This is a genomic window from Curtobacterium sp. MCLR17_034 (assembly GCF_003234485.1).
In the GTDB taxonomy this organism is placed as follows: Bacteria; Actinomycetota; Actinomycetes; order Actinomycetales; family Microbacteriaceae; genus Curtobacterium; species Curtobacterium flaccumfaciens.
Genome location: NZ_QKTH01000012.1, coordinates 1 through 54933, shown reverse-complemented (window position 1 = coordinate 54933; position 54933 = coordinate 1). Strand labels below are relative to the sequence as shown.

Annotated in this window: 57 protein-coding genes and 1 riboswitch (1 of these 58 only partly in view); of the genes, 26 read left to right on the top strand and 31 right to left on the bottom strand. The window is 71.9% G+C overall.

All coding sequences use genetic code 11. From position 1 onward, the window contains the following. The 3 genes from DEI98_RS12725 to DEI98_RS12715 form a co-directional block, all read left to right on the top strand. Positions 1-1067, top strand: partial view of a TM0106 family RecB-like putative nuclease gene (locus DEI98_RS12725; RefSeq protein ID WP_111100922.1) — the 3' end only. 2443 nt of this gene lie to the left of the window's left edge; 1067 of the gene's 3510 nt are visible here — the last part of the coding sequence; the start codon falls outside the window, past its left edge; it ends in the stop codon at positions 1065-1067. 83 nt (positions 1068-1150) lie between these two features. Next, on the top strand, positions 1151-1465 hold the full coding sequence (locus DEI98_RS12720; RefSeq protein ID WP_146243517.1) for a hypothetical protein: 315 nt from the start codon (positions 1151-1153) through the stop codon (positions 1463-1465). 148 nt (positions 1466-1613) lie between these two features. Beyond that, positions 1614-2471 (top strand): nuclease-related domain-containing protein, encoded by an 858-nt coding sequence (locus tag DEI98_RS12715; protein WP_111100920.1) that lies wholly within the window; start codon positions 1614-1616, stop codon positions 2469-2471. A gap of 32 nt (positions 2472-2503) precedes the next feature. On the opposite strand, the gene DEI98_RS12710 is transcribed toward DEI98_RS12715, so the two are convergent. The 5 genes from DEI98_RS12710 to DEI98_RS12690 form a co-directional block, all read right to left on the bottom strand. Then, a complete protein-coding gene (locus tag DEI98_RS12710; protein WP_146243516.1) occupies positions 2504-2929 on the bottom strand; it encodes an SseB family protein in 426 nt (141 codons plus the stop codon). Positions 2930-3024: 95 nt separating this feature from the next. Beyond that, positions 3025-3828, bottom strand: coding sequence for an SDR family oxidoreductase (locus DEI98_RS12705; protein ID WP_111100918.1), 804 nt, complete (start codon positions 3826-3828; stop codon positions 3025-3027). A gap of 157 nt (positions 3829-3985) precedes the next feature. Beyond that, positions 3986-4651: a GPP34 family phosphoprotein gene (locus DEI98_RS12700; protein ID WP_111100917.1), complete on the bottom strand. Its 666-nt coding sequence runs from the start codon at positions 4649-4651 to the stop codon at positions 3986-3988. A gap of 76 nt (positions 4652-4727) precedes the next feature. After that, positions 4728-5519, bottom strand: a complete 792-nt coding sequence (locus DEI98_RS12695; protein ID WP_258370853.1) for an HNH endonuclease family protein — start codon at positions 5517-5519, stop codon at positions 4728-4730. 49 nt (positions 5520-5568) lie between these two features. Continuing rightward, on the bottom strand, positions 5569-8991 hold the full coding sequence (locus DEI98_RS12690; protein WP_146243515.1) for a DEAD/DEAH box helicase: 3423 nt from the start codon (positions 8989-8991) through the stop codon (positions 5569-5571). Positions 8992-9113: 122 nt separating this feature from the next. Between DEI98_RS12690 and DEI98_RS12685 the strand changes: the two genes are divergently transcribed. Next, positions 9114-9311, top strand: coding sequence for a hypothetical protein (locus DEI98_RS12685; RefSeq protein WP_110862532.1), 198 nt, complete (start codon positions 9114-9116; stop codon positions 9309-9311). Positions 9312-9429: 118 nt separating this feature from the next. Next, positions 9430-10431, top strand: coding sequence for an AraC family transcriptional regulator (locus DEI98_RS12680; protein WP_111100915.1), 1002 nt, complete (start codon positions 9430-9432; stop codon positions 10429-10431). A 64-nt stretch (positions 10432-10495) separates the two neighbouring features. Here the strand turns inward: DEI98_RS12680 and DEI98_RS12675 are convergent, their stop codons facing one another. Continuing rightward, entirely contained in the window at positions 10496-11908 is a 1413-nt protein-coding gene (locus DEI98_RS12675) for an amino acid permease (RefSeq protein ID WP_110865115.1), read from the bottom strand. 76 nt (positions 11909-11984) lie between these two features. Here DEI98_RS12675 and DEI98_RS12670 point away from each other — a divergent pair, with 76 nt between their 5' ends. Next, the gene (locus DEI98_RS12670) at positions 11985-12485 is read left to right on the top strand and encodes a DUF427 domain-containing protein (RefSeq protein ID WP_181438033.1); all 501 of its coding nucleotides are present in this window, start codon (positions 11985-11987) and stop codon (positions 12483-12485) included. Positions 12486-12578: 93 nt separating this feature from the next. On the opposite strand, the gene DEI98_RS12665 is transcribed toward DEI98_RS12670, so the two are convergent. Further along, on the bottom strand, positions 12579-12911 hold the full coding sequence (locus DEI98_RS12665) for a hypothetical protein (RefSeq protein WP_111233944.1): 333 nt from the start codon (positions 12909-12911) through the stop codon (positions 12579-12581). A gap of 90 nt (positions 12912-13001) precedes the next feature. Here DEI98_RS12665 and DEI98_RS12660 point away from each other — a divergent pair, with 90 nt between their 5' ends. The 3 genes from DEI98_RS12660 (at position 13002) to DEI98_RS12650 (ending at position 14382) form a co-directional block, all read left to right on the top strand. Further along, a complete protein-coding gene (locus tag DEI98_RS12660; RefSeq protein ID WP_111100914.1) occupies positions 13002-13382 on the top strand; it encodes a hypothetical protein in 381 nt (126 codons plus the stop codon). Further along, positions 13382-13852: a DUF6264 family protein gene (locus DEI98_RS12655; RefSeq protein WP_258370851.1), complete on the top strand. Its 471-nt coding sequence runs from the start codon at positions 13382-13384 to the stop codon at positions 13850-13852. The genes DEI98_RS12660 and DEI98_RS12655 overlap by 1 nt, the downstream gene beginning before the upstream one ends. A gap of 95 nt (positions 13853-13947) precedes the next feature. Continuing rightward, the gene (locus DEI98_RS12650) at positions 13948-14382 is read left to right on the top strand and encodes a hypothetical protein (RefSeq protein ID WP_111100913.1); all 435 of its coding nucleotides are present in this window, start codon (positions 13948-13950) and stop codon (positions 14380-14382) included. A gap of 4 nt (positions 14383-14386) precedes the next feature. Here DEI98_RS12650 and DEI98_RS12645 read toward each other — a convergent pair whose 3' ends face one another. Both DEI98_RS12645 and DEI98_RS12640 read right to left on the bottom strand, forming a co-directional pair. Next, positions 14387-15007 carry a hypothetical protein gene (locus DEI98_RS12645; protein WP_071404197.1) on the bottom strand — a complete coding sequence of 207 codons (621 nt, stop codon included), beginning with the start codon at positions 15005-15007 and terminating at the stop codon, positions 14387-14389. Positions 15008-15380: 373 nt separating this feature from the next. Then, on the bottom strand, positions 15381-16835 hold the full coding sequence (locus DEI98_RS12640; RefSeq protein WP_071404196.1) for an APC family permease: 1455 nt from the start codon (positions 16833-16835) through the stop codon (positions 15381-15383). Between the two features lie 97 nt (positions 16836-16932). Here DEI98_RS12640 and DEI98_RS12635 point away from each other — a divergent pair, with 97 nt between their 5' ends. Further along, the gene (locus DEI98_RS12635) at positions 16933-17361 is read left to right on the top strand and encodes a DUF6892 domain-containing protein (protein WP_110865109.1); all 429 of its coding nucleotides are present in this window, start codon (positions 16933-16935) and stop codon (positions 17359-17361) included. Between the two features lie 49 nt (positions 17362-17410). On the opposite strand, the gene DEI98_RS12630 is transcribed toward DEI98_RS12635, so the two are convergent. Continuing rightward, complete coding sequence (locus DEI98_RS12630) at positions 17411-18022, bottom strand: uracil-DNA glycosylase (RefSeq protein ID WP_110865108.1); 612 nt, start codon at positions 18020-18022, stop codon at positions 17411-17413. Then, entirely contained in the window at positions 18019-19221 is a 1203-nt protein-coding gene (locus tag DEI98_RS12625) for a glycosyltransferase (RefSeq protein WP_111100912.1), read from the bottom strand. Before DEI98_RS12625 ends, DEI98_RS12630 begins: the two co-directional genes overlap by 4 nt. A 109-nt stretch (positions 19222-19330) precedes the next feature. On the opposite strand from DEI98_RS12625, the gene DEI98_RS18710 reads away from it, so the two are divergent. Both DEI98_RS18710 and DEI98_RS18705 read left to right on the top strand, forming a co-directional pair. Continuing rightward, on the top strand, positions 19331-19522 hold the full coding sequence (locus tag DEI98_RS18710; protein ID WP_146245006.1) for an antitoxin VbhA family protein: 192 nt from the start codon (positions 19331-19333) through the stop codon (positions 19520-19522). After that, entirely contained in the window at positions 19519-20118 is a 600-nt protein-coding gene (locus DEI98_RS18705; RefSeq protein WP_181422736.1) for a Fic family protein, read from the top strand. The genes DEI98_RS18710 and DEI98_RS18705 overlap by 4 nt, the downstream gene beginning before the upstream one ends. Before the next feature lie 14 nt (positions 20119-20132). On the opposite strand, the gene DEI98_RS12615 is transcribed toward DEI98_RS18705, so the two are convergent. Then, complete coding sequence (locus tag DEI98_RS12615; RefSeq protein ID WP_181438039.1) at positions 20133-20957, bottom strand: DUF429 domain-containing protein; 825 nt, start codon at positions 20955-20957, stop codon at positions 20133-20135. A gap of 124 nt (positions 20958-21081) precedes the next feature. Here DEI98_RS12615 and DEI98_RS12610 point away from each other — a divergent pair, with 124 nt between their 5' ends. Further along, complete coding sequence (locus DEI98_RS12610) at positions 21082-21759, top strand: G5 domain-containing protein (RefSeq protein WP_111100959.1); 678 nt, start codon at positions 21082-21084, stop codon at positions 21757-21759. Between the two features lie 138 nt (positions 21760-21897). Then, the gene (gene ligD, locus DEI98_RS12605) at positions 21898-22920 is read left to right on the top strand and encodes a non-homologous end-joining DNA ligase (protein WP_111100910.1); all 1023 of its coding nucleotides are present in this window, start codon (positions 21898-21900) and stop codon (positions 22918-22920) included. Positions 22921-22981: 61 nt separating this feature from the next. Here ligD and DEI98_RS18700 read toward each other — a convergent pair whose 3' ends face one another. The 3 genes from DEI98_RS18700 to DEI98_RS12595 all read right to left on the bottom strand — a co-directional run bounded on the left by DEI98_RS18700 (position 22982) and on the right by DEI98_RS12595 (position 24470). After that, positions 22982-23125 carry a hypothetical protein gene (locus tag DEI98_RS18700; protein ID WP_155896788.1) on the bottom strand — a complete coding sequence of 48 codons (144 nt, stop codon included), beginning with the start codon at positions 23123-23125 and terminating at the stop codon, positions 22982-22984. After that, entirely contained in the window at positions 23122-23283 is a 162-nt protein-coding gene (locus DEI98_RS18695) for a hypothetical protein (RefSeq protein ID WP_163343780.1), read from the bottom strand. The genes DEI98_RS18700 and DEI98_RS18695 overlap by 4 nt, the downstream gene beginning before the upstream one ends. A 143-nt stretch (positions 23284-23426) precedes the next feature. After that, positions 23427-24470: an ATP-dependent DNA ligase gene (locus DEI98_RS12595; protein ID WP_111100909.1), complete on the bottom strand. Its 1044-nt coding sequence runs from the start codon at positions 24468-24470 to the stop codon at positions 23427-23429. 203 nt (positions 24471-24673) lie between these two features. On the opposite strand from DEI98_RS12595, the gene DEI98_RS12590 reads away from it, so the two are divergent. Beyond that, on the top strand, positions 24674-25717 hold the full coding sequence (locus DEI98_RS12590) for an MBL fold metallo-hydrolase (protein ID WP_181438032.1): 1044 nt from the start codon (positions 24674-24676) through the stop codon (positions 25715-25717). 21 nt (positions 25718-25738) lie between these two features. On the opposite strand, the gene DEI98_RS12585 is transcribed toward DEI98_RS12590, so the two are convergent. The 4 genes from DEI98_RS12585 to DEI98_RS12565 all read right to left on the bottom strand — a co-directional run bounded on the left by DEI98_RS12585 (position 25739) and on the right by DEI98_RS12565 (position 31276). Further along, the gene (locus DEI98_RS12585) at positions 25739-26371 is read right to left on the bottom strand and encodes an FMN-dependent NADH-azoreductase (RefSeq protein ID WP_111047389.1); all 633 of its coding nucleotides are present in this window, start codon (positions 26369-26371) and stop codon (positions 25739-25741) included. A 141-nt stretch (positions 26372-26512) separates the two neighbouring features. Next, positions 26513-28096: a putative Ig domain-containing protein gene (locus tag DEI98_RS12580; protein WP_111100908.1), complete on the bottom strand. Its 1584-nt coding sequence runs from the start codon at positions 28094-28096 to the stop codon at positions 26513-26515. 253 nt (positions 28097-28349) lie between these two features. Then, positions 28350-30215 (bottom strand): hypothetical protein, encoded by a 1866-nt coding sequence (locus DEI98_RS12570; RefSeq protein WP_111100907.1) that lies wholly within the window; start codon positions 30213-30215, stop codon positions 28350-28352. Between the two features lie 158 nt (positions 30216-30373). Beyond that, positions 30374-31276, bottom strand: coding sequence for a LysR substrate-binding domain-containing protein (locus tag DEI98_RS12565; RefSeq protein ID WP_111047392.1), 903 nt, complete (start codon positions 31274-31276; stop codon positions 30374-30376). A gap of 105 nt (positions 31277-31381) precedes the next feature. Here DEI98_RS12565 and DEI98_RS12560 point away from each other — a divergent pair, with 105 nt between their 5' ends. Beyond that, positions 31382-34864 carry a bifunctional proline dehydrogenase/L-glutamate gamma-semialdehyde dehydrogenase gene (locus DEI98_RS12560; RefSeq protein ID WP_111100906.1) on the top strand — a complete coding sequence of 1161 codons (3483 nt, stop codon included), beginning with the start codon at positions 31382-31384 and terminating at the stop codon, positions 34862-34864. A 112-nt stretch (positions 34865-34976) separates the two neighbouring features. Here the strand turns inward: DEI98_RS12560 and DEI98_RS12555 are convergent, their stop codons facing one another. Both DEI98_RS12555 and DEI98_RS12550 read right to left on the bottom strand, forming a co-directional pair. Continuing rightward, positions 34977-35420 (bottom strand): thioesterase family protein, encoded by a 444-nt coding sequence (locus tag DEI98_RS12555; RefSeq protein ID WP_111100905.1) that lies wholly within the window; start codon positions 35418-35420, stop codon positions 34977-34979. Then, the gene (locus tag DEI98_RS12550) at positions 35417-36025 is read right to left on the bottom strand and encodes a QsdR family transcriptional regulator (RefSeq protein ID WP_071247243.1); all 609 of its coding nucleotides are present in this window, start codon (positions 36023-36025) and stop codon (positions 35417-35419) included. The genes DEI98_RS12555 and DEI98_RS12550 overlap by 4 nt, the downstream gene beginning before the upstream one ends. 59 nt (positions 36026-36084) lie before the next feature. On the opposite strand from DEI98_RS12550, the gene DEI98_RS12545 reads away from it, so the two are divergent. After that, entirely contained in the window at positions 36085-37266 is a 1182-nt protein-coding gene (locus DEI98_RS12545; protein WP_111100904.1) for an acyl-CoA dehydrogenase family protein, read from the top strand. Positions 37267-37305: 39 nt separating this feature from the next. Here the strand turns inward: DEI98_RS12545 and DEI98_RS12540 are convergent, their stop codons facing one another. Together DEI98_RS12540 and DEI98_RS12535 are read right to left on the bottom strand one after the other, a co-directional pair. Beyond that, the gene (locus DEI98_RS12540) at positions 37306-39384 is read right to left on the bottom strand and encodes an alpha/beta fold hydrolase (protein WP_111100903.1); all 2079 of its coding nucleotides are present in this window, start codon (positions 39382-39384) and stop codon (positions 37306-37308) included. Beyond that, positions 39381-40277 carry a patatin-like phospholipase family protein gene (locus tag DEI98_RS12535; protein ID WP_110865090.1) on the bottom strand — a complete coding sequence of 299 codons (897 nt, stop codon included), beginning with the start codon at positions 40275-40277 and terminating at the stop codon, positions 39381-39383. Before DEI98_RS12535 ends, DEI98_RS12540 begins: the two co-directional genes overlap by 4 nt. Before the next feature lie 113 nt (positions 40278-40390). On the opposite strand from DEI98_RS12535, the gene DEI98_RS12530 reads away from it, so the two are divergent. Both DEI98_RS12530 and DEI98_RS12525 read left to right on the top strand, forming a co-directional pair. Beyond that, entirely contained in the window at positions 40391-41200 is an 810-nt protein-coding gene (locus DEI98_RS12530) for a GAF domain-containing protein (RefSeq protein WP_111100902.1), read from the top strand. A gap of 41 nt (positions 41201-41241) precedes the next feature. Next, on the top strand, positions 41242-41427 hold the full coding sequence (locus tag DEI98_RS12525; protein WP_111093138.1) for a hypothetical protein: 186 nt from the start codon (positions 41242-41244) through the stop codon (positions 41425-41427). 102 nt (positions 41428-41529) lie between these two features. Here the strand turns inward: DEI98_RS12525 and DEI98_RS12520 are convergent, their stop codons facing one another. Together DEI98_RS12520 and DEI98_RS12515 are read right to left on the bottom strand one after the other, a co-directional pair. After that, positions 41530-42561 (bottom strand): NADPH:quinone reductase, encoded by a 1032-nt coding sequence (locus DEI98_RS12520; RefSeq protein ID WP_111100901.1) that lies wholly within the window; start codon positions 42559-42561, stop codon positions 41530-41532. A 50-nt stretch (positions 42562-42611) separates the two neighbouring features. Further along, positions 42612-42974: a helix-turn-helix domain-containing protein gene (locus DEI98_RS12515; RefSeq protein WP_111047399.1), complete on the bottom strand. Its 363-nt coding sequence runs from the start codon at positions 42972-42974 to the stop codon at positions 42612-42614. Positions 42975-43082: 108 nt separating this feature from the next. Between DEI98_RS12515 and DEI98_RS12510 the strand changes: the two genes are divergently transcribed. After that, positions 43083-43730, top strand: a complete 648-nt coding sequence (locus tag DEI98_RS12510; protein ID WP_111047413.1) for an NAD(P)-dependent oxidoreductase — start codon at positions 43083-43085, stop codon at positions 43728-43730. Between the two features lie 177 nt (positions 43731-43907). Here DEI98_RS12510 and DEI98_RS12505 read toward each other — a convergent pair whose 3' ends face one another. Beyond that, positions 43908-45230, bottom strand: coding sequence for an MFS transporter (locus tag DEI98_RS12505; protein WP_110865086.1), 1323 nt, complete (start codon positions 45228-45230; stop codon positions 43908-43910). A gap of 136 nt (positions 45231-45366) precedes the next feature. On the opposite strand from DEI98_RS12505, the gene DEI98_RS12500 reads away from it, so the two are divergent. Next, a complete protein-coding gene (locus DEI98_RS12500; protein WP_017886578.1) occupies positions 45367-46224 on the top strand; it encodes a LysR substrate-binding domain-containing protein in 858 nt (285 codons plus the stop codon). A gap of 169 nt (positions 46225-46393) precedes the next feature. On the opposite strand, the gene DEI98_RS12495 is transcribed toward DEI98_RS12500, so the two are convergent. Beyond that, the gene (locus DEI98_RS12495; protein ID WP_146243513.1) at positions 46394-47641 is read right to left on the bottom strand and encodes a hypothetical protein; all 1248 of its coding nucleotides are present in this window, start codon (positions 47639-47641) and stop codon (positions 46394-46396) included. A 97-nt stretch (positions 47642-47738) separates the two neighbouring features. Here DEI98_RS12495 and DEI98_RS12490 point away from each other — a divergent pair, with 97 nt between their 5' ends. Then, a complete protein-coding gene (locus tag DEI98_RS12490) occupies positions 47739-48707 on the top strand; it encodes an aldo/keto reductase (protein WP_111100899.1) in 969 nt (322 codons plus the stop codon). 153 nt (positions 48708-48860) lie between these two features. Here the strand turns inward: DEI98_RS12490 and DEI98_RS12485 are convergent, their stop codons facing one another. Continuing rightward, a complete protein-coding gene (locus DEI98_RS12485) occupies positions 48861-49496 on the bottom strand; it encodes an NADPH-dependent F420 reductase (RefSeq protein ID WP_111100898.1) in 636 nt (211 codons plus the stop codon). A 76-nt stretch (positions 49497-49572) separates the two neighbouring features. Here DEI98_RS12485 and DEI98_RS12480 point away from each other — a divergent pair, with 76 nt between their 5' ends. The 4 genes from DEI98_RS12480 (at position 49573) to DEI98_RS12465 (ending at position 51412) form a co-directional block, all read left to right on the top strand. Further along, positions 49573-49869 carry a GNAT family N-acetyltransferase gene (locus DEI98_RS12480; protein WP_027465216.1) on the top strand — a complete coding sequence of 99 codons (297 nt, stop codon included), beginning with the start codon at positions 49573-49575 and terminating at the stop codon, positions 49867-49869. A gap of 21 nt (positions 49870-49890) precedes the next feature. Next, positions 49891-50352: a VOC family protein gene (locus DEI98_RS12475; RefSeq protein ID WP_071405394.1), complete on the top strand. Its 462-nt coding sequence runs from the start codon at positions 49891-49893 to the stop codon at positions 50350-50352. A gap of 83 nt (positions 50353-50435) precedes the next feature. Continuing rightward, the gene (locus DEI98_RS12470) at positions 50436-50906 is read left to right on the top strand and encodes a MarR family winged helix-turn-helix transcriptional regulator (RefSeq protein ID WP_051596672.1); all 471 of its coding nucleotides are present in this window, start codon (positions 50436-50438) and stop codon (positions 50904-50906) included. Further along, complete coding sequence (locus DEI98_RS12465; protein ID WP_111100897.1) at positions 50903-51412, top strand: metallophosphoesterase; 510 nt, start codon at positions 50903-50905, stop codon at positions 51410-51412. The genes DEI98_RS12470 and DEI98_RS12465 overlap by 4 nt, the downstream gene beginning before the upstream one ends. A 103-nt stretch (positions 51413-51515) precedes the next feature. Here the strand turns inward: DEI98_RS12465 and DEI98_RS12460 are convergent, their stop codons facing one another. The 3 genes from DEI98_RS12460 to thiM all read right to left on the bottom strand — a co-directional run bounded on the left by DEI98_RS12460 (position 51516) and on the right by thiM (position 54726). Then, positions 51516-53117, bottom strand: a complete 1602-nt coding sequence (locus DEI98_RS12460; RefSeq protein ID WP_111100896.1) for a bifunctional hydroxymethylpyrimidine kinase/phosphomethylpyrimidine kinase — start codon at positions 53115-53117, stop codon at positions 51516-51518. Next, entirely contained in the window at positions 53114-53863 is a 750-nt protein-coding gene (thiE, locus tag DEI98_RS12455) for a thiamine phosphate synthase (RefSeq protein ID WP_111100895.1), read from the bottom strand. The genes DEI98_RS12460 and thiE overlap by 4 nt, the downstream gene beginning before the upstream one ends. Then, on the bottom strand, positions 53860-54726 hold the full coding sequence (gene thiM, locus DEI98_RS12450; RefSeq protein ID WP_181438031.1) for a hydroxyethylthiazole kinase: 867 nt from the start codon (positions 54724-54726) through the stop codon (positions 53860-53862). Before thiM ends, thiE begins: the two co-directional genes overlap by 4 nt. Then, positions 54715-54810: riboswitch (TPP riboswitch) on the bottom strand. (Overlaps the previous gene by 12 nt.) Positions 54811-54933: the final 123 nt, after the last annotated feature.

Sequence of the window (54933 nt, the reverse complement as noted above, 5' to 3'; positions counted from 1 at the left end):
AGTCCCACGCGACGTCGGAGAACTTCCTCGCCTCGGTGGTCAAGGCCGGCGTCCCCGCGGACCGGGTCGTGAAGGTGCCGAAGTCGGGCGCGACCGAGGACGACCTCGACGCCGCGGCCTGGACCCCCGTGAAGAACGGTGCCGCCGTCGCCACATTCCTGTCCTCGTGCGAGGCCTCGGGCACCGGCGGTGTCGTCGGGGGCACGGCGTGGACGTTCGCGAACGAGTCGACGATCGAGCGCCGGTCCCTCGACCTCCTCGTGGTCGACGAGGCCGGACAGTTCTCCCTCGCCCCGACCATCGCGTCGTCCGTCGCCGCGACCCGGCTCCTGCTGCTCGGGGATCCCCAGCAGCTGCCCCAGGTGTCCCAGGGCTCGCACCCGGAGCCCGTCGACGAGTCCGCGCTCGGCTGGCTCGCCGATGGCCAGCACGTCCTGCCGTCGGAGTTCGGGTACTTCCTGGCCCGGACCCGCCGCATGGAGCCCGCGCTCACCGAGTCCGTTTCGGCCCTGTCCTACGACGGGCAGCTCGCCTCGATGGTCTCCGGGCGGCACCTCGACGGCATCGACGCCGGGGTGCACCCCGTGCCGGTCGTGCACGTGGGCAACACGACGTCCTCTGCTGAAGAGGCCGCCCGGGTCGTCGCACTCGTGGGCGACGTCGTCGGTCGCACGTGGACGGACGGTTCCGACACCCGGGCGCTGACCGATGAGGACGTCATCGTGGTGGCGCCGTACAACGCGCAGGGGGCACTGATCCGGCAGGAGCTCGACCGCGCGGGCTTCACCGCCACCCAGGTCGGCACGGTCGACCTGTTCCAGGGCCGAGAGGCCGTCGTGTCGATCGTGTCCCTGGCCGCATCGAGTGCGGCGGACATCCCGCGCGGCCTGGACTTCCTGCTCATGCCGAACCGGTTGAACGTGGCGATCTCGCGGGCGAAGTGGGCGGCGTACCTCGTGCACTCGCCGGCGCTGACGACCGGGCTGCCCCCGTCGATCGCGGGCCTGTCCCTGTTGTCCCGCTTCATCGAGCTCGTCGAGCCTCGCCCGCAGGCTGTCCGAGCCTGACCGCGAAGGCGAGGGACATGCTGGAGGACTGGGCGAGCCGACCCGCGCCGTGGCGCTCTCGGGCGTCGACGGCGGACCTCGTCGTGACGGTTTCACTGTTCGTCGCGACAGCGCTGGCTGGGATCGCCGCTGTGCTCATCGGGTGGGTGTTCGCAGGACTGTCGCAGTACAGCTGTGACTGGGAGACGTCGACGCGTCCGTGCACGCCGTGGGTCGCGTGGCTCCCGAGCCTGGTCGAGAGCATCGTGCTCGTCGCCGCTTTCGTCGGGGGTGCGATCGTGGCCGCCCGAGTTCGGCGGACGAGGCCGCAGGGATGGGCGGTCGCTTTCGGCACCGCGACCGTCATGGCGATCGTGGTCTCCGTGACCTGGGTGGTCGTCGCGGAGCACGCCGGCTGAGTCAGCGCTGCGTGACGGTTCTGGTTCACGAACCCCGGGGATCGTGAACCAGAACCGTCAACGGCGCGAAACCACGGACCCACCCGCCGCGCTGTGACGCCAGAACGAGGGCTGGCCGGACCAGACGTCGTCCTGGAACGGTGGAGGCATGGGGGAGCACACGATCACCGCGGACCGTCCGAGCCCGAAGGGAACGGCGCCGCTGACACTCCGCGCCCGCAAGCCCGGGTACGCCGTGATGCAGCAGTGTCTCGCGGTCCAGACCGACGGCCGCGCGCTGACGACCTGGCAGCGGTTCTGGGGGCATGACCCGCTCCGGCCGGAAGCCCGTTCGTGGTTCAAGGGGGCGATCGGCGAGCGGCAGGTCGCGGCGCAGCTCGAGGAACTCGGCCCGGACTTCACGGTCCTGCATGCCGTCCCGATCGGGAAGGGCAGCACGGATATCGATCACATCGTGGTCGGTCCGACGGGCGTCTTCTCGATCAACACGAAGAACCACTCCGGTCACGCGGTCTGGGCGGGCGGACGCACACTGATGGTGAACGGCCAGCGGACGCCGCACGTGCACCGCGCGCTGGCCGAGGGAGAGCGGGCAACAGCACTGCTGTCGGCCGCAGCGGGCGGTCCGATCCTCGTGCAGCCGATCCTGGTGGTCGAGGCTGCCGAACTCCGGTTCGGCAAGAAGCCGCCGGCGGCCGTGATCCTCGAGCCCGAGCGTGTGGGGAGCTGGATCCGCGGCCTCCCACGTGCGCACTCCGACGAAGCCGTGCGCTTCCTGTCGATGCTGGCGGAGGAACGGGGCACCTGGCACGTCGATGCCGTGGTCATCAACGACACACTTCGCCACGTCCAGCGCTTCGAGCGACTCGAGCGCGAGATCGCTGACGCGCGCTCCCGCCGCAGCCTGATGCGCCGGGCTCGGGTCCTCGCGGTCTTGGCCGTTCCGGCGGGTGGTCTGCTCGGCTACTGGTGGGCTGTCGCTGCTGCCGCGATGGCGGCTGCCTGACGACGAACGGTCAGAGTCTCCGACGGATCGGGTCAGTCGTCGCTGGTCGGGACGCCGCCCTGCATCTGCACTCGCATCTCGGCGAGGACGTCGGCGTGCAGGAAGTTCGCCTCGGCCGCGCTCGTGGGGTCGACCACGATGCCGAACTCCTCGGGGAGCGCGGACACGAGCTCGGACATCGGCACCGGACGCCCCTCGGCGTCGGGCAGCCCAGCGGCGAGTTCGTCCGGGTCGGTGAAGACGGGCACGAACGGCTTGTCGCGGATCATGACGTGGGCGACGCTGCCGGCCTCCGGGCTGCCCGCCGGCTTCCAAGGAACCCACGCCGCGCTGCGCAGGAAGCCCGCGGGCGAGGCCGCCATCCTCCGTCGCAGTTCGGCGGCCGCGGTCGGCGGGGTCTTGTCGACGCCTCGGCCGAAGGCTGATCCGTTGGTCTGATCGGTACTCACACCAGCCATGCTGTCACGGTCGGCGGACACGGCGGGGCCGAGCCGCGCCTCCAGGCCGAAGCCCGGCGCACGCGGACGTGAGCCGGGCGTCAGAGGTGACGGTCTCAGTACGCGGCCGACTGCCCGCCGTCGATCGGGACGACCGTCGCGTTGACGTAGGACGCGTCGTCGGAGAGCAGGAAGGCGACGACGGCGGCGATCTCGGGAGCCTCGCCGTAGCGCTTCGTCGGGTTGACCTGGATGAACTCCTCGGCGGCCTTGCGCGGGTTCTCCGCATCGAGCTGCTTCATCGAGTTCTCGACCATGGGCGTCCAGATGGCGCCGGGGGCGATGACGTTGATGCGGATGCCGTAGCGGCCGTACTCGACGGCCGAGTTGCGGGTGAGCCCGACGACGCCGTGCTTGGCGGCCGCGTACCCGGACTGGTTGCCGATGCCGCGGATGCCGCCGACGCTCGCGGTGTTCACGACCATGCCGGAGCCCTGCTCACGCATGACCTTGAGCACCTTCTCGAGGCCGAGGAACACGCCGCGGAGGTTGATCGACACGACGCGGTCGAACTCGGCGGCGGTGAAGGACTCGGTGGGGTTCTGCTTGCCCTCGATGCCGGCGTTGTTGAAGAAGCCGTCGATGCGGCCGAAGCGCTCGGTGGTGGCGGTGACGTAGGCGTCGACCTGGGCTTCGTCGGACACGTCGGCGACGGTCGTCAGGACCTGCGCGTGGGGGGTGGCCTCGAGCACGGCGGCCTTCGTCGCCTCGAGTCCCTGCTCGGAGACGTCGACGAGGGAGAGCGCAGCGCCCTCGGCTGCCAGGCGGACGGCGGTTGCACGGCCGAGGCCGGAGCCGCCGCCGGTGATGAGGACGACGCGGTCGGCGAAGCGGGTGGTGCCGGTGGTGGTTTCGGGCATGGTGGGAGGCCTCCTGAGGTCTTCGACGGTGAAGGGCTCGGGGTCCGCGGTGGGGCAGCGAGTCCGATCGATGCATCTGCATCGAGATACCTAGACTACACCTGTCGTTTAACGACGCAGTCAGCCGGCGTGCAGGCGCCCCGTCGCGCTGCCGACCTCAGCTCGCGGTGATCGAACCCGTCGCTGCGATGGTGCCCGCCATGATGACGACCATCGTCGCGGCCTCGATCTCCTCGAGCACGGCCTTCACCGCCGGGCTCGCCCAGGTGCCCGAGGTGATCTCCTTGACCAGGTCCTTGTCGACGGCACCGAACTGCTTGCGCAGGGTGTTCGTCGCGTCGAGCAAGCCGATGACCGCGGCAGAGAACGGCGTGGGTCCCGCCCGGCCAGCCAGCACGTCCGCGATGCCCGATCGCAGCAGCGCCTCCGGAGCTCCGTCCCGCTCCGGGTGCTTCGTGGTGGGGAAGAGGCCGAGCACCTTCCCCTGCTCGATGCTGATGACGCCGCGCTCGACGAGTCCGGCGAACACGTCGTCGCGCAGCTGGCGCTTGCCGAGTCGGCTCACCCACCACTTCGCCTTGCGCGGTGCACCGGCCGCCGCGATGGAGCCGACCACGCCGTCGAGCACGTGGTCGCCCGTTGCGGTGCCGTTCACGACGGCCACGAGTCCGTCCTGCAGCGAGACGACGCCGCGCAGCGCGAGGTCGGCGAGGACCGCTCCCGCGAGACCCGTGTCGAGCGTCGAACCATCGAGAGCGTGGCGTCCGTCGGGCTCGACCTGGAGGAGCGCGAACGCCTGTGGGACCGTGAGTTGCTCAGCCATGCCCGCAGCCTGCCACGCGGGGCGGAGGTGCGCCGGGCCTCCGAGCCGACACCCAGCGGCGGCAGCCTGCCGGACGTCAGCAGGCGTCGAGCACCCGCACCATCGCGTCTCGCTCCGCCGGAGCCACCCACAGGCGGTACTTCGCCTTCACCGTGACCTGGTGCTCGATGTAGGTGCAGCGGAACGCCTTGTTCGCGGGGAGCCAGGTCGCCGCGTCGCCGGAGCCCTTCTGCGAGTTCGAGCGGCCATCGACCGCGAACAGGTTCACCGGGTCGTTCGCCAGCGCGTGCCGCTCGGTCTCGGTGAGCCGCTGCGCTCCGGTGCGCCAGGCGTTCTCGAGTGCGACGACATGGTCGATCTGCACGAGGGTCGAGGTCGTGTTGCCGCGCACGAAGTCCACCGTCGCACCCGTGTACGGCGAGACGAGGGTGCCGGTGAGGACCTTGCAGCGGCCCTCGCGGGTGATGTCGGCGAGGTCGCGGGCGAGGACGTCGTTCCGGGTGTCGCACCCGTTGTGGTCGACGTCGAGCCAGGCGCTGCCGAAGTCGCCGGTGCGGTCGTAGCCGGTGCCGGCTGCCTTGCCCTTGACGGGCAGGTCGGCGAGCTGGGTGCGTGCGCGGACCGCGTCGGCGTCGGTTCCGCGACTGACGGTCGGACTGGAGGCGGGGCTCGCCCCCGACGACGCCTGCTGCGGTCCGATCGTGGTCGTCTCCCCGGCCGTGGGGCCGCCCGCAGCGGTCGTGCCCGCCGCGTCGGCGTCCGGCCCGAGGACACCGGTGGCATCGAGCGCGTACCCGCCGACGGCGAGGGCCAGGACGACGAGGACGGAGGTCAGGGTGATGCGGCTGCGGCGTCGGCGGGACGTCATGCGGTGGGACTCCAGGTGGTGCGGGGCGGAACGGTGGTGCGGGTGTGGATCAGGTCAGCAGGGAGCGGATGTCGTCGGCGGTCAGGTCGTCGGCGAACAGTGCGTCGTCGTCGATCATCGTGGCGAACAGCTCGGCCTTGCGGGCGGCGAGGGCGAGGACCTTCTCCTCGATGGTGTCCTCGGCGATGAACCGTTGGACGCTGACCGACCGGGTCTGGCCGATGCGGTGCGTACGGTCGACAGCCTGGGACTCGGCGGCGGGGTTCCACCACGGGTCGAGCACGAACACGGTGTCCGCCTCGGTCAGGGTGAGCCCGAACCCGCCGGCCTTCAACGAGATGAGGAACGCCGGGGCGGTGCCCTGCCGGAAGCGCTCGATGACCTCGGGGCGCTTGCGGGTGGAGCCGTCGAGGTACTCGTAGCCGATCCCTCGGGCGTCGAGGGCGTCCGAGACCATCCGCAGGAACGAGGTGAACTGGCTGAACACCAGGGCGCGACGGCCCTCTGCCGCGAGCTGTTCGAGTTCGTCGAGCAGCAGGTCGAGCTTGGCCGACGGGATCGGGGTCGATCCCGACGTGACGTCCGAGTCCGACGACGACGACCCCGCCGACACCAGCGCCGGCGACAGCGCGAGCATCCGCAGCAGCGTCAGCGACCGGAACACGATCATCCGGTTCTTCGACAGGTCGTCGATCAGGTCGAGGACCTTCAGGCGCTCCCGGTTCAGCGTGCGCTCGTACAGCTCCCGGTGCGCCGGGTCGAGCGTGACCCGGACGACCTGTTCCTGCTTCGGGGGCAGGTCGGCCGCGACGGCTTCCTTCGTGCGGCGGAGCATGAGCGGCCGGATCCGTCGGCGCAGCCGCCCGGTGAGCTCCTGCCGGGCCTCGCCGCGGAGCTCGGGCGAGGCGAGCGGCTTCACGTAGTCGTCGCCGAACCGGGTCCAGGTGGACAGCAGCCCGGGCGCGACGATGTGGAACAGCGCCCACAGGTCGGTCAGGCCGTTCTCGAGCGGGGTCCCGGTGATCGCGAACTTCACCGGTGCCTGCAGCTCCGAAGCCACACGGTGGGTCCGGGACTGCGGGTTCTTCACGAACTGGGCCTCGTCGAGCACCAGCGCCGACCACGGCAGGTCGGTCCAGGCGCGGGCGTCGAGCCGGAGCAGCGCGTACGAGGTGACGACGATGTCCGACGCGGCGGCGGTGCGCGCGACGAGCCCCGGGTCCTTCAACGACGTCGAGGTCACCGTCGCGACCCGCAGCGACGGCACGAACTTCGCGGCCTCGGCCGCCCAGTTGCCGACGACCGAGGTCGGTGCGACGACCAGGAACGGGGGTGCGTCGGGCTCCGCGGCACGATGGGCGGCGACCATCGCGAGCACCTGCAGCGTCTTGCCGAGCCCCATGTCGTCGGCGAGCACCCCGCCGATGCCGTGCCTCACCAGGAACGACAGCCACGCGTACCCGGCGTGCTGGTACGGCCGCAGGTCGGCGTGCACGGTGTCCGGCACGGGGACGTCAGCCGGGGGAGTCGCCCCGAGCAGCCCCGAGGCGATCGCCTGCCACCGCTCGTCGTGCGAGGTCTCGTCGGCCAGCAGGTCGAACTCGGACCACAGCCCGGCGTGCAGGGGCGTGACGGCGATCGGCTGGTCGGGCTCCCACTCGTCCAGGTCACGGGCCTCGTCGATGAGCTCCTTGAGCCGATCGAACGCGGGGTCGGCCAGCGACAGGTACGAGTTGTCGACGAGCTTGAGTCGTCGCTGCCGACCCGCGAGCGCGGTGAGCAGCGGCGTGAAGGGGATCTGCTTGCCGTTGACGCTCACGATGATGCCGAGGTCGAACCAGTCGTGCTTGTCCGACGGCATCGTCGTGACACGGATGTGCGGCCGCCCGCTCAACCGCTCGTAGTCGAGCCGCTCGCCCTGCACGACCGTGCGGACGCCGAGCGACGGCAGCTCGGGCAGGAACTCGTTCGCGAACACCGCGACGTCGGCCCCGTCGATGGTGCCGTCCTGGAACCAGTCCAGCCCGCCACCGGGTCCGGCAGCGCGGACGGGAGGCCCGGCCTGCGTCGCGTCGTCGGCCGGCGTCGTCGCCGTGGTCGGCTGCACCGCCGCGACCGGGTCCGCGACGGGAGTGTCGTCGGTGCCCGTCGGATCGTCGGCGGCACGGAGCCCGGACAGGTCGGGGAGCGGGCCGTGCAGGGACACCGGGTCCTTCCTGCCGTCGACGTGCCAACGCCAGTGCAGGTGCACGCGGTCGTCGGTGCGCGGGGCGCGGGCCGGCTCGAAGGTCGCGGTGAGCACGAGCTCCGGCGGGGTGCGTTCCGGCAGCTCCACCGAACCGTCGGAGCTGACCAGGCCGAGGGCACCGCGCAGTCGGGGTGACCAGTCGGCCAGGAACTCGTCGACCTCGGCGGTCGGCACGGTGATCCGGGTGCCCTCGACGAGCATGCGGCGCTGGTCCTCGGGCACCGGTGCCGGGGTCGGTGCGACGGCCACCGTGAACTCGGGGCTCCCGCGGAACACGTAGACGCCGTGGTCGCCGATCATCCGCGCGGCACCGGGCACCACGGGGCGGCCGTCGAGCACCGCACTCGCGCCGATCACCACGGCGTCGTCGTGCCGGGCGACGTCGAGCAGCACCTGGGCCTGCGTGCCGAGCACCGCTCCGCCCTCGCGCTTGCCGGTGACGAACGCGATGTCGAGCGCCGCGGCCTGCTGCAGGAGCGGCCAGAGCAGGGGGCTCCGGAAGTCGTCGAGGTGCAGCCAGTCGCTCTCACCCGGCAGGCCCGCGAGCTGCCCGGCGCGGTGCAGGGCAGCGAGCTGCAGGAACCAGGCGTGCTGCTCGGCGCCGACGCCGAGCCGGTTCTGGGAGTAGGGGAGCGTGCCCCACGTCAGCTGCCCGCGCACCCAGTTGCCGGCGTCGCTGCGGGTCACCGGCCGGACCCCGAGCCGCACGCTGCGGGACGGCGCGGGCAGGGCGCGGCCGGCGGCACGGGCGCGCGAGGCGAGCTTGGCGGGGACCGCGTCACGCAACTCGAACTGCAGTCCCATCCGGGTGCCCTGCGGGGTGGGCGCCCGCTCGTCGTCACCGGCGAGGCGGGCGAGGTCGTGCCTCCAGTCCGAGGGCGGCGGAGCCGGCGTCTCCGGGCGTGGGCCGGCGTTCGCGGCGAGGGCGCGGGCGTTGATGGTGAGGAGCGCGGCCGCGACGTGCTTGCAGTCGCCGCCGAGCGGGCAGCTGCAGGTGCTGCGGACCGGGCGGACGAAGTCACCGCGCGCCGGGGTGGTGTCGACGCGGAGTTCGTACGGGTCGTCGGCGGTGCCGGACACGACCGCGGTGACCGTGCCGTCGTCGTCGTGCCAGGTGGCGTCGTCGACCAGGCCGGCGCGGACGACGTCGCGTGCGCGACCGAACGTCTGCGGCCCGACGAAGCGGATGACGTCGACGGCGTCGATCATCGGGGCAGCAGGCACGGGACCATCGTGCCAGTCGCCACCGACGATCCCCGCCGCCACCCTGAGCGACGAAGATCTGGCAGGACTACCGTCCAACTCGGAGCGCGACGACTGCGGTCCACGGAATCGATTGGAACCTCATGCCGGACCGACTGCGGTGGGTACGCGACTCAGCCGACCACTGGAACGGGTTGCTCGACTCCGAGGTCGTGTGCGACATCACCCGCACTGATTCGTACACCGTCGATTCCCCGGACCACTCGTTGACCGGCGGGCACTCGTCCTTCGAGAGCGCGGCGGCCCAGGTGCACGGCTGGGTGCGCTGGACCGGCCGTTAGGCCGCAGAGCGCAACCCGGTTGTAGGACCACCCGCTGCTCCCTAGCGTGAGAGGGCAGGCCGGGGACCACCCGGAGGTGACCACACCGCTCTGCTCCAGGAGAGAGAGAGGTGTTCCCATGACCGACACGACCGAGTCGCAGGCGCCCGCTCCGGGTTCCGATCCTGCTGCACGCCCCGCCCAGCCACGTTCGCTCGTCGCCGTGGCCGGTCAGGACACCGACGAAGCCATCAGCTCGCTCGCCGGCATGTACGCGGGCAAGGCCTGGTACTCCCGAGCCCTCGACCAGGACTACTGGTTCAAGTACGTCGGCGTCGGTGACGAACGGCTGAGCATCCGCCGTTCCCAGATGCACGGGTACCTGCGCGGTGACGTCGCCACCGAGGGCGAGGTCGTCGTGCAGTGGCTCGAACGCGGCGAGGCCCGCGTCGACGTCGGCCGCGACGAGGTGCGCATGCAGCCCGGCGTCCCGACGCTGTTCCCCGTCGAGCGCCGGTTCGAGATGGAGTACCAGGACTGGGACCAGCGCCTCGTGCACCTGCGCCGGGACCTGGTGCTCGACGTCGCCGCCGAGGACCACCTGGTCGACGGCACCATGGCGTTCGACACCACCGTCGCGCCGGATCCCTCCGCGGTGGCCCTGTGGCGCACCGCCGTGTCCGGTGCGCTCCGCGCGCTGCGCGAGGAGGGCGAGGGGTCCCTCGCCTGGCACGAGGCGCAACGTGACGTTGCCCGTGCCCTGTTCCGGATCTACCCGCTGCAAGCCGAACGGTTCCCCGCCGGCTACGGCACCCGCAGCGACGGACGGCTCCGGGCCGCGGTCGAGTTCATCCAGGCGCACGCGCACGAGCCGCTGACCGTCGCCGACATCGCGCAGGCCGCGGGGCTGAGCATCCGCGGGATCCAGGAGTCGTTCCAGCGGGCGTTCGAGCGCTCGCCGATGACGTACCTGCGCGAGGTGCGGCTCGGTCGCGTGCACGAGGAGCTGCGGATCCTCGACCCGCAGGCGACCTCGGTGGCCGACGTCGCGCGGCGCTGGGGGTTCGCGCACATGGGGCGGTTCGCCTCGGTGTACGCGAACCGGTTCGGGGAGTACCCGCGGGAGACGTTGCGGCGCTGAGGAGCGCGGGCGCTGCCGGCGTCGGCTGCGGCGTCGGCTGTGCGCGGCGCTTCGTCGGCTGTGCTCAGCGCTTCGCCGGCTCGGCCAGCTTGCTGTGCTTCCGCGAGTACCCGAAGTAGACGCCGAGCCCGATCGCGAACCAGATCGCGAACCGCACCCACGTCTCCCACTGCAGGAACGTGACGAGCCACAGCGACGCGATGACGCCGATGATCGGGATGACCGGCATGAACGGCAGCCGGAACTGGCGGTCCAGGTCGGGCTGCCGGTAGCGCAGCACCACCACGGCCGAGCACACCACCACGAACGCGAGCAGGATGCCGATGTTCGTGAGCTCCGCGACGACACCGATCGGCAGCACCCCGGCCAGGATCGCCGACGCGATGCCGAGGATCCAGGTCACCCGGGTCGGCACGTGCCGCTTCGGGTCGGTCTTCGCGAACCACTTCGGCATCAGGCCGTCGCGACTCATCGAGAACCAGACGCGCGAGGCACCGAGCATGAACGTCACCAGCACCGTGACGATGCCGACGATGGCACCGATCGCGATGACGTTGGCGACACCGCCGAGCCCGACGGACGCGAACGCCGACGAGAAGCCCGACGCCGGGTCGATGTCGGTGTACTTCTGCATCCCGGTGAGCACGAGCGTCGCCAGGACGTACAGCACCATCGAGATGCCCAGGGACAGCAGGATCGCCTTCGGCATGTGCTTACGGGCATCGGTGGACTCCTCGGCCGCGGTGGACATGGCGTCGTAGCCGAACACGGCGAAGAACACGGTCGCGGCACCGGTCATCACGCCGCCGAAGCCGAACGGGAAGTACGGGGAGTAGTTGGCGCTGTTGATGTGGAACACGCCGAGCACGACGATGAGCACGACGAGTGCCACCTTGATGCCGACGGCGACGAACTCGAACCGGGCGGCGCTCCGGATGCCGCGCGTGAGCACGAACGCGGTGAGCAGGCACAGCGCGATCGCGAAGACGTCGATCACGTGGCCGTCACCGGTGCCCGGGGCGCCGAGCATCCACGCGGGCAGGTCGATGCCGAACTGGCCGACCAGGAACCCCACGTAGCCGGAGATGCCGATCGCGACCACCGCCACGATCGCCGTGTACTCGAGCAGCAGGTCCCAGCCGATGAACCACCCGACGATCTCGCCGAGCACCGCGTAGCCGTACGTGTACGCGCTGCCCGCCTTCGGGATGAGTCCGGCGAACTCGGCGTACGACAACGCGGCGGCGGCGCTCGCGACCCCGGCGACCAGGAAGCTGATCAGCACCGCGGGCCCGGCGACGCCGTTCGCGACGGTGCCGGCGAGGGTGAAGATGCCGGCGCCGATGATGCCGCCGATGCCGATCGCGGTGAGCTGCCACAGACCGAGGTGCCGTTTCAGGCCGCCCTCGCCCCCGGCCTCGTCATCGATCGTGTCGATGGGCTTCCGTCGGAACAGGGTGCGTGTCGTCGTCGTCACCCGCCCATGGTGCACCCGGAGGCGATTGCGCGCACGCACGCGGCTGCACCGCAGGCACCGGGCGTACACCTGGAGCATGCGCCACCCGAAGAGGACCGAGCCCGGCCCCGGCCAGGAATCCGTCTGGGACTACCCCCGCCCACCCGCCGTCGAGCGGGTCACCGCCCGCGTCGTCGTCCGTCTCGGCGGCACGGTCGTCGCCAACACGACCGACGCCGTCCGCGTGCTCGAGACCTCGCACCCGCCGGTCTACTACCTGCCGATCGCCGACCTCGCCGAGGGTGCGCTGGTCAAGGCGTCCGGCTCGAGCATGTGCGAGTTCAAGGGCCTGGCGCGCTACTTCGACGTCGTCGGTGGTGACGGGACGGTCGCGAGCCGCGCCGCCTGGAACTACCCGACGCCCGTGCCCGGCTACGAGTCGCTGCGGGAACGCGTCGCGATCTACCCGTCGGCGATGGACTCGTGCGAGGTCGGCGGCGAACGGGTCCAGGCGCAGGACGGCGACTTCTACGGCGGCTGGATCACGGCGGACATCGTCGGGCCGTTCAAGGGCGCGCCCGGCACGCTCGGCTGGTGACCCGGCGTCGTCGGGCGGGGCGGCCCTGACCCGGGCCGACCCGTTTCGCGAGCGACGGGGCAGACGCGACCCGGGCCTCCCGGCCGGACCGCGTCAGCGGTTGGCGTACGGCGACCAGAACGGCGGCGGGAACGCACCCCCGGTCACGATCACGAGCACCTGCCAGACGAGCATGACGAGCCCAGCCGTCCCGATCACGATGCCGATCCACGACCACACCTGCACGGCCCGGCGACGACCGGCGATCCGGATCGCCCGCCAGCCACTGAGCACGCAGACCAGCCCGAACACCGCACCGAGCAGCACGTGCTGCACGGTCGACTGCGCGGGCACGATGATGCCGAGGTAGAACGCGACCGGTCCGAGCGCCACCGCGAAGGTCGCCGGGGCTGCCGGCGGTTCGTGGTCTCGAGCGACTGCTCCCATGGACCGCATGTTAGCGAGTGAACCTCGCTTCGAACACGTCCGAGTCGCGCAGCGCGGGCACCCGGTCGCGGGAACGGGCACCATGGAGGCATGCGTTCCTTCTTCCGCGTCCTGCTCGGCCTGGCCCTCGTCGTCGCGGGCACGAGTCACCTCACCTTCGCGCGCAAGGAGTTCACGGCGCAGGTCCCCGAGTTCGTCCCGCTGGACGACGACACGACGGTGCTCGCATCGGGGGTCGCGGAGATCACGCTCGGCTCGGCCCTCGTGCTCGCTCCGAAGCCGACCCGCCGCTTCGTCGGCTCGGTCGCGGCGCTGTTCTTCACGGTGATCTTCCCCGGCAACCTGTCGCAGTGGGTCAACCGTCGCGACGCCTTCGGTCTGGACAGCGACGAGAAGCGCTTCGTCCGCCTGTTCGGTCAGCCCGTCCTCATCGCGCTCGCCCTCTGGTCGACGCGCGGCCGGCGCTCCTGATGGGCGCGCCCGCGCGGCAGTCCGGCCCGGCCCCCGGGACGGGGCCTGGGGCGGGTCCTGTGTCGGGTCCGGATCCGCTCGGGTCCGGCCCGGCGCGCTTCGGTCGGGAGGCCCGGCACCCCCTGGCAGGACGCGCTCGCGTCGCGGACGTGGTCGCGTCCACCGCGCTGCTCGTCGTGCTCACGGTCGGTGCGTTGGCAGCGGGGTGGGGGATCAGGCTCATGTCGCTGGCGTTCGTGTCGTGCGCCGCGCCGGGCAACACCTGCAACGAGACGCTGGGTGACTCGGTCGTCGTCGTCGGACCGATCATCGTGGCGGCGGTGCTGGTCGCCACCATCGCCGTCTGCGTGCTGCGGCTCGTACGGCGTCGGCTGACCTGGCCGGTGGTGCTCGTCGGCATGGCGGCGATCGTCGCGGTGTTCTTCGCCTCGCTGCTGCTCGTCGACAGCTCGGTCACGCACGGCATCTGAGGGACTCTTCCTCCACAGGCTGGGTTCGTGGAGCGGCTCTCCACAGAACCCGGACCGCGCCTCGGCTGGGGCTTCCGGTTCGCCACGCTGGAGCCATGCCTGACACCGAGATGCTCGACCGCCTGATCCGTGAACCCGTCCGCACCGACGACGACGTCGTCCGACTCGTCGAAGCCGTCGTCGAACGGCCGCTGCGCCGGCAGTGCTGGGTGCTGTTCCTCGACGACCGCGGGATGTCGATCCCGTTCCTGCTGCCGATCGCCGACCTGCCGTACTCCCCGGACGAACACGTCGACGACTTCGCGGCCCTGATCGCCGACATCGTGGCGCAGCTCGGGGCCGTCGACGTCGTGCTCGTGTGGGAACGCCCCGACGCCGACCGGCTCTACCCGGTGGACTGGGAGTGGGTCGACGCCTGCGCCTGTGCCCTCGACGAGCAGTCTGTTCGGCTCCGCGCCCAGGTCGTCGTGCACTCCGGGGGAGCCGCGATCGTCGAGTTCGACGAGGACACGCAGGCGGTGGCCTCGTGAGCGGTCAGCCCTGGGGAGCGGCGTCCGGCACGTCCTGGCCGGTGAGCTCCTCGACGATCGCCTTCGCCTGCGGCCACGACTTCGCGTAGTGGTCCGGATCGGAGTTGATCTGCACCGCGTGCGCCATCTGCGTCGGGCTCATCGTCTTCCAGCCGGGGACCTTCACGAGCTTCGTGTAGAACATCGTCGCGGCCGTGTACGGGTCCATCCGCTGCTCGTACGTGCCCCAGGCGCCGTTGTCGCGCTGCTGGAACAGGCCGCGGCTGTCCGGGCCCGCGGCGTCGCCGTGGTCCAGGTTCACCAGGCTCGACTCGCCGATCGCGGTCATCACCCCGACGGCCTGCGTGTGGGGGCCGATGCCGAGCGCCTGGGCGGCTTCGATCACGTGTGCGGCGTTCACCAGGCGGTCCTGGCAGAAGCCGCCGACGGGGCCGGCCGGCACGACCATCCCGCCGATCGTCTTCGAGGCGACGGCCGGGCACGCGGGCGTCGGGGTGGCGGCGCTCGACTTCGCGATGCCGGCGAGCGAGTTGACCGCGATCACCACGAGGACGACCACGCCGATGCCGACCGCCACGATCCCGGCGCCGAACACCGAGGCGAGGGTGATGCCGACACGGCGCATGACGGGACCTCTCGAGGGGCTGGGCGGGTGCTGGGCGGGCGGAGCGGGAAGAGCAGCACGAGCGTACGGGCGCCTCCTGGGAAGCCTGCGGCGGCCCGCCGTGATCGCCCGTTCGGGGGTTCGGCGTTCGGCGTTCGGGGTTCGCCGCGGGTTGCTCGCCGCGGGGAAGGTGCCTCCCCGGCAACGAGTGACGGTTCTGGTTCACGAAGCGGGGGCTTCGCGAACCAGAACCGTCACGGGTCACTCGTGCGCGGCGGTCACCGGTCGCGTCGGTCGGCCCGTCGACCCCGACGCAGGCGCCAGCCTCCGGCGGACAGCGACAGCGCGGCGATCACCGCGATGACGACGGTCCAGATGACACTGGTCGCGTCCATCAGACGTCGCGGTGGTCGTGCGGCGGGCGCTGCACCTTCGTCGGCTCCGTCACGAGTCCGGTCGGGGCCTTCTCGGCCTGCTTCCGCCCGTGGGTGAACCAGGTCAGGATCCAGAGCAGCACGCCCAGGGCCAGCAGCGCGCCGGCGATCTGGTACTGCTGCGGGTCACGACCGGACGAGAACGGCAGGACGAGCCAGAGGCACGTGATGATGCCGATGACCGGGATGATGACGCCCGCGCGGAAGTGCTTGTGGTCGACCTTGTCGCGGCGCAGCACGAGCACGGTCACGTTGACGACGGCGAACACCGTCAGCAGCAACAGCGAAGTGGTGCCACCGAGGACGACGACGATGGGGGAGTCCGGGTCGAGCGAGACCCACCCGATCAGCAGCAGCGAGATGAGCGTGGTGAAGACGATCGCGGTCGACGGGGTGCGACGGGCGGGGGAGATGCGGGACAGGAAGCCCGGCAGCACGCCCTGCTTGCTCATGCCGTAGAGCAGGCGCGACGCCATCATCATGTTGATCAGGGCCGTGTTGGCGACGGCGAACATCGAGATGAAGGGCAGCAGGTCGGCGATCGGGAAGTCCGGCGCGGCGGTCTGCACGACGGTGACGAGCGGGGTCTCGTTGCCGGCCAGTTCACCGATCGGCACCACGGCCACGGCGCAGATGGACACGAGGACGTAGATCACAGCGGTGATGCCGAGACCGGTGAGCATGATCTTCGGGAAGATGCGCGAGGGGTCCTTGGTCTCCTCGGCCATGTTGACCGAGTCCTCGAACCCGACCATCGCGAAGAACGCCAGCGACGTCGCGGTGCTGATCGACAGCAGCAGGGACTTGTCCTCCGGCGTCTCGAACATCACGACCCGCGAGAAGTCCGCGTTGCCGCCCGCGATCGCCCAGAACCCGATCAGGATCACCATGACGAGACCGGACAGCTCGACGAGCGTCAGCACGACGTTCGTCTTGACGCTCTCGCTCACCCCGCGGAAGTTGATGAACATCACCGCGAGCATGAAGCCCATCGCGATGAGCATCACGACGCCGTTCGGCAGCTCGATGCCGAACCCGGCGCCGAGGTTCGCCGCGAACGCCCGCGATGCCGTCGATGCCGACGTGATCCCGGAACACATCACGATGAACGTCACGATGAAGGTGACGAAGTGGATGCCGAACGCCTTGTGCACGTAGAGGGCGGCACCGGCGGTCTGGGGGTACTTCGTCACGAGTTCGAGGTACGAGAAGGCCGTCAGCAGCGCGACCGCGAACGCGATGAGGAAGGGGAGCCACGCTGCCCCGCCGACCTCGGCCGCGACCTGGCCGGTGAGCGCGTAGACACCCGTGCCGAGGATGTCGCCGACGATGAAGAGCAGCAGGAGCTTGGGACCGATGACCCGGCGGAGCTCGTGCTGCTCCTGCTGTGGGCGGTCCGTCTTGGTGGTGGCCATGCGTCACCCTTGCGCGCGGAATGCCTTTCTGTCCAGTCCCACAGGAAGGTTTCTCGCGATCGCAACACGGTCGCTCGGCGACGGATACGCTCCGGCCATGGACCAGCAGTCGAACACCACCGAGGAGCCCATCGAGTTCGCGGACTTCAACGCGAAGCTCCTGGTGCTCGACGTCCTCTGCTACGACCTCGACGTCCTGGACCCCTACGACCCGGACGCCGAGGACGAGACCGACGAGGACCTCGACGTCGACGGGCAGGACGACCGGGCGCGCGAGTACTACGACGACCTCGACCTGCTGCCGTCGCACCTGTCGCTCGTCACCGAGATCACCGTGGACTCCGACCTCGAGGTCCTGCAGGACGTCCACCCCGGCTGGGACGGCTCGGACGACCGCTTCGACCCGCAGAACTGGGACGACCTGCTTGACCTGCCGGAGCTCCGCACCGTGTACGCCGCCGCACCACTGCCCGCCCACGTCGCCGAGCGGCTCGCGGCCAAGGGCGTCGAGGTCCGCTCCGCCTGAGCGGGACGCGACCGGGACGCGACCTGGACGCACCGGGGCGGACGGACGGCTAGCGGTCCAGCGCCCGCAGCTGTTCGGTGAACTGCTTCGCGCCGCCCTGCGCCGGGTGCCGAACGGCGGTCGCCTCGATGCCGGCCAGCGCGAGCGCTCCCTGCGCCTTGCGACCGACGGCGACCACCCGGACCCGGTCCATACCGCCGAGGGCCTCCAGCAGCGCGAGGGCGACGGGCGCGCCCGAGCGGACCTCGGCGGGCCGCGGCGTGCGGTTCGTCAGCCGGTCCGGCGCCACGAAGGGGTGGTGCGGGAAGATCGCCCACGCCACCGGGAGCGCACCGCGCCAGCCCTCCAGTGCGGCGTGCACGACGCGCGACGAGGCCTCCCACGGTGCCGTCGGCTCCAGCGGGACGCCGTACTCGGGTCCGAGCTCGCGCATGCTCGTGAACGGCACACCCGTGTTCGTCATGCCGCGCCACCCCGGTGCCTCGGCCACGAGCAACGTGTCGGCCCCGGGCCCGGACTGCTCCAGGTACCGCGTCAGGTTCGCCCGTCGCAGTCGTCCCTCGGGCGTTCCGACGTCGTAGAGCGCCTCGGCGTCCGACTCGACGGGCACGGCGTCGAGCGCGGCCCAGAACGCCGCGAACCGCCCGCCCGTCCCGCTCACGAGCGCCCGAGCAGCCGGCGGTAGACGTCCTCGAGTCCCGCGGCCGACCGCTCCCAGCTCAGGCGCTCCGCGTGCTCCCGGCCCGCAGCGGCGAGCCCGGCGGCGTACGGCGCATCGGTCAGGATCCGCTCGATCTCGTCCGCCCACTCCTGCGGGTCACGCGACTCGAGCACGACGCCCGTCTCCCCGTCGACCACCGCCTCACGCAGGCCCCCGGCAGCGGCGGCCACGACCGGCACCCCGGAAGCGGAGCCCTCGAGCGCGACGAGCCCGTACGTCTCGGAGTGGGACGGCACGAGCACGGCTGCCGCGCCACGGAACAGGAACGCCAGATCGGCACGCGACTGCGGCCCGATGAAGGTGACGTGGTCGGCGATGCCCCTCGCGTCGGCGAGCCGACGCAGTTCGTCCACGTAGTCGCCCGCCTCACTCGAGACGTCGCCCGCGATGACCAGGGTGGGGCGGGCCTCCAGGCTGATGTCCGCGATCGCCTCGATCGCCAGGTCCAGGCCCTTGAGGGGTTGCACGCGCGCCGCCGCGACGACGTAGGGGGTGGCGGCGCGGCGCGCACCGACGGCGGCGGGGCGGAAGACGGAGCCGTCGACCCCCGGCGGCACGATCCAGATGCGGGCGTCGTCGCCGCCGAGCCGGGTGCGCACGGTCGAGGCCTCTGCCTCGGACACCACGACGACGGCGTCAGACTCGCGGGCGAGCAGTTCCTCGCCGGCGATGCGGCCCGCCGACTCGGGACGTTCGCCCTCGGACAGCGGTGTGGCCGGGTCGGCGGCGATTGAGTGGAATGACTGCACGTGGGGGATGCCGCGCTCGCGGGCGACGGGCAGCGCGGCGGCGCCGGAGAACCAGTGGTGCGAGTGCAGGACGTCGAACGGCCCGAGCTGCTCCAGCTCGTGGCGGAACGGTTCGATGAACGCGTCGTGCTCGCCCTTCGGCACCGGCTCGGCCGGCCCCGCTGACAAGAACCGCAGGCACACGCCCGGCACGAGCGACACCGAGTCCGGCTGCGTCGGGGCTGACCGGCGCGTGATGATGTCCACGTGGTGGCCCAGGTCGGCCAGCGCCTCGGCCTGGTGCCGGACGACGACGTTCATGCCGCCGACCTCGCCCGAACCGGGTTCGTCTCCGGGGGAGGTGTGCAGCGACACCAGCCCGATGTGCAAGGGTTCGGTCGTCGTGCTCACCGCTCAACCCTAGCCGCGCGGCCTCCGCTGCGACGGGCGCGCGGGCGCCACCACGACGGGCCGTCCTCCGGGTCTGGAACACGTGACCGCCCCGGCGTAACATTGGTGCATGCCCAAGCGAATGGTTCGGACCGTCTCCGGCTCGGAGCGCGTCAAGCGGACGCGCGCCGTCGCCGCGGTGATCCACTCCGGGCGACTCGAAGGATTCAAGGACAACCCCGAGTGGATCCGGTACATGGACCGCTTCGCGAAGGGCGAGATCAGTCGCGAGGAGCTCCGGGCTTTCGCGCACCGTCGGTGAGTCTTCGACCCGACGGCGGGTACTACGACGACCAGTACGTCCTCCGCAACAAGTTCGGGGCCACGAGCCGTGACCAACTCGCGGAACTCGAGGTCCCCGAGGTGCAGGACCGGGAGTTGGACCTCCTGCTCGGTGAGGTTCCCGGACTCGCGGGGCTCCTGCCATCGGAACGGGTGCGCCGTATCCACGCCCATCTCTTCCAGGACGTCTACGTCTGGGCAGGCCAGTACCGGCTCGACGGCATCGCGAAGAATCCTGACGAACCGTTCCTGGCGCCTGAACTGATCCCCGTACGGATGGCCCGGCTGGACGATGAGCTCGCTTCGCCCAGGATGCCGGAGCGTCCTCTGGACTTCTTGACCGAACAGTTCGCGACGCTCAACTACATCCATCCCTTCATGGAGGGTAACGGGCGAACCCAGCGGGAGTTCTGGCGCGAGTACGCGGCCGAACGTGGTGTCGTGCTCGACTGGCGGAGGGTCACGACAAATGAGAACCATCACGCCGCCCGCCGGTCGATGCTCGGTGACCTGCAACCCCTTCGCGAACTCCTCACGAAGGTGATCTGCACGGCGGCTGCAACGGGCGAGATCTGATCCTTCTCGCGCCGTCAGCGCTGCGACGGGCGTGCGGGTGCCACCACGACGGGCCGCCGGCCCGCCTCGTCCAGCGGGTCGGTGGGGAGGGCCGGATCACCTCCCAGGATCTGCACGCGCTGGTCGCCGTGTCGCTCCCAGAACGCCGCCGTCCACGCGCACAGGGCACCGTCGAGCAGGTCCTCGCGGTGCTTGTGCGTCGGACCGTGCAACACCGACGGGTCGGCGAGCCGCTGCGTCAGCGGATGGGAGTCCAGCAGCAGCGGCGGGTCGAGCGGGGTCTCGCGCAGCCGCCGGACCAGCTCGTCGAAGGCCTCGGCGCGACGGGCACGTGCCTCGGCCGCAGGGATCCGGAGGTCGAGCCGCTTGTACCGGGGTCGTTCCACGTCGTAGCCGAGCTCCTCCACGCCGACCAAGGTCGTGTACGGGTAGCACTCGAACATCGCCGGACCGGTGCGTCGTCGCATCGACTCCGTGTCGGAGACGTACCCGATGCCCTGCGTGGTCAGCCGGTCGAGCAGCGCTGCGCCGGCGCTCGCCGCCGACGCCTGGTTGGTCGGGTTCGCCGCGACCTTCCACCGGCCGTACCGCTGCCCGACCTGCCGCTCGGACTCGCGGATGCCCGTCGGGTTCGTCACGACGAGTGAGGCGTCCACGGCGATCAGGGATCGTGGCCCGACGTTCCCGGCGATCCAGTCCGTGACGGCGTCGACCCCGCGGGCCCAGCCGGCGTCGGTGATCGTGCCATCGTGGTCCATCGCGACCAGCCCGGTCTCGTTCGCGGCCTTCCGTTCGGAGCCGAGCCCCCACGCGAGGTCGATGCCGAGGTACGCGTTCACCCGCCCATCCTGCCCGGTGGACGGTTCATCCTCACAGCGCGGCTGCCCCGGAGTGGGGGTGCAGCGGTCGACGGAGCACGGGGCACCCTGGATCGTCGTACCGAACTCGAGGGGATGTCGCAGGATGCGCTGGTCAGCACTACCGACGAAGGCGAAGGCTTCGGTCGTCGTCGCGATCGCAGCGGTGATCTGGGTCGGGGGCGTGGGTACCGCCGGTGCTGTGGTGGGCGCAGCCGTGACGAGTGCGAGCCAGGACTCTGCTTCCCCGCGAGCCGTCGCCGACGCCACGACGACGACCCCGACACCCAGTTCGACGCCGACGCCGACTCCGACGCCGGTCGTCGAGGTGTCGGAGGTCTCGAAGGACTTCCCGATCCACTTCCGGAAGACCACCATCGACGATCCGACCCTCGCGAAGGGTCAGACGCGGCTGCAGACAGCGGGCGTCGACGGCGTGCTCACACGGACGTACCGCGTGACCACCACCGACGGCGTCGAGACGGACCGAGTCCAGGTCTCGAAGACCGTGTCGACCGCCCCGGTGACCGAGGTGACCGCGGTCGGCTCCTACGTCGAGCCGGCTCCAGCCCCCGCGGCTCCCGCGCCTGCGCCAGCCGCTCCCGCCCCTGCTCCCGCGCCCGTCGAGCAGGCGCCCGCGCCGTCGCACGACTTCATCACGCCCGGGGCGTTCTGCGCCGATGGGCAGGCCGGAGTCGTCGCCCAGGCCGCGAACGGCAACTCGTACACCTGCGGCGGCAAGGGCCCTGACGCGAACGGCCACCTGCACTGGAACGTGATGTGAAGTCTGCCCGCAAGACACCGGTGTCCGCGCGCTGAACACCGGCGTGCGCGTGTTCGACCAGGGAACACCGGTGTCTTGAGGGAACAAGAGCGGTCCCGGCTGCGGGCGGGCATCCGGCACGCGTGTACGGTCCGCTGCATGGCGAGCGAAGCGACGACGGTGCGGGTGCCCGGCCCTGACTGTGACCGCGAGGTCCGGATCAGCAGCCCCTCGCGGGTGCTCTGGCCCGAGGCGGGCATCACGAAGCTCGACCTCGCGGAGTACCTCGTCACGGTGGGCGACGCCTTCGTCCGGGCGAACGGCGACCGGCCGATCTCGCTGCAGCGGTTCCCCGGCGGCGTCGACGGCGAGCAGTTCTTCTCGAAGAACCCGCCGAAGGGAGCCCCCGACTACGTCCGCTCGGTGACAGTGACCTACCCGAGTGCCCGGTCGCACCCGCAGCTCGTGATCGACGAGCCGGCCGTGGCGGTGTGGGCCGCACAGATGAACACGGTGGTCTTCCACCCGTGGGCCTCTCGTGCCGAGGACAGCGACCACCCGGACCAGCTCCGCATCGACCTCGACCCGCAGCCCGGCACCGACTTCGGCGACACGGTGCCGGTGGCCGAGGAACTCCGGAAGGTCCTCGACGAGGTCGGTCTGACCACCTGGATCAAGACGAGCGGCAACCGCGGCCTGCACGTGTTCGCGCCGATCCGCCCCGAGCACGAGTTCCTCGAGGTGCGGCATGCAGTGATCGCTGCGGCGCGCGAACTCGAACGACGGATGCCCGACCGGGTCACGACGGCGTGGTGGAAGGAGGAGCGGGGGCAGCGGATCTTCGTCGACTTCAACCAGGCCAACCGCGACCGCACGATGGCCGGTGCTTACAGCCCCCGGGCCCTGGCGCACGCCTCGGTGTCGACGCCGATCGGGTGGGACGAACTGCGCGCCGCGGACCCGACGACCTTCACGATCCGCACGGTGCCGGAGCGGCTGCGGACCACGGGCGACCCGTGGGAGTCGATGGGGGAGCAGCCGGGCAGCATCGCGCCGCTGCTCGAGTGGTGGGAGCGGGACCTGGCGAACGGCGAGGGAGAGCTGCCGTTCCCGCCGGACTTCCCGAAGATGCCGGGGGAGCCGCCGCGCGTGCAGCCCTCACGAGCGAAGAAACCGAGCTGAGCCCGAGCGGCCGAGAGGCCGAGCAACCGGCGGCCGAATGCCGAACAGCCGCGGCCGAGCGTCAGGCTGCGGAGGAGACGTCCCGCTGGCGGTCCGGGTCCTCGACGCGCGTGGTGTGCGTCGGCAGCCCGATGCTGGCGGTGTGCAAGCGGGTGAGCCGCGACCAAGTGCCGCGGTGCACGTCGGTGATGCCGTCGACGATCACGAGCCGAGTCCGACCGTGACGAGTGCGAGCGCGGTGGCGGTCACGCCGGCGATGGCGCTGATGACCGCGCTGAGCTGCAGGACGCGCTGGCGCCGTGCCTCTCGGACTTCTGTGAAGGGGCTCCGCCGAGGGTGGCGGACAAGCGTGCTGGTGCTCATGTCGATCCGCTCCGATCCGGGCATCCAGACTGGACGCCTCGTGCTGCTGAGATCATCCTGGCACGGCTTCGCTAGTTCGGCTAACTACTTTTCCCCGAACGTGACAGAACAGCGACAAACGGACACCACAGTGCGTTCCGCCGTCAGGACAGCACGTCGTTCAGGTCGTACGCACTCGGCACCTCGAGCTGCTCGAACCCGCAGGACGTCGCCTCGCGATCGGGCCGCCACCGCTCGAACTGCACGGTGTGCCGGAACCGGTCGCCCTCCATCTGGTCGTACCGGACCTCGAGCACCAGCTCCGGCGCCAGCCGGACGAACGACGTGTCGCGACCCGACGAGAACCGCGAGCGTTCCCCGTCACCGGTGACGGGCCTCCCGTCCGCATCGCGGAGCACGACGGGCTCGAACTCGTCGATCAACGCGGCCCGGCGCTTGTCGGAGAAGGCGGAGACGCCGCCGACCTGGCGGAGCTCGCCGTCCGCGTCGTACAGCCCGACGAGCAGCGACCCGACGCCGGAGCCGCTCTTGTGCACGCGGTAGCCGATGGCGACGACGTCGGCGGTGCGGTGGTGCTTGATCTTGAGCATCGAGCGCTTGTTCGGTTCGTACGGCCGCGCTCGGGGCTTCGCGACGACGCCGTCGAGCCCGGCGCCCTCGAAGGTCGTGAGCCATTCACGGGCCTGCTCCACGTCGAGGGTGGTGCGGGTGACGAAGAGCGGGTCGGTCATCGCGTCGCCGAGCTGCTCCAGGCGCTCGCGACGCTCGTCGAAGGGGCGGTCCACCAGCTCCTCGCCGTCCACGGCCAGCAGGTCGAAGGCCACGAACTGGGCCGGGGTCTCGACGCTGAGCTTGGCGATCCGTGAGGCCGCCGGGTGGATGCGCTGCGAAAGCGCCTCCCAGTCGAGGCGCTCGGCACCGGGCTCGCCGGAACGCAGGATCACCTCGCCGTCCAGGACGACCGGGTGGTCGCGCCCGCCGAACTGCGCGCGGAACGCCTCGACGAGCTCGGGGAAGTACCGGGTGAGCGGCTTGGCGCCGCGGCTCCCGATCTCGACGTCGTCACCGTCGATGGTCACGATGCCCCGGAAGCCGTCCCACTTCGGTTCGTACCGCAGCCCGCCCTTCGTGCTGTCCGGATCGGGGACGGTGGCGACGGCCTTGGCGAGCATCGGTGCGATCTCCATGGGTCTTGTCTACTCGCGCGCGTCGCGGGGGCTGTCGGCGCGGCCTGCGCCGTCTGCCTGGAGGCCCGTGCTCCGCCCGGCACGTGCGTTCGGTGAGCAGAAATGGTCGGGTCCAGTGCCCGCACCCGACCATTTCTGCTCACCATGCGTCGGGAGCAGGGCCGTCGCCGGGCAGGTCGGCGCGCGTCGGTAGGGTGGCCGTCGTGACGACCGTGCCCCCACCGGCAGCGCCGGCCCCGGAACCGATCAGCCCCGTGCAGGCCGCCGCGCTCCGCGACGGCGTCCTGCCACCCGTCGAGCAGGTCCGGCCGGGCATCTGGACCCTCGCGGTGCCGTTCCGGTTCGGGGTGCCCGACGCGACCCTCGTGTACGTCGTCGAGGCGGCGGACGGCTCGCTCGCGGTGATCGACCCCGGGTGGTCGGCCGACGGCGGGCTCGCCGAGCTGCGGGACGGGCTCGCCGCGATCGGACGGACCCTGGACGACGTGTCGCTCGTGGCCGTGACGCACCTGCACGCCGACCACCTGGGCGCCGCGGCGGCCATCCGACGGGCGACGGGTGCACGTGTGGCGATGCACGGCCTCGAGGTCCGTGCGCTCGAACGGGAACGCGCCGACGCCGAGCGGAACGACGCGGACATCGCGACGTGGGGGCTGCCCGAGCACCTGCAGGCCGGGGTCGTCGAGGCGTGGGGCAGCGGACGCCGGATCGGGATGGGCCGGATCGAGGCGCCGTACGCGGACGTGCTGCTCGGGGACGGCGACCTGCTGCCGATCCCCGGTCGGACGATCCGCACGCTGTGGACCCCGGGGCACACGAGCGGGCACGTGTGCTTCCTCGACGAGGCCGACGGGCTGCTGTTCTCCGGCGACCACGTGCTGCCGCGGATCAACTCCGGCATCGGGCTCGGCGGCCGGACCGGGACGAATCCGCTCGGCGACTACCTGGCGTCGCTCGCGCGGCTCGACCCGTACGCCGACCTCGAGGTCTGCCCGGGCCACGAGTACCGGTTCCGGGACGTCGTCACCCGCGCGCAGACCCTGGCTCGGCACCGGGAGGAACGCTCGCGCCACGTTGCCGCGGCCCTCGACGCACTGGACCGTCCGACGCTGTTCGAGGTCGCCGCCCGGGTGCCCTTCAGCGGCGGGATCGAGTCGATGACCGGGTTCCTGCTCGCGAGCGCGCTGACGCAGACGGCCTTCCACGCGGAGCTGCTCGGGCGGGCCGACGAGGTGCGACCCGCCTGACGAGCGCCGCAGCCGCGCGGGTCAGCCGAGTGTCGTCGCCAGGCGCTCGATCGTCGTCTTCGCGTCGGCGAACTCCGCGGCGGCGTGGTCGGCCAGCGGTGCGAGGTCCGGCAGCCGGTCGGCCAGGGTCGCGCTGACGGTGATCGGGTACAGCTTCATGCCGAGCGCGGTGCCGAGCACGATGTGCAGGACGGGGGAGCCGTGGTCCCAGCCCTCGGTCGGGGTGCCGGCGTCGTAGGTGGCGCCGCGGCTCACCACGGTGACGACAGGGCGTCCGGCCAGGGGCTGCACGCCGCCGGTCAGGATGCCGGGCACGTGGATGCGGTCGATCCAGGCCTTCAGGGTCGACGGCACGGTGTAGTTGTACAGCGGCGCACCCACCACGACGACGTCGGCGGCCAGGAGCTCGTCGATGACCTCTTGACGAAGGGCCTCGGCCTCGGGCGCGACGGTCTCCTCGGCGGTGCGGTCGGCGGCGGCCCAGTGCAGCGCCGAGCTCTCCAGGTGGGGGAGCTGGTCGACGTGCAGGTCCCGTCGGACGACCGTGTACTCCGGGCCGCGGGCGCGCCAGGCGTCGGCGAAGGCCGCGGTCAGTGCGCGCGAGCGGGAGTGGGACAGGTCGGCCGAGGAGTCGATGTGCAGCAGCGTGGGCATGTCGCCAACGCTACCGGCGCGGACCCGGCCGGGCGCGGATGCGAAACGGCCCCGCCTGCTCCGGTGGAGGAGCAGGCGGGGCCGTCACGGGCCTCCCGTCCACCGCGCGGGCACGCGACGGACGGGAGACGTCTCAGGGTGTCAGCGCTGGGCGCGACGACGACGCGCGAAGCGGGCGCCGATGAGGCCGGCACCGGCGACGAGCAGGCCCAGGGCCCACGGCAGCGCGTCGGTGGTGTCCGAGCCGGTGTAGGCGAGCTGCCCGCCGGTGTTGACCGGGGCGACCGGGGCCGCTGCCGGCGCGACCGGGGTCGGGTCGGCGATACCGGCGACCGCGGTCGGCTGGACATCCACGGCGAACGTCGTGCTGAACGAACCGAACGCGACGGACAGGTTGTGCACCGAGGCGTGCGGGAAGGTGACGCCGACGACGCCGAAGTCACCGAGCTCGGGGTCCGGAGCGATCACGTCGCTGGCGATGTCCGACGTGACGGTCGGCAGGACCGTCTCGTCCTCGTCGGCCAGGATGTCGTTGCCGTACCGGTCGACGAGCCCGCCCTGCACGACGAGCGTGCCGCCCTGCTTCACGGTCGGACGACCGCCGTCGGTGAACACGACGGAGAAGGAGTCATCGGTGGACTCGGCGTCGACCGTGTAGACCGAGCCGTCGGGCGCGATGACCCACGACCGCTGCTTCTCGGCTTCCAGCTGCGAACGGTCGATCGTGTAGACCTGCACGCCGAGCGGTGCGCCGGCCTCGACGGTGAGCGAGACGTACTGGGTGACGGACTCGGTGCCGCTGGTCGCCGTGACGGCGAAGGTCCAGTCCCACGCCTCGGTCGTGACGCCGCTGAGCTCACCGGTCGACGCGTCGAAGGTGAGGCCGTCGGGGAGCTGGTCCGCGGGGGACATCTCGTCCTCGGGGTACTCCTCCGCGTACTCGGCGTCGTCCTCGTCGAACCAGGCGAGGCTGTACTTCGGCTCCGGGAAGCCCTGCGCACGGAAGGTGTGCGAGAAGGCGTCACCGGCGGCTGTGCTCAGCTCGAGCGGGCTGTCCTGCGTGGCACCGGCCTTGGTGGGCTGGCCGTCCTCACCGAGGAACGCCGGGGTCTGCGTCACGGCGGCGGTGGCCTCGGACTCGACCGTGGAGGTCTCGGTCGCGCCGGGCAGCGTGCCCGTGACGGCGACCGTGATGGTCTTGCGGACGTCGGTCGGGTCGACGACGTAGCTCGCGGCCTTCGACAGGACGTTGCCGTCCTGGTCGGTCCAGGAGTACTTGTACCCCGCCTCGTCGTCGAAGCCGGTGACGACGGCGACGAGTCGGGTGCCGACCTTGGCCGTGCCCTCGATGGTGACGGCGGCGTCGGCGGCCTTGGCCGTGACGTCCGGCTTCGGGGTCTCGGTCGGCTTCGGAGCCTCGGTGGCGGCCGGCGCGGTGGTCTCCGGCGCGGCGGGCTCGGTGGCCTCGGGGGTGGGCGCCGGGGCTTCCTCGGCCGGAGCCGGGGTCTCGGGCGCGGTCTCGACGGGCGGGTCCGTCGGCGTCGGCGTCTCGTCGGAGACGACCGGAGCGGGCGTCTCGGCGGCCACGATCGGCTGCGTGGTGTCGAGCGTCTCGGCGTTGGCGGCCGTCGCGGTCATGATGCCGAGGCCGGTGGTCAGGCCGACCAGGGCGACGGTGGTGCCGACGGCGCAGGCGCGACGGACGGTGGAGGTGCTGCGGTGCACGGGATCCCCCAGGGATTCGGTCCGGGCTCATCGCCCAGATCATGTGAATTTGCCGAGAATGTCGGCGTTCTCGGATCGTAGCGGGATGAGGTTGCCGGGCTGTGACGATTCACCGGAATGTGACCCGGGTTGGGGGTGCGTGCGGGAAACCGCCGGACCCCCGCACGCCCGGCGCGCCCTGTGGGCGTGGGAGGACGGACGGGAGGCGCGGTGCGGGCCCGCACCGCGCCTCCCGTCCGTCCGGGGCCGCGTCTCAGGCGCGACGGCGACGCAGCCGGTGGACCAGCAGACCGCCGCCGGCGGCGAGCAGGCCCAGCGCCCACGCGAGCGGCCCGGAGGCGTCAGCGCCCGTGTAGGCGAGGTGCCCACCGCCGCCGGCCGTCGGGGTCGTGTCGCCGACGGTCGCGACCGACGGCCGCACGTCCACGTCGAACGTGGTCGAGACGTCACCGAGGGCGACCGTGATGGTGTGCGGCGAGGCGCGCGGGAACCGGACGCGGGGCTCCCACTCGCCGTACGGCAGCGTCACTTCGTCGCTGGCCACGCTGCTCGTCACGACGGGCTGCGCGCCGTCGGACTCCTTCGTGCTGTTCCCGAAGGCGTCGAGGGCCGTCACCCGGACGACCATCGTCGCCCCCTGGGCCACCGGGACGGCGTCGACCGGGATCGACTTCGGGCTCTCCGCGAAGATCTCGCGCAGGCCCTCGGCGTCGCGGAGCCACCCCTTCGGTGACCCGATCGTGCCGACGAGCAGGCTGAGTTCCTCCGTCGCGGCGGGACGGATGGACAGGTGGACGTACTGGGTGGCAGCGCGGGACCCGTTCATCGCCATGACCTGGAAGTCGTACTCGCCGGCCACCGTCGGGGCGCCGCTCAGGACCCCGCTCGTGTCGCCGACGGCGAGGCCGAGCGGTGCGATCGGGTGTTCGTTGCCCGGGACGGGGAACGCCGTCGGGCCGGTCAGCAGGACGTAGTGCAGCTCCGTCGACGACCCCGTCGCGGTGAAGGTGCGCTCGATCTGCTCGCCCGCGGTGGTCTCGATGCGGATGGGTGACTCGGGCGTCGAGGGTTCGGTGAACGTGATGGTGTCCGGGGCGGCGGGCTCGTCGGTGTCCTCGGCGCCGACCACGACCACGACCTCGAACGACGTGGAGACGCCCCCTTCGGAGACCGTCACGGTCCGGGTGCCGGTGCCGCCGAAGGTCACGGTGTTCGAGGAGTCCCCGTCGTTCCACACCGCCGAGTCGGAGTCGTCCGTGCTCGTGACCGTCGACCGGGGGTAGTCCGGACCCGGCGTGGTCCGGTTGCCGTACGCGTCGACCGCGAGGCCGGCGAGCGTGAGCGGGGTGTCCTCGGCGACGGGGATGCTCGGCACGATGCGGACGCGGCCCTGACCGGCGGCCTGTTCCCAGATCGTGCCGTCGGTCTCGACCTGCCACAGCCCGTTGTAGTCGGGGGTGGCGACGCCGAACGTCACGCCCACGGGGTCACCGGGTGCGACCGTCAGCTCGACGTACTGGGTGATGTCGGTCGAGCCGCTCAGGGCGACGACCTGGAACCGGAAGGTCCCGGCCTCCTTCGGGTCGCCGCTCAGGACACCGGTGTCGACGTTGACCCAGTAGTCGGAGGACGGGGCGTCCTGGATGGCGTAGCCGACGGTGCCGTCGCCGCCGGTGGTCTCGAAGGTGCGTGTGAAGGGCGTGCCGCTGGTGGCGGTGAGCTCGATCGGGTCCTCGGCGGTCGACGGTTCCGTGAAAGCGAGGTCGCTGCCGTCGTCGGCCGCGGGTGCCGCGGGTGCCGCAGGTGTCGTCGGTGTCGCCGGTGCGGCGGGTGCCGTGGGCTCTGGTGCCGCCGTTTCCGGGACCGCAGTCGGCGTCGTGCCGGTGGACGGGCCTCCCGGCTGCTCGTCGGTGTCGACCGTCGTGACGGGCGCGGCGGGCTCGGCCGGCGTACCGGGCTCGGCCGGCGTACCGGGTGTCGCCGTGCTCGTGGCGGTCGTGGGCTCGGCCGCGACGGCGGTCGCGGCGCCGATGCCGAACGCCGACGACGCAGTGACGATGGCGACGGCTGCGCCGATGGCAGCGACACGTCGTGTGGTGGAGGTGCAGGGCTGGTTCATGGGATCCCCCTCGGATGCCGGTCGGGGCACCGGGAGGTGCCCTCATCCAGGAGATGTCTGCGTCGACGAGATCCTGACGGATGCCCAGGTCTCGATCCGGTCACGGCGCTGGACGGCACGCGCTCGATCGCGTGTGCGCTGGCTGGCGCGCCGGCGGATCAGTCGCCGACGGCCGCCGCCGCACGCTCGAGCGCGTCACGGAGTGCGCGGACCGCCGGGGACGACGACCCCGCGGACCGCACCACGGTGAAGATCGTGCGTCGGGGGCCCTCCGGCAGCTCGAGCAGTCGACAGGTCGTCGTCCGGCCGGTCCACATCAGGTCCGGCATCAGGCTCACCGCGTTGCCGGACTCGACCAGGCGGATCTGCGTCTGCAGGTCGGCGGTCTCGTACCGGACGTCGGGCTCGAAACCCCAGCGCCGACAGACCTGTTCCGCGAAGTGCCGCGACGCGGTGCCGCGGGGCTCCATCACCCAGGGCATGGTGCGGGCGTCCTCGAGCGACGACACCGGGCGCAGGGCCGTGTCGAGCGGGGGCAGGGCGAGCCGGACGGCGTCGGTCGTCAGGTCGGAGCGGTCGAGCCCGGGCAGGTGCGGAGCGGCGTGCGCCGGGTACTGCTCGGCGATGACCATGTCGAAGTCACGGGCCCACGTCTCGTTCAGTGCGGTCTCCGGTTCCCGCTGGACCATCTCGACCCGGACGTCGGGGTGTTCCGTGGCCATCTCGTGCAGGGCGCTCGGCATCAGGGCGAGGGCCGCGGACTGGAACACCGCGACCCGGACGCGGCCCTGCACGGACGACAGGGTGTCCTCGACCTGTGACTGCGCGTGCTCGAGGACGTCGAGCACCTGGCCCGCCGCGGCCACCAGCACCTCGGCCTGCGGGGTGAGCTGGAGCCGACGCCCGGCCTTGCGGAGGAGCTGCACGCCGGCCTCCCGCTCCAGGGCGCTCAGCTGCTGCGAGACCGCCGACGGGGTGAAGTTCACGGCCTCGGCGACGGCCGCGATCGTGCCGCGGATGGACAGCTCACGGAGGAGCACGAGACGGCGGACGTCGAGCATGGTCCGACGCTAGCCGGATCAGGACCGGAACGGTAGCGCAACTGAACGGTATCCATCAGGAACGCTCACTTCCGCTACCGCATCCCCGACCTCCACACTGAACCCATGACGACGCTGCACGAGGACTCCGCCATCGACCACGACGCCCTGGCGGACCAGTCCGTCGCGCTCGTCCGACAGTGGCTCGCCGAGGCCGAGACCTACCCGGTCGACGGCTCGGCGAAGCAGCTCGCCGGCGTGCTCGCCGACCCCGCCGGACTCGACTTCGCCGTCGGGTTCGTCGACGGGGTCGTGCGACCGGAAGACCTCGCCGTCGCCGCCCGCAAGCTCCGCCAGATCGCCCCCGACGCCCCCGGGTTCCTGCCCGCCGCGCTCCGCGGACTCGTCCGGCTCGGCGGCGGCATGGCCCCGATGCTGCCGAACGTCGTGGTCCCCATCGCTCGACGCGTCCTCCGGAACATGGTCGGCCACCTGATCGTCGACGCCACCGACTCCAAGCTCGGCCCGGCCATCGCCGGCATCAAGCGCGACGGCGTCCGCCTCAACGTCAACCTGCTCGGCGAGGCCGTCCTGGGCGAGCGCGAAGCCGCCCGCCGACTCGAGGGCACGCACAAGCTCCTGGCCCGCGACGACGTCGACTACGTCTCCATCAAGGTGTCCTCGACGGTGCACCCGCACTCGCCGTGGGCGTTCGGCCACGCGGTGGACGACATCGTCGAGCAGCTCCGACCGCTCTTCCAGCGTGCCGCACACGCCACCCCGGCCAAGTTCATCAACCTCGACATGGAGGAGTACAAGGACCTCGACCTCACCATCGCGGTCTTCACGAAGCTCCTCGACGAGCCCGAGTTCCTCGGCCTCGAAGCCGGCATCGTGCTGCAGGCGTACCTGCCCGACGCGCTCGCCGCGATGCAGGAGCTGCAGGAGTGGTCCGCCGCCCGCCGTGCCCGCGGTGGTGCCGGCATCAAGGTCCGTCTGGTCAAGGGCGCGAACCTGCCGATGGAGCAGGTCGAGGCCTCGGTCCACGGCTGGCCGCTCGCCACCTGGCACACCAAGCAGGACTCGGACACCAACTACAAGCGCGTGCTCGACTGGGCGCTCACCCCATCGCGCGTCGAGAACGTCCGCGTCGGTGTCGCCGGGCACAACCTGTTCGACGTCGCGCACGCCTGGCTGCTCGCCGGTGAACGCGGCGTGCGGGACGGCATCGAGTTCGAGATGCTGCTCGGCATGGCGCAGGGTCAGGCATCGGCCGTGAAGAACACCGTCGGTTCGCTCCTGCTCTACACGCCGGTCGTGCACCCGGGCGAGTTCGACGTCGCGATCGCCTACCTGATCCGCCGTCTCGAAGAGGGCGCGTCGCAAGACAACTTCATGTCCGCGGTCTTCTCGCTGGTGTCCTCGCCGCCGCTGTTCGCCCGTGAAGAGGAGCGCTTCCGCGCCTCCCTGGTGCCGCTCGCGACGCCCGAGGGCCTCGAAGCACCGGCCTCACACCGGGTCGCCGACCGCTACGCCGCCGTCGGCCGCCCCGGCCCCGGCCACTTCGAGAACACCCCGGACAGTGACCCCTCGGTCGGCGCCGTCCGCGCCTGGGGCGACGCCATCACCGCACGGGTCGCCTCGTCGACGCTCGGCGTCCGCGCCGTCCAGGAGGCCCGGGTCGACTCCGCCACGGCCCTCGACTCCGCGCTCGGCCGCGCCAGGGCCGCCGGTGCGGTCTGGGGGACCTGGTCCGGTGGTGCGCGTGGTGCCGTGCTGCACGCCGTCGGCGACGCACTCGAGGCGAACCGCGCTGCGCTCATCGAGGTCATGGCGTCGGAGACCGGCAAGACCATCGACCAGGCCGACCCCGAGGTGTCCGAGGCGATCGACTTCGCGCACTTCTACGGCACCCTGGCGTCCTCGCTCGACGACGTCGACGGCGCCACCTTCACGCCCGCTGCGCTGACCCTGGTCGCGCCGCCGTGGAACTTCCCCGTCGCGATCCCCGCCGGATCGACCCTCGCCGCGCTGGCGGCCGGGTCCGCCGTCGTGCTGAAGCCCGCGCCGCCCGCCGAGCGCTCCGGCGCCGTGCTCGCCTCGATCATCGAGACCGCGCTCGACGCCCACGGGGCCCCGGCCGACGTGCTCGCGTTCCTGCAGGTGTCGGAGAACGACCTCGGGCAGCAGCTCATCGCGTCCCCGATGGTCGACCAGGTCATCCTCACCGGTGCGTACGAGACGGCCGAGCTGTTCCGCTCGTTCCGCCCCGACCTGCCGCTGCTCGCCGAGACCTCGGGCAAGAACGCCGTGATCGTCACGCCGTCGTCCGACCTCGACCTCGCCGTGAAGGACGTCGTCGCGTCAGCGTTCGGACACGCCGGCCAGAAGTGCTCGGCCGCGTCCCTCGTCGTCATGGTCGGCTCGGTCGCGAAGTCGAAGCGCTTCCGGAACCAGCTGCTCGACGCGGTGGCCTCGCTCACGGTGGGGTACCCGACCGACGCCGCGACGCAGATGGGTCCCGTCATCGAGCCGGCCTCGGGCAAGCTGCTCGACGGCCTGACGAAGCTCGGCGCGGGGGAGTCCTGGGCCGTCGAGCCGAAGCAGCTCGACGAGACCGGCAAGCTCTGGAGCCCGGGTGTCCGACAGGGCGTCCGCCGCGGCTCGGAGTTCCACCGCACCGAGTACTTCGGCCCGATCCTCGGCATGATGACCGCGGACTCGCTCGACGAGGCGATCGACATCGTGAACGAGGTCGACTACGGCCTGACCTCGGGCCTGCACTCGCTCGACCCGGTCGAGATCGGCACGTGGCTGTCGCGGATCCAGGCGGGCAACCTCTACGTCAACCGCGGCATCACGGGCGCCATCGTCCGGCGTCAGCCGTTCGGCGGGTGGAAGAAGTCGGCCGTGGGCGCCGGCACGAAGGCGGGTGGGCTGAACTACCTGCTCGGGCTCGGATCATGGACGCCCGCACCGGCGACCGCTGCGTCCGGTGTCGCCGTGTCGGGTCCGGTCTCGGCGTTCGCCCGGGCTGCCGAGGTCACTTCGCCGGTGCTCGACCGTGCGCTGGCGTCCGACGAGCAGGCGTGGTCGACGCTGTTCGGCACCGCGACCGACGTCTCGGCGCTCTCCGCCGAGCGGAACATCGCCCGGTACCTGCCGTTCCCGTCGGTGCAGGTGCGGCTGGCCGCGGTTGCCGACTCGGACACGGACGCTGAGGCCTCGGTGGTCGAGCTCGTCCGCGTCGTCGCCGCAGCGCTCCGTGCCGGCACGACGATCGAGGTCTCCACGGCCGCGACGCTGCCGTCCTCCGTCGCCGCGGCGATCCGTTCGCTGCCGATCGTCCGCTCGCTGTCGCAGACGGTGTCCGACGAGGCCTTCGCCAGCTCGGTCGCCTCAGGGCCGTCGACCCGGGTGCGGCTCATCGGTGGTGACACCTCGGCGCTGTACTCGGCCGTCGGTGGTCGTCCGGACGTCGCGGTCTACGGAGGCCCCGTGACCGAGGCCGGTCGGCTCGAGATCCTGCCCTTCGTCCGCGAGCAGGCGGTGTCCATCACGGCGCACCGCTTCGGCACGCCGAACCACCTGACCGACGACCTGATCTGACCCCGGATCGCGGCGCTGGCGTTCGGGTCCAGCGCCGCTTGCACAGCCGAAGTGCCCCCGAACCGCGCGATCGCGTGGTTCGGGGGCACTTCGGTTGTGCGGAGAGTCCCGGTCAGTCGGCGACGGCGGGCTGCTGCGCGATCATCGAGCCGGTCACGAGCTCTCGGAGCTCGGTGGGCAGGGGGATCGGTCGGCGGGCGCCCTCGCGGTCGATGATGACGTGCACGAACTCACCCGTGGCGAGCAGGGCGCCGTCGGACTGCCGGAACAGGCCGAACTCCCACGACAGGCTCGTGGTGCCGAGGTGCTTCGAGCGCATCCCGACCTCGATGACGTCCGGCCAGACGGCGGACTCGACGAACCGGCAGCTCGACGACACCAGCACGGCGATCCACTCCGACGAGAACGGGTCGAGCCCGGCGGCCTCGCGGAACCAGTACGTCGACGCGTTGTCCATCGCCGAGTAGTAGATCGTGTTGTTGACGTGCCCGAACATGTCGTTGTCGTTCCACCGGGTGGGGTAGGAGCGGCGGAACGGGTACTCGTCGATGGTCATCGGTCTCCGATCGGTGGTGCGGGTGTGGCGTGCACCGCGTCGGGCCGCAGGACGTACTCGAACGCCGCACGGGCCCGGTCGGGATCAGGGGTCTCACCGGAGATGAACTCGGCGTAGGTGAACGACTCGGAGATCCGGACGAGCAGCCGTGCGAGCTCCTCAGCCGACAACGGTGCCGGATCGAACGTACCGGACGACTCCTGCTGCTCGATGAGAGCGGTCACCCGGGCGACGAACCGGCTCTGCACGTCGCTGTCCGAGGTGGTGAGCAGACGCATCGCCCGAGCGGGTTCGCGCGTCAGGAACGCCCGGAAGTACGGGGCGTCGATCAGGTCGGCGGTGAACCGGTCGAGCACGACGACGAGCCGGGCTGCTCCGGTGGCCCCGATCTCGTCGGCGGCGTGAGTGGCTCCGTCGAGGGTCGGGACTGCGAGGGACCACAGGATCTCGGACAGCAACCGGTCACGGTTGCCGACCCAGCGGAACAGCGACGTGCGGTCGACGCCGAGTGCAGCAGCCAACGCCCCCATGTCGATCCGCGAGCCGGCGATGAAGGTGTGACGGGCCTCCCGGAAGGCGCGCAGCGCAGAGTCTGATGTGTACACGCGATCCTCTCTTGCAACGTTTTCGAGAATGATGCATCGTGGTTCCCATGTCAACGACGATGCCCGCGACGCCCCTGCTCGAATCGGACTTCTACGGCTTCCAGCAACAGCTCACCGAGCAGGAGCGCGCGTCGCTCGGGCAGCTCCGGCAGTACCTCGAGCGCGAGGTCGCGCCCATCGCCGACGCGTACTGGGCGCGCGCCGAGTTCCCGATGCAGGTCATCGCGCCGCTCGCCGAGCTCGGCATGTACGGGCCGGGCGTCCCGCTCGTGCGGCAGTTCGAGAACTCGGCCGTGTACCGCGGCTGGGCGGCCCTCGAACTCGGACGCGTGGACGCGAGCGTCGCCACCTTCATCGGCGTGCAGTCCGGCCTGGCGATGAACTCGATCGCGGTCGCCGGCAGTGACGAACAGCAGCGCGAGTGGCTGCCCCGCATGGCTGCGGGTGAGATCGTCGGGGCGTTCGGGCTCACCGAGCCGTACTCCGGCAGTGACTCCGCGAAGGGTCTGCGCACCACCGCCCGGCGCGAGGGCGACGAGTGGGTGCTCGACGGCGAGAAGCGCTGGATCGGCAACGCCACCTTCGCCGACGTCGTCGTGATCTGGGCGAAGGACGTCGCCGACGGCCAGGTCAAGGGGTTCCTGGTCACCACCGACACCGCGGGCTTCACCGCGACGAAGATCGAGGACAAGATCGCGCTGCGCGGCGTGCAGAACGCCGACATCGTCATGCACGACGTCCGGGTGCCCGAGTCGCGCCGGTTGCAGAACGCGACGTCGTTCCGCTCCACCGCCGAGGTGCTCCGACTGACCCGCACCGAGGTCGCCTGGCAGGCCGTCGGCATCGCGGTCGGGGCGTACGAGGCCGCGTTGGCCTACGCCCGCGAGCGGATCCAGTTCGGCAAGCCGATCGCCGCCCACCAGCTCGTGCAGGACCTGCTCGTCAAGTCGCTGTCGAACATCACGGCCTCGATCGCACTGTGCACGCAAGCCTCGGCCATGCAGGACGCCGGGGTCGGTGGTGACGAGCACTCGGCGATGGCCAAGGCGTTCGCCACCGCGAAGATGCGGGAGACCGTCGCCTGGTGCCGCGAAGTACAGGGCGGCAACGGCATCGTGCTCGACAAGGGCGTGGCCCGGTTCTTCGCCGATGCCGAGGCGATCTACTCGTACGAGGGCACGCGCGAGGTCAACACCCTGATCGTCGGGCGGGCGATCACCGGGCAGGCCGCGTTCGTCTAGCGGCCCACCCGGCTCGCCCCGGTTCGCCGGGCGGGTGCGCTACCCGAGCAGCGCCGGCCGCTCCCACTCCTGGTCGAGCACGTGCTGCCCGAGGAACGCGAACACCGTCTCGTACCAGACCACGGCGTGCTGCGGGGCGAGTACCCAGTGGTTCTCGTCCGGGAAGTACAGGAACCGGTGCGGCATCGTGCCGTCCGGTGCCGCGTGGTGCTCCGCGAGTTCGGACCAGAGCCGCAGCCCCTCGCCGATCGGCACCCGGTAGTCCTTGTCGCCGTGGATGACGAGCATCGGTGACGTGATCTCGGCCACGAACCGGTGCGGGTCGTTCGCCGCGATCCCCTCGGCGTCGAAGATCGACGACCAGTACTGCGACGAGTCCGTCGTGCCGTTGAACTGGTCGAGCGCCCACAGGCTCGCGTGGGTGACGATCGCCCGGAACCGGTCGGTGTGCCCGGCGACCCAGTTCGCCATGTACCCGCCGAACGACCCGCCCATCGCGGCGGTGCGGGTCGCGTCGATGTCCGCCCGCGCCTCGACCACGTCGGTGATCGCCATCAGGTCGGTGTACGGCGCCTGGCCCCAGGCGTTCCAGCCACGGTTCACGAAGTCGAGCCCGTAGCCGGTGGACAGCGCGGGGTCCGGCAGCAGCACGGCGTACCCGCGGGCTGCGAGCAGCATCGGGTTCCAGCGCCAGGACCACTGGTTCCACGAGTTGAGCGGTCCGCCGTGGATCCACAGGACGAGCGGGTGCGGCCCCTCACCCTCGGGCACGACCAGCCAGCCGCGCACGCGGGCGCCGTCGGCTGCGGTCGTCTCGACCTCTTCCAGGTGGGCGGGCACGTCCGGCAGGGGCGCTGGCGTCGCCAACGGGGTCACCGTGCCGTCCGTCGCGATCCGCACCGGGTGCAGCGGGGCCGCCCAGGAGGCCCGGAGCGCCACGACCACGCCCGTCGCCGCCGCGACGCGCAGGCTCGAGTACGCCCAGTCGTCGTGCGTCAGCTGCTCGACGGCGCCGCCGTCGAGGGGGATGCGGAAGACCGGCGCGCGGCCGTCCTGGTCGGCGATCGCCAGGAGCGCGCGGTCGCCGTGCTCGAACACGAGTTCGCTCGGCCAGCGGTCCCAGTCGGTCGCGACACGGCGGGCGTCGGAGCCGTCGATGCCGGCGACCCAGACCTCCTGCTGGTTCGCGCCGGCCGGTGTGGAGCGGACGGCGCGGACCCAGGCGATCGTCCGGCCGTCGTGGCTGAGCGCCGACATCTCGTGGTCGACGTCGACGTCGTCGAACAGCACCGTGCGGTGGCCGCTGGACAGATCGATGGTGACGAGCGTCGAGCGGTCCCCACGGGCCTCCCGGACGCCGACGGATGCCAGCAGGACCGAGCCGTCGGGCGTGAGCGCCCCGCTGACGTGGTCGAGCGAGCGGCCGGGGGCCGGTGTGCGGTCGACGGGCTGGACGGGCTCGGCGCTGGCGCCGACGGCGTCGCTGCCGGTGTCGCTGTCGCTGTCGGCGGTGTCGAGCGTCAGGACGTGCGTCTGGGCCGGGCCGAGGTCGTGGTCCCAGTACCGCACCGGGTAGGTCTCGTGCAGGATCGCGCGGACCTGCTTGTCCTTCCGGGTCTTCCGGAGCTCCGCGTCGGCCTCGAGCACGGTCGCGGGGTCGGAGCCGGCCCCCGGCAGCAGGTCGGCGGTCAGCGCGACGACGTCCGACGAGGCCGCTGTGGCCAGGACCCCACCCACGCCCCCGGCCAGGCGGGTGAGCGGACGTGCCTCGCCACCGGTCGCGGGCAGCACCCAGAGCTGGGCGGCCTCGAGGTCGGTGGCGTCGGCGTCGGGCCGGGCGGAGACGAAGAGCAGGTCGCCGGTGCGGGTGAAGGCGATGCCGCCCTCGCCCTTGGCCGAGCGCGTGAGGCGGACCGGGCGTGCGGCGGGTGTGCCGGCGTCGTCCGTGTCCTCGGCCGGGGCTGCTGGCACCTGCCAGATCGACCGGCGGTACCCGGTGCCGTCCGGGTCGATGGCACTGACCGTCAGGGCGACGCGGGTGCCGTCGGGGCTGATGTCGATGCCGTCGGCACGGGGGAGCGCGATGTACTGGTCGAGGTCGGAGAACGGGGTGCTCATGCGTGCACGCTCGCCAGGTCCTCGGCCCAGAAGGCGGCGACCTGCTCGGCGACCGCCGTGCCCTGGGCGTGGCCGGCCTCGGCCGACGGTGCCTGGGTGGCGAGCGAGAGCGAGTTCGTGCCGAAGGCCTGCTGGGACGCGCTGTCCGCCACCACGACCTCGACCGACGAACCGCCGGCCCGCAGGGTCTCGACGGCGACGTCGAGCCAGGGCCCGCACGGTGACGGGCCCTCGGGGCCGCAGGCGATGACGAGCACGCGCTCGTACCCGGCGGCGGCGTCGGCGTTCGTGCCCGAGCGGACACCACCGTCGACGTACGGGCGGCCGTCGATGGCGACCGGGGTCCAGACGAAGGGCACCGAGCAGCTGGCCGCGACCGCACGGGGGAGCGGCACGCCGTCGGCCGCCGTCAGCAGGCGGAAGGTGCCGTCGGTGGCGTCGACCGCGGTGACGGCGAGCGGCTTCTCCGGCCACTCGGTGGACGGGAGCGTCTCGCCGAAGGTCGCCGTCCGCTCGTCGTCGCTCTGCCCGCCGACGACCTGCTGGGCGGCCTGGCCGAGTCGAGCGCGGGCGTCCTGCTCGCCGGTCGCACCCTGCAGTGCTGCGCCGATGTGCTGCTGCACGGCCTCGACGTCGATGGGGGCCGGCTCTTCGTAGGTGGTCGGCGCCGGGGTGTGCTGCTGGTCGTAGGCCTGCTGGACGGCACCGTTCCGGACGAACGCGCCGACGACGCTGCCGGCGCTGGTGCCGACGACAAGGTCGGCGGCGTCGAGGTCGACGCCGGCTTCCTGCAGGGCGACGAGGACGCCGACTTCCCACGCGATGCCGGCGACACCTCCGCCACCGAGGACGAGGGCTCTGGATCCGGGAACGGGCGTGCTGACGTCGGTCATGGGTCCTGCTTACCAGCTGCGTGCGACGGGCCGGTGGAGGCCGGTGCGTCCTGTGGAGAACCCGCCTGTGGACAACTCCGTCCGCGTCGGTGGCGTGACCTAGCGTCGTGGTCATGGGGAACCAGCGTTCAGGACGGGTCGGCACGGTCGTGTGGCCGATCGTGGTGGCTGCTGCGCCCACCGCGGCGTTCCAGCTGCCGAACCTGTTCGTCACGCCGGCGGTCCGGCTGTCGCTCGTCGCGTTCGGGCTCGTCGTGCTCGTCGGCGCCGTGACCGTGCAGGTGGTCCGGACCCGGCGCAGCGACGCCGCCCGGTCGGTGGCCGAGGACAACGCCACCGCGGCGGAGCTCGAGCAGTCGACGGCGGTCCGGTACGCGTTCGGCCAGATCGCCACCCGGCTCGTCCGGTTCACCGAGCTGCCCCGGTCCGAGCGCCACGGCGAACTCTCGGTCGTCGCCGACCGCGTCGCCGTGGCCCTGGCGTTCTACCTGCTGCCGAAGGTGCCCGACGTCCGCGCCAACGTGTACCAGCTGTCCACCGATCTGCGGGCGCTCGAGCCGATCGGTCACGGTGGCGCCGGCGACACCGCCGGGGTCTTCCGAGCGGGCACGCCCTACGGCGACCGCAACCTCGAGTGGGTGCTGGTCGGGGGAACACCCCGGATCGTCGGTGACCGCTCGGCCGACGTGGACGTCGACCAGGACCTGCCGGGCTTCGAGCCGCGGTACACCTCGTACGTCTCGGTGGTGATCCGGTCCGACCAGTACTCGTTCGGCATGCTCACCGTCGACTCCCCGGTCCCCGACGCCTTCACCGAACTCGACGCCAAGAACATCGCGATGATGGCGTCGTTCATGGCCGTCGCGTTCTCGTTGACCTACTCGTTCCCCGAGCGCGACCGCAATCCAAGGAAAGGCCCGTGATGCTCACACGCTCTGTCGGACGCTCGACGTACGATGCCCCCATGACGACCGTGAACCCTGCTCCGCCGTCGTTCGGGCGTGCCCGGATCTCCTCGCCGAACTGGAACGACACCACCACCGACGCCGACTACGAAGACCTCGACGTCATCGCCGCCAACATCGAACGCGAGCGCGCTGCAGCCCGGCTCCGGGTCACCGCAGCGATCGCCGCGCGTCTGGGTCGCTGACCCCTCCCGCATCGTCCACGACGAACGGCTCCCACGCATGCGTGGGAGCCGTTCGTCGTCTGCGAGCCCGAGCCGGAGCCGGAGCCGGCTCCGATGTCGCAGCTACGACGCCTCGGTCGCGTCGATGAGCACCTTGCCGACCGTGTCCTGCTCGACCGCGTCGTGCGCCTGGGCGGTCTGCTCGAGCGCGAAGCGGGTGAGCGGGAGCCCGGCGTCCTCGCCGACCGGCAGCACACCGTCGTGCAGCGCCTCGGTGACGTCCTCGGCCGCCGCGGACAGCGCCTCGTCGCCGATCGTGTAGAGCAGCAGGAACTGGTAGCGGGCGTTCACGCTCATGTTCGGGCGGATCGGCAGGCTCGCCTCGTCGCCGCCGTTGTTCGCGTAGATCGACACGACACCGTGGTTCGCCAGCACGTCGGCGACCAGCGCGGCGTTCTGCGGGATCGACACCTCGACGACGATGTCGACACCGTCCGGCGCGATCGACCGGATGCGCTCGGCGGCGTCCTCCTCGCGGTAGTTCACGACGTGGTGGGCGCCGGCCGCAGTCGCCAGCGCTGCCTTCGCGTCCGAACTGATCGTCGTGATGACGGTCGCTCCGGCCCATCGGGCGAGCTGGATCGCGGCGTGCCCCACGGCTCCTGCGCCGCCGGCGACGAGCACGGTGAAGCCGTCGAGGGCTCCGGGGCCCAGGCGCGCGGGGCCGTCCTCGTGGGTGGTGAGGGCCCGGTGCGCCGTCATCGCGGGGACGCCGAGCGAGGCGCCGACGTCGAACGAGACCCCGTCGGGCAGCGGGACCACGCGGGACTCGGGGACGACGGTGTACTCCTGGGTGGTGCCGGTCGGCCGTGACGCTGCCGCCATGAACAGCCAGACGCGGTCGCCGACGGTCAGCCCGTCGACTCCGGGGCCGACGGCGTCGACGACACCGGCGCCGTCCTGGTTCGGCGTGATCTCGGGGAAGGGCAGTCCGTCGCCGTACGTGCCGCCGGCACGGGCCTTCCAATCGGTCGGGTTGACGCCGGAGACGACGACGCGGACGCGGACCTCACCGGCACCGGGCTCCGGGATCTCCCGCTCGACGAGTTCGAGGACGTTGCTGGCACCGGGCTTCGTGTAGACGATCGATCGCATGTCCCCAGGCAACCACTCGTCGCCGTCGGGGATTCCGAGTGCGGGGTCGCTCAGCGCCCGTCGTACCCCTCGCGCGCCTCGGCGACGTCGGGCATGTGCGAGGTGGCCCAGTCCTCCAGCGGCACGAGCACCGTGCGCAGCGACCGCCCGAGCTCGGTCAGCTCGTACTCCACGTGCGGCGGGATCTCGGGGAACACCGTTCGCGTCACCATGCCGTCGCGCTCGAGGGCCCGCAGCGTCTGGGTGAGCATCTTCTGCGAGACCCCCTGCACCCGGGCCGCCACCGCCGAGTACCGTGCGGGACCGTCGGCGAGGGCGCCGATCGTCAGCACGCTCCAACGGTCGCCGATGCGGTCGAGCAGCTGCCGACTGGGGCAGTCCGCCGCGTAGGGGCTGTACTCGAGTGCTGACATGGTGTCCTCCGTCACGCACCGCCAGGTGCCTACTTACTCAAAGAGAGTAACTCTTGTACGGTGACTGTCAACGTCACCGACGCCCAGCACGTCCACGAAGGGAACACCATGACCAACATCGTCGTCTTCGGAGGCACCGGCTACGCCGGCTCCGCCATCACCCACGAGGCACTCTCTCGCGGCATCACCGTCACCGCGGTCGCCCGCGACACGAGCAAGCTCGAGCCGGCCGAGGGCCTGACCCTGGCGCAGGGTGACGCGTTCGACGCCGACTTCGTGTCCGAGGTCACCAAGGGTGCCGACGTCGTCATCGTCTCGCTCCACGCCGTGCAGGCCGACGGCAGCGAGCTGAAGGACAAGTTCCAGCACTTCGTCGACGCCGCCGCTGCAGCCGGTGCGCGGCTCGGCATCGTCGGCGGTGCCGGCTCGATGCGCGTGTCCGAGGACGGCCCCCGCCTCTTCGACACCGACGGCTTCCCGGACGCCTTCAAGGGCGAGGCGAAGAGCCACGCGCAGATCCTCGACGCCCTCCGTGCGTCGGACACCGACGTCGACTGGTTCTACGTGAGCCCCGCCGCGGCCTTCGGCAGCTACAACCCGGGCGAGCGTCGCGGCACCTACCGCGCCTCGGACGAGGTCCTGCTCGCCGACGCCGAGGGCAACTCGGACATCTCCGGCGCCGACTACGCGATCGCGTTCGTCGACGAGATCGTGACCCCGGCGCACCACCAGACGCGTTTCGGCGTCGCCTACTGAGGCACTGCCCCTCGCAAGACACCGGTGTTCACGCAACGCACCGCGGGATCCCGCGGTGTCGAGCGTGAACACCGGTGCTTTGCGTACCGCCCGACGCGACCAACGGGCGGCCGGGAGGCGCGGGGCGGGGCCGCCACGGGCCTCCAGGCCGGCGGGTGGTCACCGCCAGGGCCCGCGTCAGTGCGCGACGATCGCCGGCACCGGCAGGTGGTGGCGCATCCGCACCGCCAGGTGCAGGCCGCCCCGGCGGGCGAGCACGAGCGCGATCACGGCGGCGGCAGCAGCAGGCACGCCTCCGGCGACCATCATCCCCACGTGCGCACCGAAGCGGTCGACGATCTGCCCCATCAGCGGCCCACCGATCGCCTGCCCACCGAGCAGCACGAGGACGTAGAGCGACATCACCCGGCCGCGGATCGCCACGTTCGACGACAGCTGCACGAGCGAGTTCGACGCAGTCTGGAACAGCAGCTGCGACATCCCGACAGCAACCAGCGCGACGGTGAACGGTGCGATCGCCGGGATCGACCCGGATACGACGAGCAGCACGCCCGTCCAGAACACCCCGCCGACGATGGTGCGGAGCCGGACGACGGCCCTCCGCGTCGAGAGCAGCGCGCCGACCAGGGCGCCGATCGCCACGGCAGAGTTGAACACCCCGTAGCCGCCCGCACCGACGTCGTAGACCTGTGACGCGAAGGCGGACAGCAGCACGGGCATCGTCAGTGCGAACACCGAGAAGAACGCGACGAGGATCACCGGCACGATGATCGTCGGCTTGTGCACGGCGTAGCGGAGGCCCTCCACGAGCTGGCCCTTGCCGCGGGGTGCCGGTGGTGTGCGGTGCAGTTCGGAGACCTTCAGGAACCCGAGCGTCACGACGACGGCGACGCAGGCGATCGCGTTCACGCCGAACGACCACCCCGCGCCGACCGCGACGAGCAGCGCCCCGGACAGCGCCGGACCGATCATGCCGCCCAGCTGGAACACCGACGAGTTCACGCTGATGGCGTTCCGCAGGTGCTTGTGCCCGACGATCTCGGTGACGAACACCTGCCGTGCCGGGTTGTCGATCACGGTGACCATGCCGACCAGGAACGCGATCACCCAGATGTGCCACGCCTCGACGACGCCGGCGAGCGTCAGGACGGCGAGCAGCGCGGACAGCACCGCGAAGGCCCCCTGCGTGATCATCATGAGCGCACGCTTCGAGAACCGGTCGACCAGGACGCCGCCGAGCAGCCCGAACAGCAGCATCGGCGCGAACTGACAGGCGACCGTGATGCCGACCTGCGCGACCGACCCGGTCAGCTGCAGCACGAGCCAGTCCTGCGCGATGCGCTGCATCCAGCCGGCGGTCATCGCCACCAGGTTGGTCGCCGTGAACAGCCGGAAGTTCGGCACGGACAGGGCGATGAGCGTGTGGCGCCACGGCGGTCGCGTGGCCTGGATCGGGAGCGGTTCGGTGGGCGGGGGGAGGGTCGTCGGTGACGCGCTCACGGTGCGGGGTTCTCCGGACGTCGGTGTGGATCTGGTACCCCAACGAAACTACGTGGCGCCGGCCCATTCGATACCCCTATGGTGGCTATCACTCCATTGCGATGTCGAATGACCGCGCGAACGAACGAGGTGCCCCGTGCTCGATCCGGTCCTGTTGCAGACGTTCCTGGCCGTGGCGGAGACCGGCAGCTTCACGCAGGCCGGCACCCGGCTCGGGATCAGCCAGCCGACGGTGTCGCAGCATGTCCGGCGCCTGGAGACCGCGGTGGCGCGCACCCTCGTCGCCCGGGACACCCGCGGCGTCGCCCTGACCGACAACGGGGACGCGATGGCCGGGTTCGCACGGACGATCCTCGCCGCGCACGCCACCGCCGACGCCTACTTCTCCGGCGCAGCCACCCGCGGGCGGCTGCGCTTCGGGGCGGCGGACGACCTCGCCATCACCCAGCTGCCGCGGATCCTGCGGGACTTCCGACGGCTGCACCCGCAGGTGAACCTCGAGCTCACGGTGAACCAGTCGTCACCGCTGCTCCGCCGGGTGCACGCCGGCCAGCTCGACCTGGTGTTCATCAAGCAGACGGCGGGGGAGTCCGCCGAGGGCACCCGGGTCGCCACCGACCAGATGGTGTGGATGGCGCAGGACGGCATCGCCCTGGAACCCGGCGAACCTGTCCCGCTCATCGCGTACCAGGCGCCGAGCATCAGCCGGCAGATGGCGATCGACGCCCTCGAGGCCGCCGGCCGCACCTGGCGGATCACCTGCAACACCCGCGACGTCAACGGGGTGCTCGCCGCGGTGCGCGCGGGCATCGGCGTCGCGGTGTTCCCGCACTCGCTGATCCCGGCCGACCTGGTGAAGGTGTCGCAGCGGCTCGGGCTGCCGGACCTGCCGGCGGTGGACTACGTCCTCATCGCGAACCCGACGGTGCAGCGGGAGCCGATCGACGCGCTGACGAACGCGATCCTGTCCCGCGGGGTCGTCCGCGCCGTCTGAGCGCGTGTATCGGCGGCGAGACGCCGGCGTGTTCCGGGATGGAGAGCGCGACGAGACGCCGGCGTGTTGGCTTGACGCCGCCGAGCCGTCGAGACGCCGCGACTTTCGGGGGCGTCTCGACGTCGACGCGGCGTCCTGCCGAGACGACGGCGTCTGAGCGCTCGCGGCGCTACGGGGCGAGCGTCGGGGTCGTGCCGGTGCCGGTGACGTCCGGCAGCGTCACGCCCGCGAGCGGCAGCAACGCCGCCGCGACCGCCCACAGCAGCACGACCGTGCCGACACCGCCGAGCACCGCACCGAGCAGCGCGACCGGCCGCTGCCACGTGGCCGTCCGGTCGCGCAGCGTCACGATCGAGAGCACCAGCGCGAGCAGCCCGAGCACCACGCCGACGCCGTGCACGGTCGCGGGAGCGGTGAACCACCAGGCCGCCAGACCGATCGTCGCGATCCCGGCGACGGCGCCGAGCACCGCGCCGGCGGTCGCACCGAGCGCACGGCGTGGCTCCGGCAGGGCGCCTGCGGTCACGGGCTGGTCGAGCAGTTCGGTCGGGAGGCCCGCCTCGCCCCCGCCAGCACCCTGCGGCACCGGGGTGGGTGCGACCAGGGCCGTGGTCGCCCGGGCCTTCGGGGTCGCGACGGCGGTGCCGCCGGGAGCGGCGGTGGTCGGCGCCGCGTGCAGCACGGCGTCGAACGACCCCGCGGCTGCGGGTGTGGGTGCTGCCGACCGTGCGGCGGCCTGCTGGTGGGCGAAGCGTCGGGGTGTCCGGTAGCCGATCGGGCCGACGGGCTCGGGTTCGGTGCCCTCGACGACCACGTGTTCGAGGCCGGGCACCGAGAACCGGGGCTGTCCGGCGACGGGCACCGCGGGTGCGGCGGTCGGCGGTGCCGGGGACGCCTCCGGCGAGGGGGTGGTGAGCGGTGCGACGAGTGGTGCGGCGTCCGCCGAGGCGGGTGCGGCGGCGACCGGGGAGACCGGCACCACGAGCCCGGAGGCGGGGACGACCGACGACGGCGGCACCGCGGGGGTCTCGAACGGCACGGTGTGCACGTTCGGCGACGTCGGGGCCGGGGGCAGCAGTTCCTGCTGCGGCGGGAAGTCGGGCACGGGGGCGTCGGCCTCGACCAGTGCGGCGATCGACGCGGGCTCGGACGTCGGTGCGTGCGCGGCCGGCGCATGCGCGGCGGGTGCCTGCTCAGCCGCGGCGTTCCCTGCCGGGGCGACCGTGGTCGGTGGGACCGGCGCCGCGTGGGCGGCGCGTGACGAGGCGGGGGTGGGGCGGGCCTCCCGGCCGGAGGCGTTCACGTGACCGGCGGCGGCGACCCGCTCGGGCGCGACCTCGTCGACGGGCGGCGCGGTCACCCAGGCCGGGACGGGCCGACGGGGCCGGTCCGATTCGGGCATGCGATGCGCTGCCACTGCGGCGCTCCTTCCGTCGACTGATCCATGCTCAGTTGTAGCGGCAACCGCTGTGTGGATCGCAGCCCCAGTTCGGGGTCGCCGGTACGTTCGGGTGATGACCGGAATCGAACACCGTCCCCTGGGCCCCTCGGGGCTCGTCGTCTCCACCGTCGGCCTCGGCTGCAACAACTTCGGGCGGCGGGGAACCGCGTCCGAGTCGCAGGAGGGCACCGACGCCGTCGTCGCCGCGGCCCTGGACGCGGGGGTGACGCTCTTCGACACCGCGGACATCTACGGCGGCGTGCCGGGCATGTCCGAGGAGATGCTCGGACGCTCGATCCGTGGCCGACGTGACGAGATCGTCCTCGCCACGAAGTTCGGCATGGACATGCAGGGCGCGAACGGGCCGGACTGGGGCGTCCGCGGGTCCCGCCGGTACGTGCGGCTCGCGGTCGAGTCGTCGCTCCGCCGCCTCGGCACGGACTGGATCGACCTGTACCAGCTGCACCGGCCCGACGAGGTGACGCCGATCGAGGAGACTCTCTCGGTCCTCGACGACCTGGTCCGCGAGGGCAAGATCCGGTACGTCGGCCACTCGAACTTCGCGGGGTGGCAGATCGCCGAGGCCGAACTCACGGCGTCGATCGCCGGGACCACCGCGTTCGTGTCCGCGCAGAACGAGTACAGCCCGCTCGCCCGGGACGCCGAGGCCGAGGTCCTGCCGGCGGTGCGGGCGTACGCGCTCGGGTTCCTGCCGTTCTTCCCGCTCTACAACGGGCTGCTCACCGGCAAGTACACGAAGGCGGGCGGTCCGGCCGACGGGCGGCTGACGACCTCGAAGCCGCAGGTGCTCGAGGATGCCCCGTGGGACGTGCTCGACGACTACCAGCGGTTCTGCGAAGACCGGGGTGTGACGATGCTGCAGGCGACGTTCGCGTGGCTCCTGGCGCAGCCGGGGCTGTCGAGCGTCATCGCGGGGGCGACGAAGCCGGAGCAGATCACGCAGAACGTCGAGGCGGGCACGACGTGGACGCCGACCGAGGACGACATCGCCGACATGACGACGATCTTCGACCGGGCCTGAGCGGGCTTTCGCGCCGGGTCGGCTCGTTTCGCGCCCGGTTGTTTCGCGCTGAGCGACAGGTCACGGGCAGCGGAGCCCGTGGGGTGTCGCTCAGCGCGAAACGGCGTCGGCGGCGCGGTACAGCGGCGGTGCGGCGCCGCGCGGCGCTGCGGACTAGCGCGTCGCGGCGGCCAGGGCGTCGCGCAGCTCGGCGGCGGTCATCCGCGGGCCGTAGCCGGGGGTGTCCCGCTGGATGCGCCAGCCCTCGGTGAGCGGTCCGGCGTCGACGACGTCGAAGCCGAACGCGTCGATGAGCTCGGTGACGGTCTGCTTGGCGGAGTCGTCGTCGCCGGCGATGACCAGGGCACGACGGTCGGGGGTGCCGGCGGGCGTCGCGTGGCCGGTCAGGTCGTCGGCGCCGATGTGGTTGAACGCCTTCACGACACGGGCGCCGGGCAGGTGGTCCTGCAGCATCTCGGCCGTGGTCGTGGACTGGTCGTCGAGGGCGGCGATGTGGCCGTCGCGCTCCCAGTAGTAGTTGTTCGTGTCGATGACGACCTTGCCGACGAGGGGCTCGACGGGGATGGTCTCGATCGCGGCGAGTGGCACCGTCACGACGACGATCTCGCCCGCTGCGGCTGCCTCGTCGCGGGTCGCGGCGCGTGCGCCGTCGCCGAGTTCCGTGACCAGGTCGGTCAGGGTCTCCGGGCCGCGGGAGTTCGCGATGACGACCTGGTGGCCGTTCCGTACCGCGAGTCGCGCGAGCTGGGATCCGATGTTGCCGGCGCCGATGATTCCGATGGTTGTCATGGTGTCCCTGCAACGCTGCCCGCCGTCGTGCATTCCCCGGGAGGCGCGAACGCCCCGCCGGGAGCATGATGGCGGCATGGACCACGAGTTCCGCGACGAGACCGACCAGGACCGCTACGCGATGTACGTCGGCGGCGAGCTCGTGAGCGTGCTCGACTACCGGGTGAACGGTGACGCGGTTGCCTTCCCGCACACGTACACGGTCCCGAAGCACCGCGGCCACGGCTACGCGGCGCAACTCGTCGAGTACGCCGTCGCCGACGTCGAGTCGTCGACCACGAAGCGCATCGTCCCGATGTGCTGGTTCGTCGGCAAGTGGTTCGACGAACACCCCGAGAAAGCCGACCTGCTCAGCCGCAGCGCCGCGGACTGAGCACCGAACGAAGGGGCTCCCGTGCCCACCATCACCCCGTTCCTCTGGTACGACGACCAGGCCGAACAAGCGGCCGAGTACTACGTCGGACTGTTCCCCGACAGTCACGTCGACAGCGTGAGCCGGATGCCCGACGGCCGTGCGCTCGTCGTCGAGTTCACGTTGCTCGGTGCCCCGTACCGCGCGATGAACGGCGGCCCCGGGCACCCGCACACCGACGCCGTCTCGTTCCAGATCGACGTGGACACGCAGGACGAGCTCGACCGGCTGTGGGACGCCCTGCTCGCTGACGGCGGGAGCCCGACGGCGTGCGGGTGGTTGACCGACCGCTGGGGTCTGGCGTGGCAGGTGACCCCGTCGATGCTGGGGGAGCTGATGAGCGGATCGGGTGATCCGGAGGCCAACGCCCGCGTGTTCGAGGCCATGATGCAGATGGTCAAGTTGGACATCCCCGCACTGCAGGCTGCCGCGGCCGGTCGCTGACCCCACTCTCCGCGGACCCGCCGGTAGTGTGACCGGACCAGAAGACCGCCGGCCGGCGCCGGCACAGACAGGCTGGAGCCACCATGGACCACCCGAGTTCGAGGGTCCGCAACAGCGACATCAGCCGGGCGTACACGGAGCTCGCCCGCATCACCCGTCGGGCGAGCATCCGTGCCCGCGGCTCCGACCAGGTGTTGAGCGTCGTCGACCAGTCCCTCGTCGACTTCGTCGTCCAGCACCCGGGCTGCATGGCCATCGACATCGCCCGCTACCTGCGCCTGAACCGTTCGACGATCTCGCGGCAGCTGTCCGGGCTCCTCGCGACCGGACTGGTGCGGACGACCGACGGCGGCAGCGGCAACGCGAAGCCGCTCGAGGCGACCGACGCCGGCCGCGCAGCGCTCGAGCGGTCGGTGCAGCTACACCGGGACGCGCTCGACGAACGGCTCGCCGACTGGTCGGACGACGACATCGCACTGCTCGCCGGGCTGCTGGAGCGCCTCGGCGCCTCGGACGAGGCCGGGCTCCCGATGCCGGCACCCACCGAGTCGTGACGACGTCGTTCGTCCTGCTGTCCGACACGCACCTGCCGAAGCGCGCGAAGGACCTGCCGCCCGGACTGTGGCACGACGTCGACGCGGCCGACCTCGTGGTGCACGCGGGGGACTGGGTCGACCTGGCCACCCTCGACGCCGTGCAGGCGCGGTCCCGCCGGTTCGAGGGCGTGCGGGGCAACAACGACGGTCCGGAGTTCGACGACCGGCTGCCGCTCGTCGCCCGGTTCGGTGTCGAGGACCTGCGCTTCGCCCTGGTGCACGAGACCGGGGCGTCGACCGGTCGGGAGCGGCGGATGGACGCCGAGTACCCGGACACCGACGTGCTCGTCTTCGGCCACTCGCACATCCCGTGGGACACCGTGGCGCCGTCGGGGATGCGCCTGCTGAACCCCGGTTCGCCGACCGACCGCCGTCGCCAGCCCGACCACACGTGGATGCGCGGCACGGTCAACGGCACCGACCTGTCCGTCGAACTGGTGCGGCTGCCCCCGGTCGCCCGCTAGCCCCGGTCGCCGGCCTGTGTCGGCGCGCCCCGTTCCCGAAAGCGACAGATCCCCGCGGAACTTCTCCGGACATCTGTCGCTTTCGCGGGGTGTTCGACGGCCGTCAGTGCAGCAGTGTCGCTTCGGCGGCACCGACCGCGTCGCCCGCAGCCGCGGCGGCACCGACCGCACCGCCCGCCGTGACCGCGTCGCCCGCAGCCGCGGTGGCCCCGGCACCAGCAGCCCCTGCCGTCGGCATCCGGAAGAACGCGAGCTCCCACTCCGCCGAACGCCGGAACGCCCGCGCCATCCGCCCCCGCTCGTCGGGTGTCGCCGCACGGGCTGCCTCCTCGACGAGCCGGGTCGCCTCGGCGCTCGACGCCGCGAACCCCGGGTCACCGTACGCCGTGATCCAGTCCGCGAAGGCGTGCCCGTCCGGCGCGACCCCGAGCTGCGACCCGACCCAGGCGTAGACCCGGAAGCAGGGCAGCACCGCGGCGGCGAGCACCGCACGGGAGCCGGAGTCGGCGGCTTGCTGTAGGTGCGCGAGGTACCCGGCGCACGTGGGGTGCACGGGATCGTCGGCGTGCGAGCCGGCCAGCCGACGGTGGTGCAGGTCACGGGCCTCGTCGGCACACCCCTGCGCAGCCGCCGCCCAGAACGCAGCAGCATCGCCAGCAGTACCAGCATCCGAACCGGCACCGGGCGCACCGACCCCGAGTGCCGCCAGGTGCCGCTCGTACGCCCGCAGGTAGTGGACGTCCTGCGCCAGGTAGCCCGCGAACACCTCCGGCTCGAGGGTCCCGTCCCGGAGCCCCACCAGGAACGCACAGTCGATCGTCTCCTGCAGCACCGATGCCGCATCCGCCCACCACACGTCCGTGTACGACAGCGCCGGCAGGGCTGTCCGCGCCTGCGCCCCGTGGTCGACCGGGCCGTTGCCGCTCCCGACCGACAGTGCGTCGGCCCCGCGCAGCGCCGCCGTCAGCCACTCCTTCGCCACGCCGACCGCGAGTTCCCAGTCGCCGTGCCGCGCGGCGAGCGTCGCGATCGCACTGGAGAGCGAGCACCCGGTGCCGTGCGTGTTCGTCGTCGTGACCCGGGGACCGGTGAACACCCGCACGGTGCCGTCCGGTGCCACGAGCACGTCGTCCGAGGTCGGCCCCTCGTCGTGCCCGCCCTTCGCCAGCACCAGGACGTCCCAGCGCGCCGCCACCGCACGCGCCGCCGCCAGCGACGAAGCCGACGCCGACGCACCACGACCGGGCACACCGGACCCGGCCAGTTCCGCCAGCACCACGAGCTCGGCCCCGTTCGGCGTCACCAGGTCGGCGAGCCCGAACAGCGCACCCATCGCCGAGGCTGCGTCCTCGTCGAGCAGCCGGTCCCCGCTCGTCGCCACCATCACCGGGTCGACGACGACCACCGGCGGCCGGTGCTCCCGCAGCCAGTCCGTCACGACCCGCACGACGTCGGCGGTGCCGAGCATCCCGATCTTCACCGCGTCGACCACGACGTCGTCCGACACCGCGTCGAGCTGTTCCCGCAGGAACCCGACGTCCGGCACGTGCACCGACCGCACCCCGTGCGTGTTCTGCGCGACGAGCGCCGTCACGACCCCCATCCCGTACCCGTCGTGCGCGGCGATCGCCTTGAGGTCCGCCTGCATCCCGGCCCCGCCCGTCGGGTCGGTCCCGGCGATGGTCAGCACCCGTGGGACGCTCATGCGTCCGCCCCGTGGTGCGTGGCGTCGGCCTGGAGGGACGGATCGCCAGCATCTGACGGCCTCGCCTCCGTCCCGTGGCCGGGTCCAGGGCCCCACGCGGCCACGTACGCCGCCGCCGCGGATCCGGGGTCGGCTGCGGCGCAGATGCCCGACACGATCGCGACGCCCGCGGCACCGGCAGCCCGGAGCGGCGCGACGTCGTCGAGGGTCACCCCACCGATCGCCACGCACGGCACGTCGGTCGCGGCGGCCAGCCGGGCGAACCCGTCGTGGCCGAGCGCCGGCGGGTGGTCCGCCTTCGTCGCGGTGGGGTGCACGACCCCGACGCCGAGCAGGTCCACGGTGCCGCGGGGGAGTCGCTCGACGGCAGCCAGGTGCGCGAGCGTGTTCGCGGTGAGGCCGACGTGGGCGTCCGCGCCGAGCAGGGCACGGGCAGCGGTGACGGGGACGTCGGACTGGCCGAGGTGCACGCCCGCCACCCGGTGTCCCGCGTGCCGTGCGGCGAGGGCGACGTCGAGCCGGTCGTCGACCACCACCGTCGCACGGTCCCCGACGGCGCCGGCGACCGCGGCGGTCAGGGCGAGCAGGTCACGCGCCGAGGCGTCCTTGTCCCGCACCTGCACGATCCGGACCCCGGCGTGCACGGCGGCACGGACGACCCCGAGCACCCCGATGCCGTGCCGGTCGGCCAGAGCGCCGTCGGTCACCAGGTAGACGCCGAACCCCGCAGACTGCAGCCCGCTCATGCCGACACCGCCCGGGCATCGACCACCGGAGTCGTCTCGACCGTGATCCGGGCCTCGCGGACGAGGTCCTCCGGGGTCAGCGACGCGAGCCGGTCGAGGAACAGCGGCTGGAAGGTCCCCGGCCCACCGGCATCCCGCGCCGCGAGCTCCGCGGCGATCGTGTGCACGGCGGTGGCGGCGACGGCAGCGGCACCCGCGTCCTCCGGCGCGACCGACGTGAACGCGGCGACGACCGCGCCGAGCGCACACCCGCCACCGGTGATCCGCGTCAGCAGGTCGGTCCCGTTCGCGACCCGGACCACACCGATGCCGGGCGCGACCAGCAGGTCGACCGCACCCGACACGGCCACCGCAGCCACGAGCCTCCCGTCCGAAGCAGCGACGGACGCAACCCGGGCGTCCTCCGTGCCCACCGTGCTGTCGACACCGCGGCCACCGGCCGAATCACCGAGCAGGGCGAGTACCTCGGAGGCGTTGCCCCGCAGCACCGTCGGGTGCAACGCGAGCAGGTCGCGCGCCAGGGCGGTCCGCACCGGCAGCGAGCCGACCGCCACCGGATCGAGGACCCACGGGGTCCCCGCGTCACGGGCGGCGTGCACGGCCTCGAGCGCGGCGACCCGCGGTTCGGCGTGCGGAGTGCCGGTGTTCACCAGCAGGGCATCGGCGACGCGGGCGAACGGCCCCGCCTCGGTCGGCACATCGACCATCGCGGGCGAGGCCCCGAGTGCGAGCAGCACGTTCGCCGTGACGTTCTGCACGACGGTGTTCGTGATGCACTGCACCAGCGGCGCCCGGGCACGCACGGCCTCGAGCAGTTCGGCGGTTCGGTGGGCCCAGGCAGGGGAGGGCGCAGCGGTTTCCATGGACGATCCCTTCGCGAGTACGAGCTCGAGCAGGTTCGACGGGTGTGATCTCAGCCGCTGGATGCGGCACCCCGTGTCTCGAGCGACACCGTACACGACGCCCGGTGACCACTTCGAGGCCCGCTCCGGGCACCGTGTGCCAGGGTTGGACCGTGCCAGACGCAACGCCCCCCGGGCCCCCACCCGGCCCCCGCGACCCCGGTGACG

Excerpts from the sequence above, each read along its gene's own strand:
- DEI98_RS12710 (WP_146243516.1), bottom strand. The coding sequence starts at position 2,929 with ATGGCTGGTGTGAGTACCGATCAGACCAACGGATCAGCCTTCGGCCGA.
- DEI98_RS12520 (WP_111100901.1), bottom strand. The coding sequence starts at position 42,561 with ATGCGATCGATCGTCTACACGAAGCCCGGTGCCAGCAACGTCCTCGAA.
- DEI98_RS12610 (WP_111100959.1), top strand. The coding sequence starts at position 21,082 with ATGCGCTGGTCAGCACTACCGACGAAGGCGAAGGCTTCGGTCGTCGTC.
- DEI98_RS12545 (WP_111100904.1), top strand. The coding sequence starts at position 36,085 with ATGCCCGCGACGCCCCTGCTCGAATCGGACTTCTACGGCTTCCAGCAA.
- DEI98_RS18695 (WP_163343780.1), bottom strand. The coding sequence starts at position 23,283 with ATGAGCACCAGCACGCTTGTCCGCCACCCTCGGCGGAGCCCCTTCACA.
- DEI98_RS12555 (WP_111100905.1), bottom strand. The coding sequence starts at position 35,420 with ATGACCATCGACGAGTACCCGTTCCGCCGCTCCTACCCCACCCGGTGG.
- DEI98_RS12530 (WP_111100902.1), top strand. The coding sequence starts at position 40,391 with ATGGGGAACCAGCGTTCAGGACGGGTCGGCACGGTCGTGTGGCCGATC.
- DEI98_RS12535 (WP_110865090.1), bottom strand. The coding sequence starts at position 40,277 with ATGACCGACGTCAGCACGCCCGTTCCCGGATCCAGAGCCCTCGTCCTC.
- DEI98_RS12685 (WP_110862532.1), top strand. The coding sequence starts at position 9,114 with ATGCCGGACCGACTGCGGTGGGTACGCGACTCAGCCGACCACTGGAAC.
- thiE (WP_111100895.1), bottom strand. The coding sequence starts at position 53,863 with ATGAGCGGGCTGCAGTCTGCGGGGTTCGGCGTCTACCTGGTGACCGAC.
- DEI98_RS12460 (WP_111100896.1), bottom strand. The coding sequence starts at position 53,117 with ATGAGCGTCCCACGGGTGCTGACCATCGCCGGGACCGACCCGACGGGC.
- DEI98_RS12560 (WP_111100906.1), top strand. The coding sequence starts at position 31,382 with ATGACGACGCTGCACGAGGACTCCGCCATCGACCACGACGCCCTGGCG.
- DEI98_RS12635 (WP_110865109.1), top strand. The coding sequence starts at position 16,933 with ATGGACCAGCAGTCGAACACCACCGAGGAGCCCATCGAGTTCGCGGAC.
- DEI98_RS12705 (WP_111100918.1), bottom strand. The coding sequence starts at position 3,828 with ATGCCCGAAACCACCACCGGCACCACCCGCTTCGCCGACCGCGTCGTC.
- DEI98_RS12470 (WP_051596672.1), top strand. The coding sequence starts at position 50,436 with ATGGACCACCCGAGTTCGAGGGTCCGCAACAGCGACATCAGCCGGGCG.
- DEI98_RS12650 (WP_111100913.1), top strand. The coding sequence starts at position 13,948 with ATGCCTGACACCGAGATGCTCGACCGCCTGATCCGTGAACCCGTCCGC.
- DEI98_RS12665 (WP_111233944.1), bottom strand. The coding sequence starts at position 12,911 with ATGGGAGCAGTCGCTCGAGACCACGAACCGCCGGCAGCCCCGGCGACC.
- ligD (WP_111100910.1), top strand. The coding sequence starts at position 21,898 with ATGGCGAGCGAAGCGACGACGGTGCGGGTGCCCGGCCCTGACTGTGAC.
- DEI98_RS12585 (WP_111047389.1), bottom strand. The coding sequence starts at position 26,371 with ATGCCCACGCTGCTGCACATCGACTCCTCGGCCGACCTGTCCCACTCC.
- DEI98_RS12485 (WP_111100898.1), bottom strand. The coding sequence starts at position 49,496 with ATGACAACCATCGGAATCATCGGCGCCGGCAACATCGGATCCCAGCTC.
- DEI98_RS12670 (WP_181438033.1), top strand. The coding sequence starts at position 11,985 with ATGCGCCACCCGAAGAGGACCGAGCCCGGCCCCGGCCAGGAATCCGTC.
- DEI98_RS12540 (WP_111100903.1), bottom strand. The coding sequence starts at position 39,384 with ATGAGCACCCCGTTCTCCGACCTCGACCAGTACATCGCGCTCCCCCGT.
- DEI98_RS12525 (WP_111093138.1), top strand. The coding sequence starts at position 41,242 with ATGACGACCGTGAACCCTGCTCCGCCGTCGTTCGGGCGTGCCCGGATC.
- DEI98_RS12655 (WP_258370851.1), top strand. The coding sequence starts at position 13,382 with ATGGGCGCGCCCGCGCGGCAGTCCGGCCCGGCCCCCGGGACGGGGCCT.
- DEI98_RS12595 (WP_111100909.1), bottom strand. The coding sequence starts at position 24,470 with ATGGAGATCGCACCGATGCTCGCCAAGGCCGTCGCCACCGTCCCCGAT.
- DEI98_RS18710 (WP_146245006.1), top strand. The coding sequence starts at position 19,331 with ATGCCCAAGCGAATGGTTCGGACCGTCTCCGGCTCGGAGCGCGTCAAG.
- DEI98_RS12695 (WP_258370853.1), bottom strand. The coding sequence starts at position 5,519 with ATGACGTCCCGCCGACGCCGCAGCCGCATCACCCTGACCTCCGTCCTC.
- DEI98_RS12510 (WP_111047413.1), top strand. The coding sequence starts at position 43,083 with ATGACCAACATCGTCGTCTTCGGAGGCACCGGCTACGCCGGCTCCGCC.
- DEI98_RS12715 (WP_111100920.1), top strand. The coding sequence starts at position 1,614 with ATGGGGGAGCACACGATCACCGCGGACCGTCCGAGCCCGAAGGGAACG.
- DEI98_RS12570 (WP_111100907.1), bottom strand. The coding sequence starts at position 30,215 with ATGAACCAGCCCTGCACCTCCACCACACGACGTGTCGCTGCCATCGGC.
- DEI98_RS12515 (WP_111047399.1), bottom strand. The coding sequence starts at position 42,974 with ATGTCAGCACTCGAGTACAGCCCCTACGCGGCGGACTGCCCCAGTCGG.
- DEI98_RS12480 (WP_027465216.1), top strand. The coding sequence starts at position 49,573 with ATGGACCACGAGTTCCGCGACGAGACCGACCAGGACCGCTACGCGATG.
- DEI98_RS12490 (WP_111100899.1), top strand. The coding sequence starts at position 47,739 with ATGACCGGAATCGAACACCGTCCCCTGGGCCCCTCGGGGCTCGTCGTC.
- DEI98_RS12640 (WP_071404196.1), bottom strand. The coding sequence starts at position 16,835 with ATGGCCACCACCAAGACGGACCGCCCACAGCAGGAGCAGCACGAGCTC.
- DEI98_RS12680 (WP_111100915.1), top strand. The coding sequence starts at position 9,430 with ATGACCGACACGACCGAGTCGCAGGCGCCCGCTCCGGGTTCCGATCCT.
- DEI98_RS12660 (WP_111100914.1), top strand. The coding sequence starts at position 13,002 with ATGCGTTCCTTCTTCCGCGTCCTGCTCGGCCTGGCCCTCGTCGTCGCG.
- DEI98_RS12645 (WP_071404197.1), bottom strand. The coding sequence starts at position 15,007 with ATGCGCCGTGTCGGCATCACCCTCGCCTCGGTGTTCGGCGCCGGGATC.
- DEI98_RS12565 (WP_111047392.1), bottom strand. The coding sequence starts at position 31,276 with ATGCTCGACGTCCGCCGTCTCGTGCTCCTCCGTGAGCTGTCCATCCGC.
- DEI98_RS12700 (WP_111100917.1), bottom strand. The coding sequence starts at position 4,651 with ATGGCTGAGCAACTCACGGTCCCACAGGCGTTCGCGCTCCTCCAGGTC.
- thiM (WP_181438031.1), bottom strand. The coding sequence starts at position 54,726 with ATGGAAACCGCTGCGCCCTCCCCTGCCTGGGCCCACCGAACCGCCGAA.